General features: G+C 70.1%; 45 protein-coding genes and 2 tRNA genes (1 of these 47 running past the window's edge). 40 read left to right on the top strand and 7 right to left on the bottom strand.

The genetic code is table 11. From position 1 onward, the window contains the following. Positions 1–613 carry the 3' portion of an ATP-dependent Clp protease proteolytic subunit gene (locus ABZ441_RS26685; protein WP_031091966.1) on the top strand. 71 nt of this gene lie to the left of the window's left edge, so 613 of the gene's 684 nt are visible here — the last part of the coding sequence; its start codon lies beyond the left edge, outside the window; its stop codon occupies positions 611–613. Positions 614–769: 156 nt separating this feature from the next. Next, complete coding sequence (gene clpX, locus ABZ441_RS26680; protein WP_205020326.1) at positions 770–2,068, top strand: ATP-dependent Clp protease ATP-binding subunit ClpX; 1,299 nt, start codon at positions 770–772, stop codon at positions 2,066–2,068. 68 nt (positions 2,069–2,136) lie between these two features. Here the strand turns inward: clpX and ABZ441_RS26675 are convergent, their stop codons facing one another. Beyond that, positions 2,137–3,132, bottom strand: coding sequence for a hypothetical protein (locus tag ABZ441_RS26675; RefSeq protein ID WP_358978639.1), 996 nt, complete (start codon positions 3,130–3,132; stop codon positions 2,137–2,139). Positions 3,133–3,269: 137 nt separating this feature from the next. On the opposite strand from ABZ441_RS26675, the gene ABZ441_RS26670 reads away from it, so the two are divergent. The 18 genes from ABZ441_RS26670 (at position 3,270) to ABZ441_RS26585 (ending at position 30,385) form a co-directional block, all read left to right on the top strand. Further along, positions 3,270–5,891, top strand: a complete 2,622-nt coding sequence (locus ABZ441_RS26670) for a valine--tRNA ligase (protein WP_358978636.1) — start codon at positions 3,270–3,272, stop codon at positions 5,889–5,891. Positions 5,892–6,043: 152 nt separating this feature from the next. Next, complete coding sequence (locus ABZ441_RS26665) at positions 6,044–7,567, top strand: folylpolyglutamate synthase/dihydrofolate synthase family protein (RefSeq protein WP_358978633.1); 1,524 nt, start codon at positions 6,044–6,046, stop codon at positions 7,565–7,567. Positions 7,568–7,570: 3 nt separating this feature from the next. After that, the gene (locus tag ABZ441_RS26660; RefSeq protein WP_358978631.1) at positions 7,571–7,939 is read left to right on the top strand and encodes a DUF4233 domain-containing protein; all 369 of its coding nucleotides are present in this window, start codon (positions 7,571–7,573) and stop codon (positions 7,937–7,939) included. An 85-nt stretch (positions 7,940–8,024) separates the two neighbouring features. Continuing rightward, complete coding sequence (ndk, locus tag ABZ441_RS26655) at positions 8,025–8,438, top strand: nucleoside-diphosphate kinase (RefSeq protein ID WP_358978628.1); 414 nt, start codon at positions 8,025–8,027, stop codon at positions 8,436–8,438. Between the two features lie 291 nt (positions 8,439–8,729). Continuing rightward, positions 8,730–9,749 carry a rod shape-determining protein gene (locus tag ABZ441_RS26650; RefSeq protein WP_031091955.1) on the top strand — a complete coding sequence of 340 codons (1,020 nt, stop codon included), beginning with the start codon at positions 8,730–8,732 and terminating at the stop codon, positions 9,747–9,749. 96 nt (positions 9,750–9,845) lie between these two features. Continuing rightward, on the top strand, positions 9,846–10,904 hold the full coding sequence (gene mreC, locus ABZ441_RS26645) for a rod shape-determining protein MreC (RefSeq protein WP_358978625.1): 1,059 nt from the start codon (positions 9,846–9,848) through the stop codon (positions 10,902–10,904). 11 nt (positions 10,905–10,915) lie between these two features. Continuing rightward, positions 10,916–11,578 carry a rod shape-determining protein MreD gene (gene mreD, locus ABZ441_RS26640; protein ID WP_358978623.1) on the top strand — a complete coding sequence of 221 codons (663 nt, stop codon included), beginning with the start codon at positions 10,916–10,918 and terminating at the stop codon, positions 11,576–11,578. Then, positions 11,575–13,749, top strand: coding sequence for a penicillin-binding protein 2 (mrdA, locus tag ABZ441_RS26635; protein ID WP_358978621.1), 2,175 nt, complete (start codon positions 11,575–11,577; stop codon positions 13,747–13,749). The genes mreD and mrdA overlap by 4 nt, the downstream gene beginning before the upstream one ends. Continuing rightward, entirely contained in the window at positions 13,749–14,942 is a 1,194-nt protein-coding gene (gene rodA / locus ABZ441_RS26630) for a rod shape-determining protein RodA (protein WP_358978619.1), read from the top strand. The genes mrdA and rodA overlap by 1 nt, the downstream gene beginning before the upstream one ends. Positions 14,943–14,993: 51 nt before the next feature. Next, a complete protein-coding gene (locus ABZ441_RS26625; protein WP_358978617.1) occupies positions 14,994–16,520 on the top strand; it encodes a CYTH and CHAD domain-containing protein in 1,527 nt (508 codons plus the stop codon). Positions 16,521–16,570: 50 nt separating this feature from the next. Continuing rightward, positions 16,571–18,496, top strand: a complete 1,926-nt coding sequence (locus ABZ441_RS26620) for a TIGR03960 family B12-binding radical SAM protein (RefSeq protein ID WP_358978615.1) — start codon at positions 16,571–16,573, stop codon at positions 18,494–18,496. Positions 18,497–18,571: 75 nt separating this feature from the next. Next, the gene (locus tag ABZ441_RS26615) at positions 18,572–19,705 is read left to right on the top strand and encodes a hypothetical protein (RefSeq protein ID WP_358978613.1); all 1,134 of its coding nucleotides are present in this window, start codon (positions 18,572–18,574) and stop codon (positions 19,703–19,705) included. 122 nt (positions 19,706–19,827) lie between these two features. Next, positions 19,828–20,607 (top strand): TIGR03936 family radical SAM-associated protein, encoded by a 780-nt coding sequence (locus ABZ441_RS26610; protein ID WP_358978611.1) that lies wholly within the window; start codon positions 19,828–19,830, stop codon positions 20,605–20,607. Between the two features lie 229 nt (positions 20,608–20,836). Next, positions 20,837–24,997, top strand: a complete 4,161-nt coding sequence (locus tag ABZ441_RS26605) for an Rne/Rng family ribonuclease (RefSeq protein ID WP_358978609.1) — start codon at positions 20,837–20,839, stop codon at positions 24,995–24,997. Between the two features lie 342 nt (positions 24,998–25,339). Next, complete coding sequence (locus ABZ441_RS26600) at positions 25,340–26,458, top strand: DegT/DnrJ/EryC1/StrS family aminotransferase (protein ID WP_358978607.1); 1,119 nt, start codon at positions 25,340–25,342, stop codon at positions 26,456–26,458. Continuing rightward, complete coding sequence (locus ABZ441_RS26595) at positions 26,455–27,480, top strand: Gfo/Idh/MocA family oxidoreductase (protein ID WP_358978605.1); 1,026 nt, start codon at positions 26,455–26,457, stop codon at positions 27,478–27,480. The genes ABZ441_RS26600 and ABZ441_RS26595 overlap by 4 nt, the downstream gene beginning before the upstream one ends. Then, entirely contained in the window at positions 27,477–29,105 is a 1,629-nt protein-coding gene (locus tag ABZ441_RS26590; protein ID WP_358978603.1) for a glycosyltransferase, read from the top strand. The genes ABZ441_RS26595 and ABZ441_RS26590 overlap by 4 nt, the downstream gene beginning before the upstream one ends. After that, positions 29,102–30,385, top strand: coding sequence for a nucleotide sugar dehydrogenase (locus ABZ441_RS26585; RefSeq protein ID WP_358978601.1), 1,284 nt, complete (start codon positions 29,102–29,104; stop codon positions 30,383–30,385). Before ABZ441_RS26590 ends, ABZ441_RS26585 begins: the two co-directional genes overlap by 4 nt. Before the next feature lie 19 nt (positions 30,386–30,404). On the opposite strand, the gene ABZ441_RS26580 is transcribed toward ABZ441_RS26585, so the two are convergent. The 4 genes from ABZ441_RS26580 to ABZ441_RS26565 all read right to left on the bottom strand — a co-directional run bounded on the left by ABZ441_RS26580 (position 30,405) and on the right by ABZ441_RS26565 (position 35,922). Next, entirely contained in the window at positions 30,405–32,537 is a 2,133-nt protein-coding gene (locus tag ABZ441_RS26580; RefSeq protein WP_358978599.1) for a glycosyltransferase family 1 protein, read from the bottom strand. Further along, a complete protein-coding gene (locus tag ABZ441_RS26575) occupies positions 32,534–33,910 on the bottom strand; it encodes a glycosyltransferase (protein ID WP_358978683.1) in 1,377 nt (458 codons plus the stop codon). The genes ABZ441_RS26580 and ABZ441_RS26575 overlap by 4 nt, the downstream gene beginning before the upstream one ends. Before the next feature lie 111 nt (positions 33,911–34,021). Further along, positions 34,022–35,125: a UDP-N-acetylglucosamine 2-epimerase (non-hydrolyzing) gene (gene wecB, locus ABZ441_RS26570; RefSeq protein ID WP_358978597.1), complete on the bottom strand. Its 1,104-nt coding sequence runs from the start codon at positions 35,123–35,125 to the stop codon at positions 34,022–34,024. A 200-nt stretch (positions 35,126–35,325) separates the two neighbouring features. Beyond that, positions 35,326–35,922, bottom strand: a complete 597-nt coding sequence (locus tag ABZ441_RS26565; RefSeq protein ID WP_358978595.1) for an acyltransferase — start codon at positions 35,920–35,922, stop codon at positions 35,326–35,328. Positions 35,923–36,232: 310 nt separating this feature from the next. Between ABZ441_RS26565 and rplU the strand changes: the two genes are divergently transcribed. From rplU to ABZ441_RS26535, 6 genes are all read left to right on the top strand, one after another. Beyond that, positions 36,233–36,553, top strand: coding sequence for a 50S ribosomal protein L21 (gene rplU, locus ABZ441_RS26560; RefSeq protein WP_015577124.1), 321 nt, complete (start codon positions 36,233–36,235; stop codon positions 36,551–36,553). A gap of 14 nt (positions 36,554–36,567) precedes the next feature. Beyond that, complete coding sequence (gene rpmA, locus ABZ441_RS26555) at positions 36,568–36,825, top strand: 50S ribosomal protein L27 (protein ID WP_014045902.1); 258 nt, start codon at positions 36,568–36,570, stop codon at positions 36,823–36,825. A 140-nt stretch (positions 36,826–36,965) separates the two neighbouring features. Further along, on the top strand, positions 36,966–38,402 hold the full coding sequence (gene obgE / locus ABZ441_RS26550; RefSeq protein ID WP_205020347.1) for a GTPase ObgE: 1,437 nt from the start codon (positions 36,966–36,968) through the stop codon (positions 38,400–38,402). 276 nt (positions 38,403–38,678) lie between these two features. Continuing rightward, positions 38,679–40,178: a bifunctional cytidylyltransferase/SDR family oxidoreductase gene (locus tag ABZ441_RS26545; protein WP_358978591.1), complete on the top strand. Its 1,500-nt coding sequence runs from the start codon at positions 38,679–38,681 to the stop codon at positions 40,176–40,178. Between the two features lie 226 nt (positions 40,179–40,404). After that, positions 40,405–42,504, top strand: a complete 2,100-nt coding sequence (locus ABZ441_RS26540; protein WP_358978589.1) for a hypothetical protein — start codon at positions 40,405–40,407, stop codon at positions 42,502–42,504. A gap of 261 nt (positions 42,505–42,765) precedes the next feature. Beyond that, positions 42,766–43,995 (top strand): glycosyltransferase family 2 protein, encoded by a 1,230-nt coding sequence (locus ABZ441_RS26535; protein ID WP_358978587.1) that lies wholly within the window; start codon positions 42,766–42,768, stop codon positions 43,993–43,995. 29 nt (positions 43,996–44,024) lie between these two features. Here the strand turns inward: ABZ441_RS26535 and ABZ441_RS26530 are convergent, their stop codons facing one another. Beyond that, positions 44,025–45,452 carry a polysaccharide pyruvyl transferase family protein gene (locus tag ABZ441_RS26530; protein ID WP_358978585.1) on the bottom strand — a complete coding sequence of 476 codons (1,428 nt, stop codon included), beginning with the start codon at positions 45,450–45,452 and terminating at the stop codon, positions 44,025–44,027. A 296-nt stretch (positions 45,453–45,748) separates the two neighbouring features. On the opposite strand from ABZ441_RS26530, the gene proB reads away from it, so the two are divergent. From proB to ABZ441_RS26505, 5 genes are all read left to right on the top strand, one after another. Continuing rightward, entirely contained in the window at positions 45,749–46,867 is a 1,119-nt protein-coding gene (gene proB / locus ABZ441_RS26525) for a glutamate 5-kinase (protein ID WP_358978583.1), read from the top strand. Positions 46,868–46,997: 130 nt separating this feature from the next. Next, complete coding sequence (locus ABZ441_RS26520) at positions 46,998–47,483, top strand: hypothetical protein (protein WP_358978581.1); 486 nt, start codon at positions 46,998–47,000, stop codon at positions 47,481–47,483. 284 nt (positions 47,484–47,767) lie between these two features. Next, a complete protein-coding gene (locus ABZ441_RS26515) occupies positions 47,768–49,051 on the top strand; it encodes a glutamate-5-semialdehyde dehydrogenase (RefSeq protein WP_358978579.1) in 1,284 nt (427 codons plus the stop codon). Positions 49,052–49,220: 169 nt separating this feature from the next. Next, positions 49,221–49,817 carry a hypothetical protein gene (locus tag ABZ441_RS26510; RefSeq protein ID WP_358978577.1) on the top strand — a complete coding sequence of 199 codons (597 nt, stop codon included), beginning with the start codon at positions 49,221–49,223 and terminating at the stop codon, positions 49,815–49,817. Between the two features lie 408 nt (positions 49,818–50,225). Further along, positions 50,226–51,353 (top strand): hypothetical protein, encoded by a 1,128-nt coding sequence (locus tag ABZ441_RS26505; RefSeq protein WP_358978575.1) that lies wholly within the window; start codon positions 50,226–50,228, stop codon positions 51,351–51,353. Here the strand turns inward: ABZ441_RS26505 and ABZ441_RS26500 are convergent. Next, positions 51,280–52,431 carry a M48 family metallopeptidase gene (locus ABZ441_RS26500; protein ID WP_358978573.1) on the bottom strand — a complete coding sequence of 384 codons (1,152 nt, stop codon included), beginning with the start codon at positions 52,429–52,431 and terminating at the stop codon, positions 51,280–51,282. The two genes, ABZ441_RS26505 and ABZ441_RS26500, sit on opposite strands and share 74 nt — an antisense overlap. 110 nt (positions 52,432–52,541) lie before the next feature. Here ABZ441_RS26500 and ABZ441_RS26495 point away from each other — a divergent pair, with 110 nt between their 5' ends. The 9 genes from ABZ441_RS26495 to ABZ441_RS26455 all read left to right on the top strand — a co-directional run bounded on the left by ABZ441_RS26495 (position 52,542) and on the right by ABZ441_RS26455 (position 57,590). After that, on the top strand, positions 52,542–52,694 hold the full coding sequence (locus ABZ441_RS26495) for a hypothetical protein (protein WP_358978571.1): 153 nt from the start codon (positions 52,542–52,544) through the stop codon (positions 52,692–52,694). Positions 52,695–52,778: 84 nt separating this feature from the next. After that, a complete protein-coding gene (locus ABZ441_RS26490) occupies positions 52,779–52,940 on the top strand; it encodes a hypothetical protein (protein WP_358978569.1) in 162 nt (53 codons plus the stop codon). Between the two features lie 38 nt (positions 52,941–52,978). Continuing rightward, positions 52,979–53,596, top strand: a complete 618-nt coding sequence (gene nadD, locus ABZ441_RS26485; RefSeq protein WP_358978567.1) for a nicotinate-nucleotide adenylyltransferase — start codon at positions 52,979–52,981, stop codon at positions 53,594–53,596. A 19-nt stretch (positions 53,597–53,615) separates the two neighbouring features. Then, complete coding sequence (locus ABZ441_RS26480; protein ID WP_358978565.1) at positions 53,616–55,352, top strand: LCP family protein; 1,737 nt, start codon at positions 53,616–53,618, stop codon at positions 55,350–55,352. Positions 55,353–55,412: 60 nt separating this feature from the next. Further along, the gene (gene rsfS / locus ABZ441_RS26475; protein WP_033305683.1) at positions 55,413–55,844 is read left to right on the top strand and encodes a ribosome silencing factor; all 432 of its coding nucleotides are present in this window, start codon (positions 55,413–55,415) and stop codon (positions 55,842–55,844) included. After that, the gene (locus ABZ441_RS26470; protein WP_358978681.1) at positions 55,841–56,494 is read left to right on the top strand and encodes a histidine phosphatase family protein; all 654 of its coding nucleotides are present in this window, start codon (positions 55,841–55,843) and stop codon (positions 56,492–56,494) included. Before rsfS ends, ABZ441_RS26470 begins: the two co-directional genes overlap by 4 nt. Before the next feature lie 116 nt (positions 56,495–56,610). Beyond that, positions 56,611–56,683 (top strand) — tRNA-Ala (locus ABZ441_RS26465). A gap of 443 nt (positions 56,684–57,126) precedes the next feature. Next, positions 57,127–57,360, top strand: coding sequence for a hypothetical protein (locus ABZ441_RS26460; RefSeq protein ID WP_033305681.1), 234 nt, complete (start codon positions 57,127–57,129; stop codon positions 57,358–57,360). Positions 57,361–57,517: 157 nt separating this feature from the next. After that, a tRNA-Ala gene (locus ABZ441_RS26455) sits at positions 57,518–57,590 on the top strand. The last annotated feature ends 81 nt before the right edge of the window (positions 57,591–57,671 follow it).

The raw sequence follows: 57,671 nt of genomic DNA, 5'->3' as shown, positions 1-57,671 counted from the left end.
CAACCGCTACGTCGTCCCGCGCTTCGTGGAGCGCACCTCGCAGGGTGTGCGTGAGTACGACCCGTACGCGAAGCTCTTCGAGGAGCGCGTGATCTTCCTCGGCGTCCAGATCGACGACGCCTCGGCCAACGACGTCATGGCGCAGCTGCTGTGCCTGGAGTCGATGGACCCGGACCGTGACATCTCGATCTACATCAACAGCCCTGGCGGCTCGTTCACCGCGCTCACCGCGATCTACGACACGATGCAGTTCGTGAAGCCGGACATCCAGACTGTCTGCATGGGCCAGGCCGCCTCCGCCGCCGCCGTCCTGCTGGCCGCGGGCACCCCGGGCAAGCGCATGGCGCTCCCGCACGCCCGTGTCCTGATCCACCAGCCGTCCTCGCAGACGGGCCGTGAGCAGCTCTCCGACCTGGAGATCGCGGCGAACGAGATCCTGCGCATGCGCACCCAGCTCGAGGAGATGCTGGCCAAGCACTCCACCACCCCGCTGGAGAAGATCAGCGAGGACATCGAGCGCGACAAGATCCTTACCGCCGACGACGCACTCGCGTACGGTCTTGTGGACCAGATTGTCTCCACCCGTAAGACCACAGCCGGCGCGTCCGTCTGACGTCGGTCTTTCCCCTTGGCACATTCCAGAAGCACGGCCGCGGCCGTGTGAACCGTGCCAAGGGGGGCCCGAACGGGGGGCCAGGCAAGGTACCGTCGGATAGAGGCACCAGGAGCCGCTGAACCAGGCTGCTCCCAGGCGAAGGGGAAGCACCTCGTGGCACGCATCGGTGATGGCGGCGACTTGCTCAAGTGCTCGTTCTGCGGAAAGAGCCAGAAGCAGGTGAAGAAGCTCATCGCGGGACCCGGTGTGTACATCTGCGACGAGTGCATCGATCTCTGCAACGAGATCATCGAGGAGGAGCTCGCCGAGACCTCCGAGGTGCGGTGGGAGGAGCTCCCCAAGCCGCGCGAGATCTACGAGTTCCTCGAGGGGTACGTCGTCGGGCAGGAGCCCGCGAAGAAGGCCCTCTCGGTCGCTGTGTACAACCACTACAAGCGGGTCCAGGCCGGTGAGAACGGCGGCGGATCGAATCGCGACGACGCGATCGAGCTCGCCAAGTCGAACATCCTGCTGCTGGGCCCCACGGGCTCCGGCAAGACGCTCCTCGCGCAGACGCTGGCCCGCATGCTCAACGTCCCGTTCGCCATCGCGGACGCGACGGCGCTGACGGAGGCCGGCTATGTCGGCGAGGACGTCGAGAACATCCTGCTGAAGCTGATCCAGGCCGCCGACTACGACGTCAAGAAGGCCGAGACCGGGATCATCTACATCGACGAGATCGACAAGGTCGCCCGCAAGAGCGAGAACCCGTCGATCACCCGCGATGTCTCCGGCGAGGGCGTCCAGCAGGCCCTGCTGAAGATCCTGGAGGGCACCACAGCCTCCGTACCGCCGCAGGGCGGCCGGAAGCACCCGCACCAGGAGTTCATCCAGATCGACACGACGAACGTCCTGTTCATCGTGGGCGGCGCCTTCTCGGGCCTGGAGAAGATCATCGAGTCGCGGGCCGGCGCCAAGGGCATCGGCTTCGGCGCGACGATCCGCTCCAAGCTGGAGATCCAGGCGAGCGACCAGTTCCAGGAGGTCATGCCGGAGGACCTGGTGAAGTTCGGGATGATCCCCGAGTTCATCGGCCGTCTCCCGGTGCTGACCTCGGTCCACAACCTGGACCGCGAGGCACTGCTCCAGATCCTGATCGAGCCGCGCAACGCACTGGTGAAGCAGTACCAGCGCCTGTTCGAACTCGACGGTGTGGAGCTGGACTTCGAGCGCGAGGCCCTTGAGGCCATCGCCGACCAGGCGATCCTCCGCCAGACGGGCGCGCGCGGTCTGCGCGCCATCATGGAAGAGGTCCTCCAGTCCGTGATGTACGAGGTGCCGTCCCGCAAGGACGTCGCCCGCGTCGTCATCACCCCGGACGTGGTCCGCAACAACGTCAACCCGACGCTGGTCCCGCGCGAGCCGCGCACGATCGGCAACAACGACGGCGGCCGCCACGAGAAGTCCGCGTAGCGGCGGGCGGCACACACGTCGAAGGGGCGCCCGGCCACCGGCCGGGCGCCCCTTCGACGTGTGCGGGGTCAGATCTTGGTGCGTGAGGTGTCGTACAGCTTGGCCGCGAGGGCGGCCAACTCGTCCTGCGGCATGGACTTGTCGGCCAACATCGCGCCACGGTCGGCGCCCACGACGATGGCCAGTGTGCTGTGGTCGGCCCACACGCAGACCGGTGTGACGATCTCCGCGGGCCCGTTCTCCGGCGTACCGTCGGCAGCCTTGTTGGCAGCCTTGGCGGTCCGGCACTTCATCAGCGCACCTTCGAAGCCTTCGGGCTCGACGGCCTCGGCGTCACCGACGTAGGCGAAGCCCTCGCCCTGTCCTGTCTGCTTGGGGTCGCTGAGAGCGAGGTCGACGGTCTTCGAGGGATCGCTCACCTCGCCCCAGTAGCCCGTGAACCCGAGCGCCTTCGACACCTCCTGGGCGTCACCGCTCAGGTACGAGGAGTTCACCCGGTTCGCGTTGTCGACCCCCAAGGCCTCGGCCTGGGTCTTCGTCGTGCCCGTCAGGGCGGTCGACTTCGCCGGAGTGGCCCTCTTGTATTCCTCCACCGAGGCCGCAGGCGTGAGCTTGTACCCCTTGGTGGAGTCGGCGACGGCGCCACCGCCACCGCCACCGCCCGAGGTGAGGAAGTAGATCCCTCCCGCGACGACGGCCAGCGCCACCACACCCACGCCGATGATCAGTCCCGTCTTCTTCTTCGGGGCGCCCGGGGGCGGCGGGACCTGCCCGCCGTAGGGCTGCTGGCCGCCGTACGGGGGAGTGGGCGGCTGCTGGGCGTACGGACCCGGCTGCTGGCCCTGCGGGTAGCCGTAGCCCTGCGGGGGCTGCTGCTGCGGCGGGACGCCCTGCGGCGCCTGCTGCGGGTATCCGTAGCCGGGCCCGCCCTGCGGCGGTCCCTCCGGCGGCGGACCGCCGTAGGGACCCGGCTGCTGGCCGTACGGACCGGGCTGCTGCCCGTACGGGCCGGGCTGTCCCTGCGGCGGCTGCCCGCCGTACGGACCCGGCTGGTTGTAGCTCATGGCGCTGTCCCCTCCAGAATGTTTATGCGTTCCGAACATCCTGACGGAAGAGGCGCCCGGTCCAGGCATCCGGACGTACACCGTTACTCAACAAACCGGTTTCAGTGCACGACAGTGACGCCCCTAAACTGTGTGCCGTGACCGAGAACGCAGCGCAGCAGCCAGCCAGCATCCCCGAACTGCCGACCCAGTACGCGCCGGCCGAGGTAGAGGGGAAGCTGTACGAGCGCTGGGTGGAGCGCGGTTACTTCACGGCCGACCCGGAGAGCGAGAAGCCTCCGTACACGATCGTCATCCCGCCTCCCAACGTCACCGGCTCCCTGCACCTCGGCCACGCCTTCCAGCACACGCTGATGGACGCCCTCACCCGCCGCAAGCGGATGCAGGGTTACGAGGCTCTGTGGCTGCCCGGCATGGACCACGCCGGAATCGCCACGCAGAACAAGGTCGAGCAGCAGCTCGGCGAGGAGGGCAAGTCCCGCCACGACCTGGGCCGCGAGGAGTTCGTCGAGCGCGTCTGGCAGTGGAAGGAGGAGTACGGCGGCAAGATCCTCGGGCAGATGCGCCGCCTCGGTGACGGCGTCGACTGGTCCCGTGAGCGCTTCACGATGGACGAGGGGCTGTCCGCCGCCGTCCAGACCGTCTTCAAGAAGATGTACGACGACGGCCTGATCTACCGTGCCGAGCGCATCATCAACTGGTGCCCGCGCTGTCTGACGGCCATCTCCGACATCGAGGTCGACTACCAGGACGACGACGGCGAACTCGTCTCCATCACGTACGGCGAGGGTGACGAGACCCTGGTCGTCGCCACCACCCGGGCCGAGACGATGCTCGGTGACACCGCCGTCGCCGTCCACCCGGACGACGCCCGGTACGCGCACCTCCTCGGCAAGCGGATCAAGCTGCCGCTGACCGACCGCACCATCCCCGTCGTCGCGGACGCCCACGTCGACCCGGAGTTCGGCACGGGCGCCGTCAAGGTGACCCCGGCGCACGACCCGAACGACTTCGCGATCGGCCAGCGGCACGGTCTCGAGTCGATGACGGTCATGGACGAGCGGGGCGTCATCACCGTCCCCGGCCCGTTCGAGGGGCTCGACCGCTTCGAGGCCCGTTCCGCCATCGTCGGGGCACTGCGCGGCCAGGGCCGGATCGTCGCGGAGAAGCGTCCGTACGTCCACTCCGTCGGCCACTGCTCCCGCTGCCGCACGACGGTCGAGCCCCGGCTCTCGCTCCAGTGGTGGGTCAAGGTCGACACCCTCGCCAAGGCCGCCGGTGACGCGGTCCGTGACGGCCGGGTCGCGATCCACCCCAAGGAGATGGAGCAGCGGTACTTCGACTGGGTCGACAACCTCCGTGACTGGTGCATCTCGCGCCAGCTCTGGTGGGGCCACCGCATCCCCGTCTGGTACGGCCCCGACGGCGAGGTCGTCTGCGTCGGCCCCGACGAGCAGCCGCCCACCGGCGAGGGCTGGACCCAGGACACCGACGTCCTGGACACCTGGTTCTCCTCCGGCCTGTGGCCGTTCTCCACACTCGGCTGGCCCGAGGAGACCCCGGACCTCAAGAAGTTCTATCCGACCGACGTCCTGCTCACCGGCCACGACATCATCTTCTTCTGGGTCGCCCGGATGATGATGTTCGGCCTGTACGTCATGGACGGCGAGGTCCCGTTCAAGACGATCGCCCTCACGGGCCTCGTCCGCGACGAGCGCGGCAAGAAGATGTCGAAGTCCTTCGGCAACGTCGTCGACCCGCTGGACTGGATGGACACGTACGGCTCCGACGCCGTCCGCTTCACCCTGGCCAGGGGTGCCAACCCCGGTACCGACGTGCCGATCGGCGAGGACTGGGTCCAGGCCTCCCGCAACTTCGCCAACAAGATCTGGAACGCCACCCGCTTCGCGATGATGAACGGCGCGACGGTCGAGGGTGCGCTCCCGCCCGTCGAGCAGCTCTCGGCCACCGACCGGTGGATCCTGTCCCGGCTGAACAAGACCGTCGCCGACGTCGACGCGTTCTACGAGGACTTCCAGTTCGCCAAGCTCAGTGACGCCCTCTACCACTTCGCGTGGGACGAGGTCTTCGACTGGTACGTCGAGCTCTCCAAGACCACCTTCTTCGCCGGCGGCGAGCAGGCCAAGGTCTCCGCCCGGGTCCTCGGCGAGGTCCTGGACGTCACCCTCCGGCTGCTGCACCCGATCGTCCCGTTCGTGACCGAGTCGCTGTGGACGACGCTCACCGGCCAGGAGTCCGTCGTCGTCGCCGACTGGCCGAAGGACAGCGGCTTCCGCGACGACGCGGCCGAGAAGGAGATCGAGCTCGTCCAGCAGGTCGTCACCGAGGTCCGCCGCTTCCGCTCCGACCAGGGCCTGCAGCCCGGCCAGAAGGTCCCGGCCGAGCTGACCGTCACCGGCACGGCCCTCGCCCCGCACGAGGCGGCCATCCGCCAGCTGCTGCGCCTGCAGCCCGCAGGCGAGGGCTTCCACGCCACGGCCACGCTGCCGGTCGCCGGAGCCAGGGTCGCCCTCGACCTGTCCGGCACCATCGACGTCGAGGCCGAGCGCAAGCGCCTCACCAAGGACCTGGGCGCCGCCGAGAAGGAGAAGGCCCAGGCCACCGGAAAGCTCGGCAACGAGGCGTTCCTGGCGAAGGCCCCGGACAACGTGGTCGACAAGATCCGTGGCCGCCTCGCCAAGGCGGAGGCCGACATCGAGCGCATCGCCGCCCAGCTGGCGAACCTGCCGACGGGCTGATCACCCGAGGACGGAGCCCCCGCACACCCGACCGACCGGGAGCGCGGGGGCTCCGCGGTGTCCGGGGGCACGGCAGTGGGGCTCCGCGGTGTCCGGGTGGCCCGGCAGCGGGCGCTGCGCGCGATGTCCGCGGCCATCCGTAGACTGGCCCTGTGAGTGAGCCCCGCCCTTCAGACCGGCACGACGCGTCAGATCCCGACGACACCTTCGCGGAGATCGTCGACGAAGAGACCCAGCGCGACCCCGACCTGGCGGTGATCGAGGCCGGGAGCCGCACGCTGCGCGCCCAGTCGGGCCCGCCGCAGGGCGAGGCGGTCCCCGACCGCCCCGCCGACCCCGAGACCGACCGGGCGCTGCGCGAGGTGGAGCAGGAGCTCGCCGGCCGCTGGGGCGAGACCAAGCTCGAGCCCTCGGTGACCCGTATCGCGGCCCTGATGGACGTGCTGGGCGAGCCCCAGCGCGCCTACCCGTCGATCCACATCACCGGGACGAACGGCAAGACCAGCACGGCCCGCATGATCGAGGCCCTGCTGAGCGCCTTCGAGCTCCGCACCGGCCGCTACACCTCCCCGCACGTCCAGTCGATCACCGAGCGGATCAGCCTGGACGGCGCCGCGATCGAGGCCGAGCGCTTCATCGAGACGTACAACGACATCAAGCCGTACGTCGAGATGGTCGACGCCCGGCAGCCCTACCGGCTCTCGTTCTTCGAAGTGCTGACGGGCATGGCGTACGCGGCCTTCGCCGACGCGCCGATCGACGTCGCGGTCGTCGAGGTGGGCATGGGCGGCACCTGGGACGCGACGAACGTCATCGACGCCTCGGTCGCCGTGGTCACCCCCATCTCGCTGGACCACACCGACCGCCTCGGCTCCACCCCCGCCGAGATCGCGGGCGAGAAGGCCGGAGTGATCAAGCAGGGCGCGACGGTGATCCTGGCCCAGCAGCCGGTCGACGCCGCGCAGGTCATGCTGAAGAAGGCCGTCGAGGTCGATGCCACCGTCGCCCGCGAAGGCATGGAGTTCGGCGTCGTCTCCCGAGAGATCGCGGTCGGCGGCCAGCTGCTGACCCTGCGGGGAGTGGGCGGCGAGTACGACAACATCTTCCTTCCGCTCTACGGGGCGCACCAGGCGCACAACGCGGCGGTGGCGCTCGCCGCCGTCGAGGCGTTCTTCGGTATCGGGGCGGAGCAGGCCCGCAGCCTCGACGTCGAAGTGGTCCGCAAGGCCTTCCTCTCCGTGCTCTCTCCGGGCCGCCTGGAGGTCGTCCGGTCCAGCCCCACGGTCGTCCTGGACGCGGCGCACAACCCGGCCGGCGGTCTGGCCGCCTCCGAGGGGATCTCCGAGGCGTTCAGCTTCTCCCGGCTGATCGGGGTCGTCGGCGCGAGTGACGGCAAGGACGTCCGCGGGCTCCTCGAAGCCTTCGAACCGATCTTCGCCGAGGTCGTCGTCACCCAGAACTCCAGCCCGCGGGCCATGGACGCGGACGCGCTCGCCGCGGTCGCCGTCGAGGTCTTCGGCAACGACCGCGTCCAGGTCGAGCCCCGGTTGGACGACGCGCTGGAAGCGGCGATCACCCTGGCCGAGGAAGAGGCCGAGTACGCGGGCGCCGGAGTCCTGGTGACCGGATCCGTGATCACGGTCGGCGAGGCCCGACTGCTCCTGGGAAGGCGCTGACCTGTGCGTACGCTCTGTGCATCGACGCTGATCGGTGAATTCTTCGTCATCGGGTTCGCCGGACTCGTGGCGATGAAGACCGACGGCATGTCCATGGGCACGGTCTGGACGGTCTGCGGCATCGGCATGCTGCTGTCCGTCCTGCTCTGCGGTGGGATCACCCGGCCGGGTGGCATCCAGCTCGGCTGGGCGCTCCAGGTCCTGCTGGTGCTGAGCGGCTTCTTCGTCCCGATGATGTTCATCCTCGGCGGGGCCTTCGGTGCCCTGTGGTGGGCATCGGTGCACTACGGCCGCAGGATCGACGAGGCCAAGGCGCGGTGGGCGGCACAGGCCGAGGCGCAGGAGAGCGCTCAGGCATCGGCCCAGGGATGACGCAGAGTTAGCCCGACCGTAGGTCCGCCCGAGTACCCCTGTAATCTCGCCCTCACCCGCACCGGAAGTCTGCAAGGAGCCGCACATGACCCAGCGCACCCTCGTCCTTCTCAAGCCCGACGCCGTCCGGCGTGGGCTGATCGGCGAGATCGTCAGCCGCATCGAACGCAAGGCCGGCTGGACGATCACCGCGCTGGAACTGCGCACGCTCGACCAGGAGACCCTGGAGCAGCACTACGGCGAGCACAAGGGCCGTCCGTTCTACGAGCCGCTCGTCGAGTTCATGGCCTCCGGCCCCGTCGTCGCTCTGGTGGCCGAAGGCGAGCGGATCATCGAGGGCGTACGCGCCCTGGCCGGCCCCACCGACCCGATCTCCGCCGCGCCCGGGTCGATCCGCGGCGACTTCGGCACGATCACCCGGGAGAACCTCATCCACGCCTCGGACTCGGAGGAGTCCGCAGAGCGAGAAATCAAGCTCTTCTTTCCCGGGCTTTCCTGACTTCGGCTCCGCCAAACAGCGCTCATGACCTGGGGCGACCGAAGTAATTCGGTCGCCTTTCGGCTTAGGGTCCCGTATCGCGGGAACCCATCCCTCCGACGTAACGTCACCATGGGTGGAGCGGGCAGCCGTTCCGCTCGCCCGGCGAAGGACCCTCGCGCTGTGTCCGTGCATACGGCACTACGATGGAAGCTTCCACGCCCGCAGCGCCAACCCTCGCCTACTCAAACAAGCCATTCTTCGCTTCTTGGGAAGGCCCGACGCATCCTCATGGGGAACAAGGGGAACTCAATGTCGTTCATCGGCCGTGACATGGCTATCGACCTCGGGACTGCCAACACGCTGGTGTACGTCAGGGGGCGCGGCATCGTACTGAACGAGCCGTCCGTCGTGGCCATCAACACCAACACCGGCGGAATCCTGGCGGTCGGCTCCGAGGCCAAGAAGATGATCGGGCGTACGCCCGGCAACATCGTTGCCGTGCGACCGCTGAAGGACGGCGTGATCGCCGACTTCGAGATCACGGAGCGCATGCTCCGCTACTTCATCCTCAAGATCCACAAGCGCCGCTACCTGGCCCGCCCGCGGGTCGTCGTCTGTGTGCCCTCCGGCATCACAGGGGTCGAGCGACGCGCCGTCATCGAGGCGTCGACGCAGGCGGGCGCGCGCCAGGTGCACATCATCGAAGAGCCGATGGCGGCGGCCATCGGTTCCGGCCTGCCCGTCCACGAGGCCACCGGCAACATGGTCGTCGACATCGGTGGCGGCACCACCGAGGTCGCGGTGATCTCCCTCGGAGGAATCGTCACCGCCCAGTCGATCCGGGTCGCCGGTGACGAGCTGGACAACGCGATCATCCAGCACATCAAGAAGGAGTACTCCCTCCTCCTCGGTGAGCGCACCGCCGAACAGATCAAGATCACGATCGGTTCGGCGTTCGAGATGGAGAAGGACGAGCACACCGAGATCCGCGGACGCGACCTGGTCTCGGGCCTGCCCAAGACCGTCGTCATCTCCGCGACCGAGGTACGCAAGGCCATCGAGGAACCGGTCAACGCGATCGTCGACGCCGTGAAGACGACGCTCGACAAGTGCCCGCCGGAGCTCTCCGGCGATGTCATGGACCGCGGCATCGTCCTCACCGGCGGCGGCGCGCTCCTGCGCGGACTCGACGAGCGGCTCCGCCACGAGACGGGCATGCCGATCCACATCGCCGAGGACCCGCTGGACTCGGTGGCGCTCGGATCCGGGAAGTGCGTCGAGGAGTTCGAGGCACTCCAGCAGGTGCTGGACGCCCAGCCCCGACGGTAGAACACGACGCTCCGCCGTACGGGCCATGCCGTCCCGTACGGCGGACGTCGGTATACAGGCACGAACATTCCGACGAGGAAGGCACGGCCGCCGCACGTGAGGGACACACGAGAGAGCCGGCTGCTCCTGGTGCTGCTGATCGCCATCGCATTCGCCCTGATCACGGTGGACATCCGTGGTGGCGAGGAGTCGCCGGTGGACGGAGCACGGCAGGCAGCGGCCACGGTACTCGGACCGGTCGAGAACGGCGTCGCGGCGGCGGTGGACCCGGTGGGCAACGCCATCGGCGCCGTCCGGGACTCCGGTGACCGGCACGACCGGATCGCCGCCCTGGAGCAGGAGAACGCCGCGCTCAAGACGAAGCTCGGCAGCGACGACCGCAACACCAGCAAGGTCCGCCAGCTCGACACCATGCTGAAGAGCGCCGGGGCCGGCCAGTACGGCATCAAGGGCGCCGAAGTCATCGCCATAGGAGCGGCCCAGGGCTTCTCCTGGACCATCACCATCGACGCCGGGGCCAACGACGGCCTGCGGCGCGACATGACCGTACTGAACGGCGAGGGACTGGTCGGCCGGGTCACGACCGTCGGCCCGAACACCGCGACCGTCCTGCTGGCCAACGACCCCGACTTCACCGTCGGCACCCGGATGGAGAAGACGGACGAGCTGGGCTTCGCCACCGGACAGGGGTCCCGGCCGCTCTCGGTCCAGTTCCTCAACGGCAAGGCGGACGTGAAGAAGGGCGACCGGCTGGTCACCTTCGGCTCCAGCAAGGACAAGCCCTTCGTCCCCGGCGTGCCGGTCGGGGAGGTCGTCCGTGTCGACCCGTCCGGCGGCGACCTGACCCGGACGGTCTACGTCCGGCCGTACGTCGGCTTCACCAAGCTGGACATCGTGGGCGTCGTCGTCCGGGCGCCCCGTGAGGACCCCCGTGACATGGTCCTGCCGAAGCAGCCCAAGAAGCCCGAGAAGCCCAAGCCGACCCCGACCGTCACCGTCATGGTCCAGCCGAACGGTGACCTCGTCGACGGCGACGGAAAGGTCGTCGGGAACATCAACGAGAAGCCCGGCGCGTCCGCTTCGCCGGGTGCCTCACCGGACGCCTCCGGCAACGCCGACACGGCCGCCGGTGACGCGGCGAACGAGCAGGAATAGAGCTGATCCCCATGCGCTTCAACCGGACGCTGCTCTCCGCCACCCTCGTCGTGGTCGCCCTCGTCATCCAGGTCTCGGTCCTCGCCCGCCTCCAGCTCCCCGGCGCCACCCCGGACCTGCTGCTCCTCGTCGTCCTCGGACTCGCCTTCGTGTACGGGCCCGTCAGCGGCGCGCTCGTCGGCTTCGGCGCGGGGCTCCTCGCCGACCTGGCCCCGCCCGCCGACCACGCCGCAGGGCGCTACGCCCTGGTGCTCTGTCTGATCGGCTACCTCGCCGGTATGGCCCGCCCCGAGAACGGCCAGCTCAAGTCGGCGTTCACCCCGATGGCCTTCGTCGTCGCCGCGGCGGTCGGATCGACGCTGCTGTACGCCGGTGTCGGCTCCCTCGTCGGCGACACGGCCGCCCGCCATGTGGGGCTGGGCAGCCTGCTGTTCACCGCGGTGGTGTACGACCTGCTCCTCGCACCGTTCACCGTTCCGCTGATCATGGCGCTCGCCAGACGCACCGAGAACGACCCGGTCGCCGAGAGTTCCTCCGGCGGTGACGTCGCAGCGGGCTGGCTGGCATCCGGCACCGGGCTGCGGATCGGCAGCCAGCGGGGCGGGCTGCGCCTGAGGGCGGCCCGCAGCCGTGCCTCACGCGCAGGAAGGATCAAGGGGGTCAAGCGGCTGTGACCAACATTCCTGAGACAGGGCGGACCCAGAGGGTCCAGATCCGTCTCGTCGTCATCCAGGTCCTCGTGTTCTCCCTGCTCCTGACACTCGGCGGCCGGCTCTGGTACCTCCAGATCCGCAACGGGCAGGAATACACCGACGAGGCCAAGAACAACCACGTCCAGCAGGTCGTCCAGCCGGCGGTGCGCGGTGCCATCCTCGACGCACGCGGCGTGCCACTCGCCGACAACGAGACCCGTCTCGTCGTCTCCGCGAGCCGCACCGAACTCATGAAGATGAAGGACGACGGGGTCGGCGTCCTCGAGCGGCTGGCCGACGTCCTGGACATGAAGGCCAAGGACGTCCAGGACAAGGTCCGGCTCTGCGACGCCAAGACCCCGCAGCCCTGCTGGAACGGCTCTCCCTACCAGCCGATCCCCGTCACCGACGAGGCCACCACTCAGCAGGCGCTGACGATCCGCGAGCGGGCCGAGGACTTCCCCGGCATCACCGCCGAACCCACCGCCGTACGCCGCTACGCCGCGCCCGGCAAGGCCAACACCGCCCAGGTGCTCGGATACCTCTCGCCCGTCACCGACGACGAGGTCACCAAGGCCCAGGACTCCGACTCGCCCTACCTCCGCTCCGACCAGGTCGGCCGTTCCGGCCTCGAGCGGACGTACGACAAGGAACTGCGCGGCAAGGCCGGTGTCACCCGTTACGAGGTCGACAACCTCGGCCGCGTCATCGGCCAGGCGCAGAACGACGAGGCGGAGCCCGGCTCCAGCGTCGTCACGTCCATCGACGCACGGGTCCAGGCCGTCGCCGAGTACGAGCTGAACAAGGCCATGGAGACGGCCCGCAAGGAGATGGACCGCAACACCAACGAGCTCTACAAGGCCGACTCCGGTGCCGTCGTCGTCATGGAGGCCAAGACGGGCCGCATCGTCTCGATGGCGTCCCTGCCGACGTACGACCCCAACGCCTGGATCGGCGGCATCTCCGCCAAGGACTACGCCAGGCTGACCGGCAAGAAGTCCAACTTCCCGCTCCTGAACCGGGCCATCCAGGGCACCGCCGCACCCGGGTCGATCTTCAAGGTCATCTCCTCGACCGCCGCGGTCAACGCCGGATACGACTTCGACGGCAACTACCCGTGCCCGAGCTCGTACTCCATCGGGGGCCAGGTCTTCAAGAACTTCGAGTCCCAGGGCTACGGCAGCATCAGCCTCGGGCGCGCCCTGGAGGTCTCCTGCGACACCGTCTACTACGGACTGGCGCACAAGGAGTGGGCGAAGGACGGCGGCAACAAGCCGAAGAAGGACCCGGCGGACTGGTTCTACAAGACCGCCCACCAGTTCGGGCTCGGCAAGGAGACCGGCATCGACCTCCCCAACGAGGTCGCCGGCCGCGTCCCCGACCGCCAGTGGAAGCAGGACTTCTACGACGCCAACAAGGCGTCCTGGTGCAAGCAGGGCAAGAAGGACGGCACGTACGTCGAGAAGATCGCCTACGAAGGCTGCATCGAGGGAAACAAGATGCGCGCCGGTGACTCCGTCAACTACTCGATCGGTCAGGGTGACACGCTCGTCACCCCGATGCAGATGGCGACGATCTACGCGGCGATCTCCAACGGCGGCACCCTGTACGACCCGACCGTCGGCAAGGCGGTCATCAGCGGCGACGGCAGAAGCGTTCAGGAGATCGCGCCCCAGGCCCACGGCAAGCTGCCCTTCACGGGAGACACGCGCGACAAGATAGACGAAGCCCTCGCGGGTGTCGCGACCCGGGGCAGCGCCGCCTGGCGGTTCGGCGGCTGGCCCCAGGACAAGATCCCGATGCACGCCAAGACGGGCACGGCCGAGGTCTACGGCAAGCAGACGACCTCGTGGTTCGCCACATACACCAAGGACTACTCGATCGTCATGACGATCTCCCAGGGTGGAACGGGCTCCGGCGCGTCCGGCCCCGCCGTCCGCAACATCTACAACGCGCTCTACGGTCTCGACGCGACCGGCAAGCAGGACCTCAAGAAGGCGCTGCTGCCCGCGCCGCAGAAGACCCTGCCCAAGATCAAGCCGGACGGCCAGATCGAGTCGCCCAAGATCAAGCCGTACGTCCCCGCGCCCGTCGACGACGGCACGCAGGCGCTCGCCGGCGCCCTGCCCGCGGCCGTGGGGAGGCGCGACTGATGGCAGGCTTCTCCGTCTCGCGCTACGGCCCCGAGGACCGGTCCGTCTGGGCCAAGCTCACCGCCCGCGACTCCGTCGTACGGCGACTGGACTGGCCCCTGCTCGGATCGTCCCTCGCGCTGTCCTTCGTCGGCTCGCTGCTGGTCTGGTCGGCGACCCGCGGCCGTGAGTCACTCACCCACGGCGATCCGTACTACTTCCTGTTCCGGCACGCGCTCAACACCGGCATCGGGTTCGCGCTGATGATCGGCACCATCTGGCTCGGGCACCGCACGCTGCGGGGAGCGGTGCCGGTGCTCTACGGGCTGTCGGTACTGCTCGTCATCGCGGTCCTCACCCCGCTCGGCGCCACCGTCAACGGCGCGCACGCCTGGATCCTCCTCCCTGGCGGCTTCTCCCTCCAGCCCTCCGAGTTCACCAAGATCACGATCATTCTGGGCATGGCGATGCTGCTCGCCGCCCGGGTCGACGCGGGCGACCAGCTGCACCCCGACCACCGGACGGTCGCGAAGGCGCTCGGCCTGGCGCTCGTGCCGATGGCCGTCGTCATGCTGATGCCCGACCTCGGCTCCGTCATGGTCATGGCCGTGATCGTCCTCGGCGTGCTCCTCGCCTCCGGCGCCTCCAACCGATGGGTCTTCGGGCTTCTCGGCGCGGGCACGGCCGGTGCGGTGGCCGTCTGGCAGCTCGGTGTGCTCGACGACTACCAGATCGCCCGCTTCGCGGCCTTCGCCAACCCGGCACTCGATCCGGCCGGCGTGGGCTACAACACCAACCAGGCCCGTATCGCCATCGGCTCGGGCGGGCTCACGGGCACCGGGCTCTTCAACGGATCGCAGACGACGGGGCAGTTCGTCCCCGAGCAGCAGACCGACTTCGTCTTCACGGTGGCCGGCGAGGAGCTCGGGTTCCTGGGGGCCGGGCTGATCATCGTCCTGCTCGGCGTCGTCCTGTGGCGCGCCTGCCGTATCGCCCGCGGTACGACCGAGCTGTACGGGACGGTCGTGGCCGCCGGCATCATCGCCTGGTTCGCCTTCCAGTCCTTCGAGAACATCGGGATGACGCTCGGGATCATGCCGGTGGCCGGACTCCCGCTGCCGTTCGTGTCGTACGGAGGCTCGTCGATGTTCGCGGTCTGGGTGGCGATCGGACTGCTCCAGTCGATCAAGGTCCAACGTCCGATGTCCGCCTGAGGACTTCGCTCCGCCCTGCATATCCGCGCCCATCGCGGATAGGTTCTCCGTATGGCGGACTCGAAGCTAGAGGTCGAGCGAAAGTACGAAGCGACTTCCGAAACCCGGCTGCCCGACCTGACCCGCGTGGCCGGGGTCTCGGCCGTCGTCCACCGCGGCCTGAGGGAACTCGACGCCGTCTACTACGACACCGAGGATCTCCGGCTCGCCGCGTACTCCCTCACGCTCCGCCGCAGAACGGGTGGGGACGACGCCGGATGGCACCTCAAGATCCCCGTCTCCGCGGGTGTCCGCGACGAGATCCAGGCGCCCCTGACCGACGCACTGCCACCTGCCCTCGGTGAGCTGCTCCGCTCCCGCGTTCGGGACGCCCCGGTGGTCCCCGTCGTGCGGATCCTCTCCGCCAGGGACGTCCACCACCTCCTCGACGAGGACGGGGCGCTGCTCGCCGAGCTGAGCGTCGACGAGGTCCTCGCGGAACGCCTCACCGAGGACGGACACGGTACGACCTCGGCGTGGACCGAGATGGAGGTCGAACTGGCCGACGACGGCGACCCCGCCTTCCTCGACACCGTCGAACGCCGGCTGCGCAAAGCCGGAGTCAGGCCCTCGGACGCGCCGTCCAAGCTGGCCAGGGCCCTGGCCGAGACCGCGCCGGGCAAGCCGCGGAAGACGAAGAAGGAACCCTCCCCGCGCACCGCGGGCGATCACGTACTCGCCTACGTACGACGCCAGGTCACGGCCCTGGTAGAGCTCGACCCCGCCGTACGCCGGGACCTGCCCGACAGCGTGCACCGCATGCGGGTCGCCACCCGCCGGCTGCGCAGTGCTTTCAGGACGTACCGCAAGGTGCTCGACCGCACCGTCACCGACCCGCTCCGCGACGAGCTGAAGTGGCTCGCCGCCGAGCTCGGGGTCGACCGTGACAGGGAGGTGCTCGACGCACGGCTCCGCGCCCACGCCGCCGCACTGCCCGACACCCTGCTCCTGGGCCCCGTGAGTGCCCGGCTGCAGCTCACCTCCGTGGCCGGGCGCACCGCATCGCGGCGACGGGCGGTCTCCGTGCTCGACGAAGGGCGCTATCTCGCCCTGCTGGACTCCCTGGACGCCCTCCTCGCCGACCCGCCCCTGCGCCCCGCCGCGAAGCGGGCACCGAGGGACACCCTCGCCCGCGCCGTGACCGACGACTACGACCGCCTGGCCACCCGCGTCGGGCACGCTCTGGACCTCCCGCCGGGCGAGGAGCGCGACGTGGCCATGCACGAGGCGCGCAAGGCCGCCAAACGTGTCCGTTACGCGGCCGAGGCCGCCAGGCCGGCCCTGGGGAAGCCCGCCAAGAGGTTCGCCAAGCGGATGAAGGCCGTGCAGTCGGTCCTCGGCGACCACCAGGACAGCGTCGTGGCCCGGGACGCCCTGCGCACCCTCGCGGTCCAGGCGCACGGCGCGGGGGAGTCCGCGTTCACCTGGGGACTTCTGTACGCCCGGGAGGAAGCGGTCGCGGACGCACGGGAGCGCGAACTGCCCGAGGTCTGGGCGCGGGCAGCGCACCCCGGACTGCGCGCGGCACTGAAGGGCTGAGCACCGGGTTACGCTTGATGGTCACCCCTGCCAGCTACGAAGGTCCACAGATGTCTGCCGAGTCGGTCTTCCCGCAGCTCGAAGCTCTGCTCCCGCATGTGCAGAAGCCCATCCAGTACGTCGGCGGTGAGCTGAACTCCACCGTCAAACCCTGGGACGAATGCGACGTCCGCTGGGCACTCATGTACCCGGACGCCTACGAGGTCGGACTCCCCAACCAGGGCGTCATGATCCTCTACGAGGTGCTCAACGAGCGCGAGGGCGTCCTCGCCGAGCGCACGTACAGCGTGTGGCCGGACCTCGAGGAACTGATGCGCGAGCACAAGGTGCCCCAGTTCACCGTGGACAGCCACCGCCCCGTCGGTGCCTTCGACGTGTTCGGCCTCAGCTTCTCCACGGAGCTCGGCTACACCAACATGTTCACGGCCCTGGACCTGGCGGGTATCCCGCTGGAGTCCAAGGACCGCACCGTCGACCACCCGATCGTGCTGGCGGGCGGCCACGCCGCGTTCAACCCCGAGCCGATCGCGGACTTCATCGACTGCGCGGTCATCGGCGACGGGGAGCAGGCCGTCCTGGAGATCACCGAGATCATCCGCGCCTGGAAGGCCGAGGGCCGGCCCGGCGGCCGCGAGGAGGTGCTGTTCCGCCTCGCGAGGACGGGCGGCGTCTACGTCCCCGGCTTCTACGACGTCGAGTACCTGCCCGACGGCCGCATCGGCCGCGTCGTGCCCAACAAGTCCGGCGTGCCGTGGCGCGTGTCCAAGCACACCGTCATGGACCTCGACGAATGGCCGTACCCCAAGCAGCCGCTCGTCCCCCTCGCCGAGACCGTCCACGAGCGCATGTCCGTGGAGATCTTCCGCGGCTGCACCCGCGGCTGCCGTTTCTGCCAGGCCGGCATGATCACGCGCCCCGTGCGGGAGCGAAGCATCACCGGTATCGGCGAGATGGTCGAGAAGGGGCTCAAGGCCACGGGCTTCGAGGAGGTCGGCCTGCTGTCGCTCTCCTCCGCGGACCACAGCGAGATCGGTGACATCGCCAAGGGCCTCGCCGACCGGTACACCGAGGACAAGATCGGCCTCTCGCTGCCCTCCACCCGCGTCGACGCGTTCAACGTGGACCTGGCCAACGAGCTGACCCGCAACGGTCGCAGGTCGGGCCTCACCTTCGCCCCCGAGGGCGGCTCCGAGCGCATGCGCAAGGTCATCAACAAGATGGTCTCGGAGGAGGACCTGATCCGCACGGTCTCCACCGCGTACGGCAACGGCTGGCGCCAGGTGAAGCTGTACTTCATGTGCGGTCTGCCCACCGAGACCGACGAGGACGTCCTCCAGATCGGTGACATGGCGGTCAACGTGATCGCCAAGGGCCGTGAGGTCTCCGGACAGAACGACATCCGCTGCACCGTCTCCATCGGCGGCTTCGTCCCCAAGCCGCACACCCCTTTCCAGTGGGCCGCGCAGCTCAGCGCCGAGGACACCGACGCCCGGCTGAAGAAGCTCCGGGACAAGATCCGCGACGACAAGAAGTACGGCCGCTCCATCGGCTTCCGGTACCACGACGGCAAGCCCGGCATCGTCGAGGGCCTGCTCTCGCGCGGTGACCGCCGCGTCGGCGCGGTCATCCGCGAGGTCTACGAGTCCGGTGGCCGCTTCGACGGCTGGCGCGAGCACTTCAGCTACGACCTCTGGATGAAGAGCGCGGAGAAGACGCTCCCCGCCTTCGGCGTCGACGTCGACTGGTACACCACCCGTGAGCGGACGTACGAGGAGGTCCTGCCCTGGGACCACCTGGACTCCGGTCTCGACAAGGACTGGCTCTGGGAGGACTGGCAGGACTCGCTCGACGAGACCGAGGTCGAGGACTGCCGCTGGACTCCGTGCTTCGACTGCGGCGTGTGCCCGCAGCTCGACCTGGACATCCAGATCGGCCCGACCGGCAAGAAACTCCTCCCGCTGACGGTCGTGAAGTAGCCCTTTTCGTAACAGCCAGGCGACGAACGCCCGGTCCGGTCAACTCCGGGCCGGGCGTTCCACGTCCCTGGAGGCATGGGCCTCGAGAAGCACGGCGCGCCCCCGCCCCACGAGGGCGCGGAAGGCTGCGTGACCACCCTCGTCAGGATTCCGGTGCGGATCGCGGTGCTGGTGCTCGTCCTGCCGGTCCGCATGCTGTGGGATCTCCTCGTCGTGGGAGGCCGCGCCCTGGGGCGGGTGCTGCTCCGTCCCCTGGGCAGAGCGCTGGAGTGGGTGTACGACCAGGTGCTGACCCCGGTCGGACGGGCCCTCGTGTGGCTCGCCGTGGCCCTTCTGGTCCGGCCCTGGGTGGGCCTGTGGCGCTACGTGGCCGTCCCGGTCGCCCGCTACGGGTTCGTCGTCCCGCTGATGTGGCTCCACCGGGCGCTGCTCACCCCGGCCGGGCACGGCCTGCGGTGGCTCTACGACAGGCTGCTCGTCCCCGCGGTGACCGCGCTCGTCACCGTCCTCCTGGTGCGGCCCGCGGCGGGCGTGTGGCGGTACGTCCTGAAACCGGTCGGGGCCGGAGCGCACTGGCTCGGCACGCACCTCCTCGTGCTGCCCGCCGTGTGGGTGTACCGGTACGTCCTGACACCGGTGGGGCGCGGCGTCGCGTGGACCTTCCGGACGGCCGGGCGGGGGCTCGCCGCCGTGGGGCGGGGACTCCGGTCCGGCGCCGTGCGGCTGGTCATGACGCTGTTCGTGCTGCCTCTCGGATGGGTGTACCGGAGGGTCCTGGCCCCGCTGGGGCGGGAGGTCGTGGCGGCCGTCGGCGTCGCCTGGCGGATCGCCGGGTTCGTCTCCCGTTCCGTGGGCCGTGTGCTGGCCCGGCTGGCGTGGTATCTGGTCGGTGCGCCGGCCACCTGGGCCTACCGCACGGTGTGCACCCCTGTGGGGCACTTCCTGCGGGACGCGGTCTGGGCGCCCGCCGGGCGCGCCGCGCGGGAGGCGGGACGCGCGGCCGCCGGCGCACTGGCCTCGGCCCGGGAGACACTCCGCGTGGCCCGCAGGGACGCGTGGCGGGCGCTTGTCGGAGCGCCGCAGGTCACGGACGCGCGGGAACTCGAAGGGTCCGCTGCGCGTACCCTGGGTAGGACAACGACTGTCCCCAGCGCGGCGCCCGTGTCCGAGATCTCCCTGCCTGCCGGAAAATCCGTCAAGCGGGGGTGAGCCGGATCGGCACCCCGGGGCACCCTGTACTTCGTGGGCGGTCCGCCACCGCGGCCGCCCCGCACCGAGGAGAAGAACCACTGGGCAAGCGACAGCCCGAAGGCCCGCCGCCCGCACCGGCGGTGCAGCGCATCCGACTGCGCTACACCAAGCGGGGCCGCCTCCGGTTCACCAGTCACCGAGACTTCCAGCGTGCCTTCGAGCGGGCCCTGCGCCGCTCCCAGGTGCCCATGGCGTACTCGGCGGGATTCACCCCGCACCCGAAGGTGTCGTACGCCAACGCCGCCCCCACGGGGACAGGCAGCGAGGCCGAGTTCCTGGAGATCGCCCTCACCGAGGCGCGGGATCCCGGCACCCTGCGCGAACTGCTCGACGCGTCGATGCCCGAGGGCCTCGACGTCATCGACGCGGTGGAGGCCCGCACCTCGGGCCTCGCCGACCGGCTGACCGCCTCCGTGTGGGAGATGCGGCTGGACGGTGTCGCCGTGCAGGACGCCGAGAAGGCCGTCGCCGCCTTCCTCGCCGCCGAGACCGTCGAGGTCCAGCGCCGGGCGAAGAACGGCATGCGGACCTTCGACGCGCGTGCGGCCGTGGCCGGCCTGGAGGCCCTTGATCCACAGCCTGATAGGTCCGGGGACCGGCCCTGTGCGATACTGCGGCTGGTAGTGCGGCACGTGACACCTGCCGTGCGACCCGACGACGTCCTGTCCGGTCTCCGAGCTGTGGCCGACCTAACGCCGCCGGTCCCCGCAGCGGTGACCAGGCTGGCGCAGGGGCTCTTCGACGAGGAGTCCGGCACGGTGACCGACCCGCTCGCGCCCGACCGCGAGGCAGCCCCGGCCGTTTCCACGGCCGATCCGGCCGCCGCCGCGACGGCGCCTGAAGGTGCAGGTTCCGCGTAAGGCGGTCGTCGTAGCGCAGCCCTTGGACTCGGGAGCCACCTGGGTCGGGCCGCGTACCGCCCCATAAGACTTTCGCCAGGCCGTACCTCACACGTACGGAACCGGCGAGCCAGACATCAGCTCCCGTGCGGCGCCCGCGCCCCGGACGGCGGTATCGCGCACATCACGCGAATCGCGTCGGACCGGACTCAGGCGTGGCGCCCGGGAGCGCGACGGGAGAACCGCCCGCATGCACGAGCCGAACGATTCCGGTACGACCGGGAACACCGAAGAGAACAACGCCCCCGGGGACAAGCTGCCGCCGCGCCGCAGGCGCCGCGCCGCTTCCCGCCCTGCCGGCCCGCCGTCGGGCGCGCCGGGCGCGGCCGACGCCGAGAACGTCACGCCGGCCATACCGGCCGCTGCCGGGGAAACCGCCGAACCCGCCGCCGAGGCCGCGCCCCCGGCGCGCACCCGCCGCCGTGCGGTGCGCAAGGCCACCGCTCCGGCGGGCGCCCCCCAGGCCGCCGAGGTCGTGGAGCCGGTCGCCGAGACCGCACCGACTGCGGAGCCCGCCGAGGCCCCGGTCGCCGAGCCCGTGGCCGAGGCCCCCCGTGGCCGCCGCCGCGCCACCCGCAAGGCCACCGCTCCGGCGGGCGCGCCCCAGGCCGCCGAGGTCGTGGAGCCGGTCGCCGAGACCGCTCCCGCCGAGGACGAGGCCGAGGAGGCCGCCGAGGCCCCTGTCGTGGAGGCCCCCCGCGGCCGCCGCCGCGCCACCCGCAAGGCCACCGCTCCGGCAGGTGCCCCTCAGCCGGCGGAGGCCGTCGCGCAGGACACCGCCGCGGCCGAGCCGGTGAAGGCCCCCGAGCCCGTCGCCGAAGCCTCCGCGCCCGTGGAACCGGCCGAGCCCGCCGCGCCGCGAGGCCGTGCCCGCCGCCGTGCGTCGGCTCCGGCCGGTGCGCCGCAGGGCCTCCGGGACGCCGAGGCCCCGACCGAGGCCGAGCCGGTGGCCGAAGCCCCCGCAGAGCCCACGCGCGCCGAGGAGGCCGCCGAGGCCCCTGTCGTGGAGGCCCCCCGTGGCCGCCGCCGCGCCTCCCGTAGGGCGAGCGCTCCGGCAGGCTCCCCGCAGCCCGTCGAGGAGGTCGCCGAAGCGGCCGCCGAGAAGGCCGAGAGCCTCCCCGCAGTCGTCGCCGAGGAACTGGCCGCCGAGACCGAGCAGGTCGAGGAGGCCGCGCCGCGAGGCCGTCAGCGCCGCCGTGCCACCGCCGCCGCGGGCCGCCCCGAGTTCACCGGCAAGGTCGAGGAGCCGGCCCGCAAGGGCCGTCGCGCGACGCGTCCCGCCGTGGCCGTGTTCCAGGCTCCGGTCTTCTCCGAGCCGATGTTCCAGACCCCGGAGACCGCCGCGGCAGCGGCGGCCGTCTCGGACACCCCGGCCTACGACACGAGCGACGAGGCCGAGGAGCAGAAGCCCCAGGACCGCGCGCCCCGCAAGACCGAGGCCAGGCAGACCGCCGAGGCCGCAGCCCCCGCCGAGCCCGCCGAGGCCGAGTCCGCGCCGCAGGGCGGTTCGCGCCGCCGTCGTCGCCGTCGTGGCGAGGCCGTCGAGACCGAGCCGGCCGCGACGCCTGTCACGCTCCCGGCCGAGCAGACCGCTCCCGACGCCGAGGAAGAGGCAGAGCCCGAGACGGACGCCGAGCACGAGGGCGACGAATCGGATGAGTACGGGGACCGGCCCTCGCGCCGTCGCCGTCGTGGTGGCCGTCGTCGCCGTCGCGGGGAGGCCAACGACACGGACGACGGCGAGCAGCAGGACGACGCCGCGGCCGACCGTTCCGAGGACGAGCAGCAGGCACAGGACGACGACGAGGACGACGAGCACGAGTCCTCCGGGTCCAGCAGCAGCCGTCGCCGTCGCCGGCGGCGCCGCCGCAGCGACGCCTCCGGTGAGGACACGGGCACGGACGACCCGGAGCGCACGGTCGTCAAGGTCCGCGAGCCGCGCAAGAAGGAAGCCGAGCGCGAGCCCGGCACCGGCTTCGACGAGGTCCAGTCCATCAAGGGCTCGACCCGCATGGAGGCCAAGAAGCAGCGCCGCCGCGAAGGCCGCGAGCAGGGCCGCCGCCGCGTCCCGATCATCACGGAGGCCGAGTTCCTGGCCCGCCGTGAGGCCGTCGAGCGCGTCATGGTCGTCCGTCAGAGCGGAGAGCGCACCCAGATCGGTGTCCTCGAGGACAACGTGCTCGTCGAGCACTACGTCAACAAGGAGCAGGCCACCAGCTACGTCGGCAACGTCTACCTGGGCAAGGTGCAGAACGTACTGCCGTCCATGGAGGCCGCGTTCGTCGACATCGGCAAGGGCCGCAACGCCGTCCTGTACGCGGGCGAGGTCAACTTCGAGGCGCTCGGCATGGCTCACGGGCCGCGCCGCATCGAGACCGCGCTGAAGTCCGGCCAGTCCGTCCTCGTCCAGGTGACGAAGGACCCGATCGGCCACAAGGGCGCCCGCCTGACCAGCCAGGTCTCGCTGCCCGGCCGTTACCTGGTCTACGTGCCCGAGGGCTCGATGACCGGTATCAGCCGCAAGCTGCCCGACACGGAGCGCGCCCGGCTGAAGACCATCCTCAAGAAGATCGTCCCCGAGGACGCGGGCGTCATCGTGCGCACCGCGGCCGAGGGTGCGAGCGAGGACGAGCTGCGCCGTGACGTCGAGCGGCTGCAGCAGCAGTGGGAAGAGATCCAGAAGAAGTCGAAGAGCACCAGCAGCTCCAACGCGCCGACGCTGCTCTACGGCGAGCCGGACATGACCGTCCGGGTTGTCCGGGACATCTTCAACGAGGACTTCTCGAAGGTGATCGTCAGCGGTGACGACGCCTGGGAGACGATCCACGGCTATGTGTCGCACGTGGCCCCCGACCTGACGGACCGGCTCTCGCGCTGGACCTCCGAGGTCGACGTGTTCGCGACGTACCGCATCGACGAGCAGCTGATGAAGGCGCTGGACCGCAAGGTCTACCTGCCGAGCGGCGGCTCGCTGGTGATCGACAAGACCGAGGCGATGGTCGTCGTCGACGTCAACACCGGCAAGTTCACCGGGCAGGGCGGAAACCTCGAGGAGACCGTCACCAAGAACAACCTGGAGGCGGCCGAGGAGATCGTGCGGCAGCTGCGCCTGCGCGACCTCGGAGGCATCGTCGTCGTCGACTTCATCGACATGGTGCTGGAGTCCAACCGGGACCTGGTGCTGCGGCGACTGCTGGAGTGCCTGGGCCGCGACCGTACGAAGCACCAGGTCGCCGAGGTCACGTCGCTGGGCTTGGTCCAGATGACCCGCAAGCGGGTGGGCCAGGGCCTGCTGGAGTCCTTCTCCGAGACCTGCGTGCACTGCAACGGGCGCGGCGTGATCGTCCACATGGAGCAGCCCACGGCCGCCGGTGGCGGCGGCGGGAAGCGGTCCAAGAAGCGCGGCCGCGGCGGCGCCGGACACGAGCACGAGCACGAGCACGGCCATGAGCACGAGCAGGCCGATCAGCAGGCCGAGGTGGAGACCGAGGCCGAGGTGGCCGCGGAGGTCGCCGCCCCGGTGGCGCTGCCCGAGCCGGAGTTCGTCGCCGACGAGGAGCTGTACAGCAGCCCGGCCGAGGCCGAGGCGGCGGCCTCGCGTGGCCGTGGCCGTCGGCGCGCGACCCGCAAGGCCACGGCTCCGGCCGGTGCACCCACCCCTGTCGCCGAGACCGCCCCGGTGGTTCCGGCGGCCGAGGAGAAGCCGCAGCCCGAGCCGGCCGCCGAGGCCCCGGTGGAGGCTCCGGCCGCCCCCGAGGCGGAGGCCGCACCTCCGGCCCGTACGCGTCGCAGGGCGACCCGGAAGGCGACCGCCCCGGCGGGTTCGCCCAAGCAGGCCGATGTGACACCTCCGGCGCAGCCGGTCGAGCCCGCGGCGGAGCCCGTCGCGGCCGAGGACCCGGTTGTGGAGGCCCCGGCGCCCGCCGCGTCCGCGAAGGCGGAGAAGGCGGCGGAGCCCGAGGCGCCGGCGGCCGGCGAGGAGGCGGCTCCGGCCGCCGCGCCGCGTGCCCGCCGCCGGGTCACCCGCAAGGTCACCGCCCCGGCGGGATCGCCTGCAGGCACCGAGGAGGCAGCGGCCGTCGTGGCCACGGGCGCCGACTCCGAAGCGCCCGGTGCCCCCGGCACCGACGCTGCGGAATCGGAGGCTCCGGCCAAGAAGACCGCAGCGCGGAAGACCGCGAAGAAGGCGGCCACCAAGAAGACCGCCGCCAAGACGGTCGCGAAGAAGACCGCCGCGAAGAAGACGGCGACGAAGAAGGCGACCGCGAAGAAGACCGTGGCTGCCGAGCAGTCGTCGCCGTCCGTGTCGGCTTCGACCGGGCCCGCCGATTCGGGGACGACCACCGACTGATCGGTCCGTGACCGGTCTTCATCCATACGTGTCCCGCCCCGAAGCCTTCGGGGCGGGACACGTTTTTTTCGGTCCGGACCCGGTGCGTCCGACGGGCGCCGGTCCGTGAACATGAGAAATCAGTAGAAATCGCCCATAATGTGACGACGGTCGTCGGCGTTGCTTCCTGGGAGAGACCGAGGGAACACGTTCGGTGGCCACCCCGGTTCAATGCCGGCCGGGTCCTGCTCCTCGGTGGGTCGTCGGCCTTGTGCCGGTGGGGTTACGCGCGGTCCCGTGAGACCTCCCGCACCCCGGAACCCCGCCTGTGGAGTGCTCCTGCGGTGTTCAGGGAGGACGTCCATGACGACCATCGACGAGCAACCGATACCCGCCGCCCACCCCGTCATCGGCGAAGAGGAGATCGAGGCCGCGGTACGCGTGCTGCGCAGCGGGCGCGTCGTGCAGGGCCCCGAGGTCGCGGCCTTCGAGGAGGGCTTCTCCGAGCTGGTCGACGGACGGCACTGTGTCGCCGTCAGCTCCGGTACCTCCGCGCTGCATCTTCTCCTGCTCGCCCTCGGCATCGGCCCCGGCGACGAGGTGATCGTCCCCTCCTTCTCCTTCGCGGCCTCCGCGAACGCGGTCCGGCTGGCCGGTGCCGACGTGGTGTTCGCCGACATCGAGCCGGGCGGCTACGGCCTGGACCCGGCCGCTGTCGAGGCGGCCGTCACACCCCGCACGGCCGCCGTCATGCCGGTCCACCTCTACGGTCACCCGGCGGCGATGGACGAGCTCGGGCCCCTTGCGCGGAAACACGGACTCGCCGTGGTCGAAGACGCGTGCCAGGCGCACGCGGCGGCTCTGAACGGCACCCCTGTCGGCGCGTTCGGCGAAGGCGGGACGTTCAGTTTCTACCCGACCAAGAACATGCACGCCCTCGAGGGCGGCATGATCACCACCGCCGACGCCGAGCTCGCCCGCACCCTGCGCCTCCTGCGTAACCAGGGCATGGAGCAGCGGTACGCCAACGAGATCGTCGGCGCCAACATGCGCATGACGGATGTGGCCGCCGCCGTCGGCCGCGTACAGCTGGCCAAGGTCGCCGGATGGACCGAACGCCGCCGCGCCCACGCCGCCTACCTCGACGCGCACATCACCGCCCCGAACGTCACCACGCCGCCCGTCGCCGAAGGCGCCCGGCACGTCTACCACCAGTACACGATCCGGGTCCGGGGCGACCGCGATGCCTTCATGGCCGGGCTCACCGAGGCCGGCATCGGCAACGCGGTCTACTACCCGACACCCATCCACCGGCTCAGGCCGTACTGGGAGCCGGACCAGAAGGCCGGCCGGAACTGGGACCTGCCGGAGACCGAGCGGGCCGCCGCCGAGGTCGTCTCGCTCCCCGTCCACCCCTCGCTCGGCGAGGGGGATCCGGCCCGCATCGCCGAGGCCGTGAACGCACTGGGGGAGGGGCTGTGACCACCACCGCACTGAAGGCCGGCCTCGTCGGTCTCGGCTCCATGGGCCGCAACCACGCCCGTGTCCTCGCCGGACTCGAAGGTGTGTCCCTGGCCGGAGTCGTCGATCCCCTGGGTGACAAGAACGGCTGGGCGCAGGGAGCCCCTGTCCTGCCGACCGTCGAGGACCTCATCGCGCTCGGCATCGACTACGCGGTGGTGGCCTGCCCGACCGCACTGCACGGAGAGATCGGGCTCCGGCTGGCCCAAGCCGGTGTCGGCGCCCTGATCGAGAAGCCTCTCGCCGACACCGCGGAAGGCGCCCGACGCCTCCTCGACGCCTTCGGGTCACGGAACCTGGTGGCCGGTGTCGGCCACATCGAGCGCTGCAACCCGGCCCTGCATTCGCTGCGCGGCCGTCTGCAGGCCGGCGATCTCGGTGAGGTCTTCCAGGTCGTCACCCGCCGTCAGGGCCCCTTCCCGCACCGCATCGCGGACGTCGGCGTGGTCAAGGACCTCGCCACGCACGACATCGACCTGACGGCCTGGGTCACGGGCCGGACGTACACCTCCATAGCGGCCCACACCGTCTCCAAGTCCGGCCGGCCGCACGAGGACATGATCTCCGCGGTGGGCAAGCTCTCCGACGGCACCATGGTCAATCACCTGGTCAACTGGCTGAGCCCGCTCAAGGAACGCTTCACCTCGGTCACCGGTGAGCGCGGCTGCTTCATCGCGGACACCCTGACCGGCGACCTCACGTTCCACTCGAACGCGGCGGTGACCACCGAATGGGAGGCCCTGCGCGCGTTCCGCGGCGTCTCCGAGGGCGACATGATCCGCTACGCGATCCCGAAGCGTGAGCCGCTGCTGGTGGAGCACGAGCTCTTCCGGGACGCCGTCATGGGCCTGCCCGCCGACATCTGCACCCTGCGTCAGGGCCTGCGGACCGTCGAGGTGGCGGAGGGGCTGCTGGAATCGGCTTCCACCGGACTCGCCGTGCGGCTGGACGGGGGAACGACGTCGCCCGAGGTGGCCAGTTGACCCGGCCCGACGTCTCCGTGGTCGTAGCCGTCTACAACACGATGCCGTATCTCACCGACTGCCTGAACTCACTCGTGGGGCAGAGCATCGGGGCCGACCGGCTCGAGGTCGTCGCCGTGGACGACGGGTCGACCGACGGGAGCGGTGCGGAACTGGACCGCTTCGCGGCGGAGTACCCGGGCACCGTCAGGGTCATCCACCAGGAGAACTCCGGGGGCCCGGCGGCGCCGAGCAACCGTGCCCTGGAGGTGGCCACCGGGCGGTACGTGTACTTCGTCGGCTCCGACGACCACCTGGGCGAGGAAGCCCTCGCGCGCATGGTGGGCTGCGCGGACGCGTACGGCTCCGACGTGGTCATAGGCAAGATGGTCGGGACCAACGGCCGGTACGTGCACCAGGAGCTCTACAAGGAGAACGATCCGGACGTCAGCCTCTTCCACTCGGCGCTGCCCTTCACCCTGGCGAACACCAAGCTCTTCCGCCGCGAGCTGGTGGAGAGGCACGGGCTGCGCTTTCCGGAGGACCTGCCGGTGGGCAGCGACCAGCCGTTCACCGTCGAGGCGTGTGTCCGGGCCCGCAGGATCTCGGTTCTGGCGGACTACGACTTCTACTACGCGGTGAAGCGTGGTGACGCGGGAAACATCACCTATCGGGCCGACCACCTGTCCCGGCTGCGCTGCACCGCGGCGATCATGAAGCACGCCGCCGCCCTGGTGGAGGCAGGCCCCGACCGGGACGCGCTTCTCCGGCGGCACTTCACCTGGGAGCTCTCCAAGCTCGTGCAGGGCGACTTCCCGGCCCTCGAAGCCGGGGTCCGGCGAGAGGTGTGTGCGGGGATCGCCGCCCTGGCGGACGCGTACCTCACCGACGGGCTCAGGGACTCCCTCGACGTCGGGCGCCGGGTGCGGATCTGCCTCGCGCAGGCGGGCGCCGTGGACGACCTGGTCCGCGCCGTCACGGACGGGACGGCGCACGGCGCCCCGCCCTTCCACCTGGAGGCAGGCCGGGCCTTCGCGATGTACCCCGGCTTCCGCGACGAGGCCCTCGGCCTTCCCGACCGGGTCTACGAGCTGCTCGGCGAGACCGTGCCCGGGCGGCTGGCACAGGGCACGGAGTTCGTCGCCGCCGGATGGGAGCAGGACGGCGACGACCTGTGGCTCGTGCTCACGCTCAGGGCCGGCGTGCTGGGTGACACCGGCTCCCTGACCGTGCGTCTGGTCCAGGGGGCCATGCCGAAGAGCGCCGACGGGCCCGGCGCGCGCCGTCTCCCGGCCGGCCGCGCGCTCGCGGTTCCTGACGGGAAGTTCGACCATGTGCCGACCGACGACGGCCGGGCGACGGCGGTCCACGCGCGGATCCCGGTTCGCGCCGTGCAGGCGAAGCTCGGCGTCCGGGTATACGTGGACGTGGCAGGCTCGACGTACGAGATCCCGCTGAGAACCGGCGGGAAGCCGCTGCCTCTGGCCCTCCGATGGCGGCAGACCGTTCCGTACAGGGCGTCGGCGAACCGGAACGCCAAGGGCCGGCTCGTGATCACGACGGCGCCCCTGTGGGAGGCGGACCCGGGTGTGGGAAAGGGGCTGCGCGACACGCTGACCAGGCTGAGGAGAGAAGTGACCCGATGAACATCTGTGTAGTCGCGCTGGGAAAGATCGGCCTCCCGCTCGCCGTGCAGTTCGCGGCCAAGGGCCACACGGTCAGGGGCGCGGACATCGACGCGAAGGTCGTCGAACTCGTCAACGCGGCCACGGAGCCGTTCCCCGGTGAGCACGGTCTGGACGTCGGGCTCAAGGAGACCGTCGGCGCGGGCCTGCTCTCCGCGACGACGGACACCACGGCCGCGGTCGCCGCGTCCGACGCCGTCGTCGTGGTCGTACCGCTGTTCGTGGACACCGAGGGCACTCCGGACTTCGGCTGGATGGACTCGGCGACGAAGGCGATCGCGGCGGGCCTGAAGCCGGGCACCCTCGTCAGCTACGAGACCACCCTGCCGGTGGGCACCACGCGCACGCGCTGGGCGCCCATGCTCGCCGAGGGTTCCGGCCTGACGCCGGGTGTGGACTTCCACCTCGTCTTCTCCCCGGAACGGGTGCTGACCGGCCGTGTCTTCGCAGACCTGCGCCGCTATCCGAAGCTCGTCGGCGGCATCGACGAGGCGTCCTCACAGCGGGGAGCGGAGTTCTACGAGGCCGTGCTCGACTTCGACGACCGTGAGGACCTGCCACGTCCGAACGGCGTCTGGGACCTCGGTACGGCGGAGGCCTCCGAGCTGGCCAAGCTCGCCGAGACCACCTACCGCGACGTCAACATCGGTCTGGCCAACCAGTTCGCCCGGTTCGCCGACAGGAACGGCATCGACGTCAGGAAGGTCATCGAGGCCTGCAACAGCCAGCCCTACAGCCACATCCACCAGCCCGGCATCGCCGTGGGCGGCCACTGCATCCCGGTCTACCCGCGGATGTACCTGTGGAACGACCCGGAGGCCACCGTCGTGCGCTCGGCCCGTGAGACCAACGCCGCGATGCCCGGATACGCCGTCGACCTGCTGGCCGCCGCGTACGGCGACCTGGACGGTGCCGGGGTCCTGGTGCTGGGCGCCGCCTACCGCGGGGGAGTCAAGGAGACCGCCTTCTCCGGAGTCTTCGGGGTCGTCGAGGCGCTGAGGGCCCGCGGCGCGGTGCCCTTCGTCTCCGACCCGCTGTACACGGCCGGCGAACTGACCGCGCACGGCCTCGTGCCGCACGCGGGCCAGACCGTCACCGCCGCGATCCTCCAGGCCGACCACCCGGAGTACCGGGAGCTGGCCGCTGCCGATCTGCCGGACGTCCGCGTACTCGTCGACGGCCGCCGTACGACGGACCCGGCCAACTGGGCGGGGGTCCGTCGCGTCGTCATCGGCGGCTGACCGGACGGCCCGCGCCGGATCAGCCCTCGCCGAGGAAGAGCCGGTCGAACCGCTTCGCCACGACGCTCCAGTCCCAGGCCGAGAGAGCGTGCTCCGAAGCCGGCCCGCCCGCCTCCCGCCAGGACTCCTCGGTCGAGGTGGCGTCCAGGATGCGCCGGGCGGCCTCCTCGGGAGAGCCGACGACCCAGCCCCCGGGGTACAGGGTCCTCGCGCTGTTCGCCCGGCCGGCGTAGAAGGGCCAGTCGCGGACGACCGGCAGGGCGGCGCTCGCGGCGCCCTCCATCAGACCCACGTGGCATCCCTCGCGCAGGGAAGAACTGAGGATCACACCGATGTCGCTCAGCACACCGGGAACGTCGTCGGTCGGGCCCAGCCGTACCACCGCGCCGGAGGCGACGAGCGGCTTCAGCGCCCGCTCGAGGCGCCTGCGGTAGTCGGCGGTGGCCCTGCTGGTCTTCGGGTCCATGTCACCGCCCACCAGAAGCAGCCGGTAGCGCTCGTCGTGCTCACGCACGCGCTTGAGCACGTCCACCGCCCACAGCGGATCCTTGGCGACCTGGCTGACCCCGATCAGACCGAGGTTGAACCGGGCTTCGGCCGGCTTGGGCCGGACGAAGCGGGAGAGCTCCATCGCGTTGTCGAGCAGGTGGGTCCGCGGTGCGCCGGTACCGCGCAGATGCGGTACCAGCGACGTGACCAGGTCCTTCACGTGCGGTGCGACGAAGACGAGGTCGTCGACGCGGGAGAAGTCCGTCATGTGAGGCCACCGCGTGAACGCCTCGTAGCTGTGCAACCGCACCATGATGCGGGTGTCGCCGGGATCGATGGTGGTGAGCATCGAGGCGGGGCCGACCGACCAGTCGAGGAACACCGTGTCCGCCCAGTCCAGGTGGGGACGCATCAGCCGCTCGACTTCCGCCTGGTAGCCGGTCGTGCCACCGGCCAGCCGGTCCTCCAGCATGAGCCGCGCGGCCCACGAGATGCGGCTGAGTGCCTTCCGGGAGGCAAGGTCCAGGTAGCGGAGCTCGACCCGCGGATGGTCCTCGTACCGTGCCAGGACGTGATGGAGGAAGTTGGCGTTGGCGCTCGTGGTGACGAGCAGGCGCAGCGGACGGCCGGGGGGAGGGCTCGCGGCGGGGGTCTGCCTGCCCCGGGGCCGGGAGACCGCCCGGAACGCGGTGGAGACCCGGAGGCTCGCGGTGTGCTCCCGAGCGTTCTCGACGAGCGGCGAGCTCAGCCCGTCCACGTGCAGCATGCGGTGGAAGCAGAGGAACAGCGCCCGGTTCAGAGCCTCGGACGCGACCTCGTGGTTGCCCACGGCGTACTGCTCGTCGGCCTGGGCGAGGTGGGCACCGACCGCTCCGTGGAGGTCGCGGGGGCTGATGCCCTCGGCGATCTCCGTCATGACGCCCTCGTCGAGCAGCTTCGCCCGGAGCGCGAGGTCGGGGATCCTGGAGGCCGCCGTCGTGAGCGCCATGGCGGCCCCGCTGGTACGTCCGGCCCACCGCATGCCCTCCGCGACGTAGCGGGCCGCCGCCACCCGGGCTGTGACCGGCACACCCGGAGCGCTGACGGCCGAGCGCCAGAGCCGGGCCCCGAGGGCGGACCGCATGACGGGCCGCGCGGTCGCCGTGCGCATCACGGCGGCCGGGATGCCGTCGACGGAGCGCCGTACGTCCTGTGCGACCGCGCCCGGAGCCGGGAACACGACCCGGCGGGTGACCGTCCCCCGCTGCCCCCGCTTGTCGAGCGCCGTGAGCGCGGCCACGACGCCGAAGTGGGCCTCGGCCGTCGGGTTGTACCGCGAGAGCCGCCACACGGTGTAGACGGCGCCCGGGTCCAGGGCCACGATGACCTGAGCCCGCAGAGCACGCCGCCGGAACCCACGGTCCCGCTGCGACTGCAGCCACACCCGCATTCCGAGGGGGGACACCTTGGCTCTGCGCCGCACCGAACCGCTCCTGCGGGAGAGCCCCCGGGGCAGCTGATGCACCCCGTCCAGCGCGATGAGGGACAACTCCTCCGCGACCCGCGCCACGTGGAAGGTGCCGGCCAGGTGGACCCTGGCACCGCGGTCACGGAACCGGCCCACCGAATCCGCGAGGATGCCGGGCTCGGGCCGCTTGGTGGCGACGAACAGAACCTCCGTCACGATGCGGTCCCTCCCGCGACGATGGGCTTCTCGGCGAGGGCCGCCGTGCCCGTGGCGCTCCTGCCCGACACGCGGTCCGAGGCGAGCTGATCGATCAGTTCCCGCACGGCGACGGTCATCAGCGCCCTCCGGGTGAACCGGTCCGCGTGTGCCATCGCCTCCGCGTGGACGGTGTCGCTGGTCCCGACGGCCATGTGCGCCGCGCGGACGAACGAACGGGTCAGGACCTCCTCGTCCATGCCCGCGGAGCCGGTCCACAGCGGATGGCCGCGGAGGACGTTCGACGCGTCGTGCTCGACCACGTGCGCGGAGACGATGGGCAGCCCCGTCGCCATGTACTCGTACACCTTGCCCGAGGTGACGTAACGGCCGCCGATGAGGATGAGGACCAGGGCGTCCCAGCCGGCGTAGACCGAGGCGACCTCCGCCTTCGCGGCGGGACCGCCGAAGCGGACACCGTCGTCCTCGGCCTGTTTCAGGATCTCGGCGTGGCGGTTGGCCTCACGCCCGGCGCCGTTGCCGATGTGGCCGCGTACCTCGAAGCGCGCGTTGGCCAGCAGCGGCTCCTGCTCGCGGGCCGCGCGCCAGGCGCTGAGGACCGTTTCGAGCTGCTGCGCGGTGAAGTTCACCGTGCCCAGGTAACCGAAGACGAGACCGGACCCGGGGTCGGGGCGGTGCGCGCGGCCGGGTGAGCTGTCCGCGTCGTAACCGTTGCGTACGACCCGGACCCGGCCGGCGAAATCCGGGTAGCGCTCGCGGTAGTGCGCGGCGATCGGGTCGTTGACCACCCAGAGGGAGACCGCGTGGTCCACGATCCTCTGCTCCCAGCGCCCGGGCTCGGAGTCGCGGGAGAAGGCTTCCACGCCCTCGATCACGTCGATGGACCAGCCGTCGCGGAAGTCCACCGCGTAGGGAACTCGTGCGTCCTCCCACAGCCTCCACGCCGCGGCGAGGTTGACGTAGGGAACGCAGCTCGCCAGGAGGAGGTCCGCGTGGTGTTCACGGTGGACGTCCAGCACGGCCTGCTCCAGCGCACCGCGCCACTCGCCGAAGTTCGGCTCCGGGAAGGTGCCGGTCTGCCGGACCCGGAGCCGGGCGACCCATTCGTTCGGCCTGAGAGCACGGTCCTCGTCGTAGAGACGGATGTCCGTCTCCAGGTCCTCACGTGCCAAGGGCAGTTCGACGACGCGCACCAGCGGGTCGACCTGGTCCAGGAGAGTCAGGTCGACGCCGGAGTCCCGCTCCCAGGAATCCCGCGCGATCGTGACGACGGTGACGTCCCAGCCCGCCTCGACGAACTGGTTCGCCGTCTCACGCATGCGGTAGGCGCAGCTCTTCGCAGCCGGCGGGAAACCGATGGCGAGGTAGATCACGTGGGGCCGTGCGTCTTGCGTGGGCGGCCCGGACCTGGAGGACGCTGACATAACAGATGACGCTAGCATGGTGACATATGCCTATTTGTGACGTTCGAGGTACTCCGCACGTCACGCGCGTCGGCCTTTCGCATCCCAGCCCTCGACGATGCGGACGACGTTCTCCGCCGCGTGGCCGTCGCCGTAGGGCGTGCCGGGGTCGGACGTCGGCGCTGCCCGGGTCACCGTGCCGGTCCAGGCGTCCGCGTCCATCGCGTGCGGATCGGGCACCAGGACGTTCCAGCCGGTGTCCACCGTCTCCACCCACTCCGTTTCGGGACGGATGGTCGTGGTGGTCCTCTCCAGGAGGAACGCCTCCTTCTGGAGGCCTCCGGAGTCGGTGACGACGCCGGAGGAGGCCAGCACGGCGGCGACGAGGTCCGCGTACGGGAGCGGACGGCCGACGTGGACGGAACCCCGTTCCAGTTCGAGGCCGTGCTCCTCGGCGCGGGCGACCAGGCGGGGGTGGGCGAGCAGCGCGACGGGAACGGGCAGGCCGGCCAGGGACTCCAGGAGGGCCGCCAGGCGGCCGGGGTCGTCGGTGTTGTCCGGACGGTGCAGCGTGGCGAGCAGGAACGGCCGGGCGGGGTCGATGCCCCCGGGCAGCACGGGTGCGGGATGCCCTTCCGCGAGCACCGCGTCCCGGATCCGCAGGCAGACGTCGACCATGACGTCACCGGCCAGCTCCGAGCGATCGGAGAGCCCCTCCGCCGCGAGGTGACGCATCGCCTCTTCGGTCGGCGCGAGGAGGAGGTCCGCGCAGTGGTCGGTCAGCACCCGGTTGTGCTCCTCCGGCATGCGCCGGTTGAAGGAGCGCAGTCCCGCTTCCAGGTGAGCGACCGGAAGGTGCATCTTCACCGCGGACAGCGCCCCGGCGAGGGTGGAGTTGGTGTCTCCATACACCAGGACCCAGTCCGGTCTCTCCCGTTCGAGGACCGGGTCGAGTGCCTGGAGCACGGACCCGGTCTGCGCTCCGTGACTTCCGGAGCCGACACCCAGGTGGACATCGGGATCGGGGATGCCGAGTCCGTCGAAGAACACATCCGACAGGTCGGCGTCGTAGTGCTGTCCCGTGTGCACGATGAGGTGTTCGTGTTCCGTGCCCGCGAAGGCGGCCGAGACGGGTGCCAGTTTCACCAATTGCGGACGGGCGCCGACGATGCTGACGACTTTCACTGAGCACCCTTCTGCCGGGACAGGTCAAATCCGGGATATCGGGGCAATCGTAAGTAATTCCATGGACGTGGACGGGTGTGATCCGGCGGTGTCGAGGGCGCGTCGTGGTGCGGCCGTCCGCAGCGGGGGTCCGTGGGGGAGTGCGTGAATCCGGCAAGGGTGGCGACGTGTTCGGTGCGGCCTGCCGGCGGGCCGGCCGTTCAGCGCTCGGACAGGATGCCGTCCTCCTCGACGTACGCCGCACCGGACCGGGGGCACTCCCAGATCCCGGGCTCACCCTCGCGCTCCACCAGGCGCACGCCGCTGCGGCCGACCCAGCCGGTCCACCGCGCCGGAACGCCGACCACGAGCGCGAAGTCCGCCACGTCCTTGGTGACCACGGCCCCGGCCGCGACCATGGCCCAGCGGCCGATCCGTACCGGTGCCACGCAGACCGAACGTGCGCCGAGGGACGCGCCTTCGGCGATCCGCACGCCGACGGCCTCCCACTCCCCGCCACGCTTCCGGCGGCCCTCGGCGTCGACCGACCGCGGGTTGTGGTCGTTGGTGAGGACCACCGCGGGGCCGATGAAGACTCCGTCGCCGAGTTCGGCGGGCTCGTACACGAGCGCGTAGTTCTGGATCTTGACGTTGTCGCCGATGCGCACGCCGGCGCCCACGTACGCGCCACGGCCGATCACGCACCCCTCGCCGAGCCTGGCGCCCTCGCGGATCTGCGCCAGTTCCCAGATGCTGCTGCCCGCGCCGATCGCGGCACTCCCGTCGACCTGGGCGGTGGGCTGGACTCGGTAGTTCACGGGACCACCTTCTGTGGCGCGGGTCTTCCGGGAATCATACGATCTCCGAACAAAAAGCCTGCCCGAGCGGCGTGTCCCCAGTCGGCCGCCAGGTCTTCGAGGGCTCCGGCGCCGACGGCCGGTTTGACCCCCCGCACCCCTCCCCGTAATCTTGACCCTCGGCGTGTTTCTGTGCGCCTAACCCCTGAGCACATCCCTCCCGGTGATTCGTCCCCGGGGGAGGCCGCTCATCCTTCCGGACTGTCGTGGGCCCCGGCCCGTGCGGGCGGCTGGCATCAGGGGATCCGTTCCGAGTGAGAGAGAGATCCGCGTGTACGCCATCGTGCGCAGCGGTGGTCGCCAGCACAAGGTTGCTGTCGGCGACATCGTTGAGGTTGACAAGATTTCCACCGCCAAGGTTGGCGACACGGTCGAGCTCTCGACCCTGCTCGTTGTCGACGGCGACGCCGTGACCAGCGACCCCTGGGTTCTGGACGGCATCAAGGTCCAGGCCGAGATCGTGGACCACCACAAGGGCGCGAAGATCGACATCCTTCGCTACAAGAACAAGACGGGCTACCGCCGTCGCCAGGGTCACCGTCAGCAGTACACGGCGATCAAGGTCACCGGTATCCCCGCGGCTGCGAAGTAAGGGACTGACGAGACATGGCACACAAGAAGGGCGCATCGTCCACTCGGAACGGGCGCGATTCCAATGCTCAGCGGCTCGGCGTGAAGCGCTTCGGCGGTCAGGCCGTCAACGCCGGTGAGATCCTGGTCCGCCAGCGCGGCACCCACTTCCACCCGGGCACGGGCGTCGGCCGTGGCGGCGACGACACGCTGTTCGCGCTGACCGCCGGTGCGGTGGAGTTCGGTACGCACCGTGGCCGCAAGGTCGTGAACATCGTTCCCGTCGCTGCCTGATCCAGGCAACGGCTGAACGTCACAGCACCTTCCGAGGGCGGATCCCAGCTTTCCCGGTAATCGGGGAAGCGGGTCCGCCCTCGGCGCGTTACGTCAAGAGACAATCCCGTATTTTTCCGCAGTACCTGGAGGCACCCACCATGACCACCTTCGTGGACCGCGTCGAGCTGCATGCCGCCGCGGGTAACGGAGGCCACGGCGTGGCCTCCGTACACCGTGAGAAGTTCAAGCCGCTGGGAGGCCCCGACGGGGGCAACGGCGGGCGCGGCGGCGATGTGATCCTCGTCGTCGAGCAGTCCGTCACCACGCTGCTGGACTACCACCACCACCCCCACCGCAAGGCGACGAACGGCCAGCCCGGCGCGGGTGACAACCGTTCCGGCAAGGACGGCCAGGACCTCGTGCTGCCCGTCCCGGACGGCACCGTCGTCCTCGACAAGGCCGGCAACGTCCTCGCGGACCTGGTCGGCCAGGGGACCACCTTCGTCGCCGGCCAGGGCGGCCGCGGCGGCCTCGGCAACGCCGCGCTGGCCTCGGCCCGCCGCAAGGCTCCCGGCTTCGCGCTGCTCGGCGAGCCGGGGGAGAGCCGGGACATCGTCCTGGAGCTCAAGACCGTCGCGGACGTCGCCCTCGTGGGCTACCCGAGCGCGGGCAAGTCCTCGCTCATCTCGGTGCTCTCCGCGGCGAAGCCGAAGATCGCGGACTACCCGTTCACGACCCTCGTCCCCAACCTGGGGGTGGTCACCGCTGGCTCGACCGTCTACACCATCGCCGACGTCCCGGGGCTCATCCCGGGGGCCAGCCAGGGCAAGGGCCTCGGCCTGGAGTTCCTGCGGCACGTCGAGCGCTGCTCCGTCCTCGTGCACGTCCTGGACACCGCGACGCTGGAGTCGGACCGCGACCCCGTCTCGGACCTGGACATGATCGAGGAGGAACTGCGGTTGTACGGCGGCCTCGAGAACCGCCCGCGCATCGTCGCCCTCAACAAGGTCGACATCCCGGACGGCCAGGACCTCGCCGACATGATCCGCCCCGACCTGGAGGCGCGCGGCTACCGCGTCTTCGAGGTCTCGGCCATCGCGCACAAGGGCCTCAACGAGCTCAGCTACGCCCTCGCCGGGATCATCGCCGAGGCGCGGGCCACGCGGCCGAAGGAGGAGTCGACCCGGATCGTCATCCGGCCCAAGGCCGTCGACGACGCCGGCTTCACGGTGACCGTGGAGGACGACGGCATCTACCGCGTGCGGGGCGAGAAGCCCGAGCGCTGGATCCGCCAGACCGACTTCAACAACGACGAGGCCGTCGGCTACCTCGCCGACCGGCTCAACCGCCTCGGTGTCGAGGACGCCCTCCGCAAGGCCGGTGCGCAGGCCGGTGACGGCGTGGCCATCGGCGCCGAGGACAACGCGGTCGTCTTCGACTGGGAGCCGACCATGGCTGCCGGTGCGGAGATGCTCGGCCGCCGTGGCGAGGACCACCGCATGGAGGCTCCGCGCCCGGCCGCGCAGCGCCGCCGCGAGCGCGAGTCCGAGCGTGACGTCGCACAGCGCGAGTACGACGAGTTCGACCCCTTCTAGCCGTCACGCCGGGTGCCCCCGCCACGTGGGGGCACCCGGACCAGGCCGGCGAACAGCCAGGTGGGGCCGGTGTGGCGGCCGGTGATGTGCGGATTGCGTAAACGTCTGTGGGGTCCGTCACCCCGGGCGAGGTCACGCAGGGGCCAATCTGCCTGGCCAGGCGGTGAACTGCGGGTTTCCCACAGGCGAGTGCTGGTAAACGTCCACCTTGCGAGATAGTCACGGAGAGTGCGACCATCACACTGTTCCCCCCTGTCATCGCAAGGTAGGTCGTCTGTGTCTGTGCCGCATGTAGCCAAGCCCCGGACCACAGCGGTCGTTCTCGCCGGTGGGACCGGCCAGCGCGTGGGACTGTCGATCCCCAAGCAGTTGCTGAAGATCGCCGGTAAGGCAGTCATCGAGCACACGCTGAGCATCTTCGAGAACGCCGAGGGCATCGACGACGTCATCGTGCTGATGGCGCCCGGCTTCGTCCCCGACGTCGAGAAGATCGTCGCCAAGGCCGGGCTGACCAAGGTCATCAAGGTCATCGAGGGTGGCAGCACCCGGAACGAGACCACCGAGCGCGCCATCTCGGCCCTCGGCGAGGGGCTCGCGGAGGGCGAGGACCGCAACGTCCTCTTCCACGACGCGGTCCGTCCGCTGCTGTCGCAGCGCGTCATCAAGGACTGTGTGGACGCACTCGACCGCTACCAGGCCGTCGACGTCGCCATCCCGTCCGCCGACACGATCATCGTGACCCGCACCCACGGTGAGGACGGCGAGTTCATCACCGACGTCCCGGACCGGTCCCGGCTGCGCCGCGGTCAGACCCCGCAGGCGTTCAAGCTGTCCACGATCCGCAGGGCCTACGAGGTCGCGGCCGGCGACCCGAACTTCCAGGCCACCGACGACTGTTCGGTGGTCCTGCGGTACCTCCCCGACGTGCCGATCTACGTGGTCGCGGGCGACGAGTACAACATGAAGGTGACCCAGCCGGTCGACGTCTTCATCACCGACAAGCTCTTCCAGCTGGCCTCCACCGCAGCCCCGCGCCCGGCCGACGAGGCCGCCTACCGCGAGCTGCTCTCCGGCAAGACCCTGGTCGTCTTCGGCGGTTCGTACGGCATCGGGGCCGACATCGCGACGCTGGCCGAGCAGTACGGCGCGAGTGTGTACGCGCTGGGCCGCTCCACCACGGGTACGCACGTCGAGAACCCGGAGCACATCGACGACGCGCTGGCCAAGGCGTACGCCGAGACCGGCCGCATCGACTACGTGATCAACACCGCGGGCGTGCTGCGCATCGGCAAGCTGGCGGAGACGGACAACACGACGATCCAGGAAGCGCTGAACGTCAACTACCTGGCGCCGGTGCAGATCGCCCGCGCCTCGTACAAGTACCTGGCGGAGACGCAGGGGCAGCTGCTGCTCTACACCTCCAGCAGCTACACCCGGGGCCGCGCCGAGTACAGCCTCTACTCCTCCACCAAGGCCGCCATGGTGAACCTCACCCAGGCGCTGGCCGACGAGTGGGCGGGCGAGGGCGTCAGGGTCAACTGTGTGAACCCGGAGCGCACCGCGACCCCCATGCGCACGAAGGCGTTCGGCGCGGAGCCGGAGGGCTCGCTCCTCTCGTCCGAGGCCGTGGCGCGCACCTCGCTGGACGTGCTCCTGTCCGCGATGACGGGCCACGTGATCGACGTGAGGCAGCAGGACCCGACCCGTGATGTCACGGAAGCCTCGGGATTCGAGCAGGCGCTGGCCTCGGTTCTTGATCGTCAAGAAGATGTGTAATAATTCTTGACAAATGTACTTTTACGGGCCTCTGGGCTCACCGAAAGGTGAATCCAGAGGCCCGAGTGCGTGAATCCCACTCTTCACATTTCCCTCTATACGTGAATCAACCGGCACCCCCTGGAGCAGGTTCTACGTGATTTCGACAGCCATCCGCCTGGCCCGTGTGGGCAGCCGGTCAGAACTGTTGGCAGCGGTACTGATGACGCTGGGATATCCCTGTGTCATGGTGGCCGCTCTTGTCCCCGATATCTGGTTCTTCGCGGCGGCCACCGCTGTCACGTACATCGCGGACTGGTATCTGCACCAGCGGGGCAGCTATCTGGTCAACCGGCTCGGCAAGGTCCGGGCGGGTCTGTCCATCCGCTTCCTGCTCCGCCAGTTGATGATCATCCTGCTGCTGGCCCGGCTGGACCTCGCCGAGGAGCGGCTCTTCTACGCGGCCGTCGCGTGCTTCCTCCTCTTCTACGCCCTGCAGGCCCCGCAGGGCGCTCTCACGACGCTGATCAGGCTGCGCCGCAGCCTGCCGATCGTCACCCGGAACGTGGACCTGCACGCCGTCCGCATCCCTGACGCCCCGCCGCGCGCGCTGCTGCACCGTGCCAGCGAGAAGATGCTCCACCTGGACCTCCCCGCAGTGGTGGGCGTCCTCCTCGCCGCCGGCACGGGCGAGGACTTCCTCGGCTACATCGGCGCGGCCCTGACCCTGCTGCTCGCCGTCGGTTACAACGCCCTGCTCGTCCCGTACCTCCGCCGGAACCGGCGGGCGCCGTCGGCCCCGGTCGTGCTGAAGGCCCTTGACACCTGGCTGGGCGAGTACCAGCCGACCGTCGTGCTCTACTTCTCCGGCTCCAGCGAGTCGGCCTACCAGGGCAACATGTGGCTCGACACCATGGCCGCCGTCGAGGGACGCCCTCTGATCGTCATGCGTGAGCGCAACCTGGTCCCGCAGATCGCGGACACCTCGGTGCCCGTGATCTGCGTGCCCGCCGGCACCCACCTGATGAACCTGAACCTCTCCACCGTCCGTGTGTGCCTCTATCCGGCCAATGTCGGCAAGAACATCCACATGCTGCGCGTCCCGACCATGAAGCACGTCTTCATCGGGCACGGGGACAGTGACAAGCTGGCCAGCGTCAACCCGTACTCCAAGGTGTACGACGAGGTCTGGACAGCGGGCCGCGCCGGCCGGGACCGCTACGCCCTGGCCGACGTCGGTGTCCGCGACGAGGACATCGTCGAGGTCGGGCGGCCGCAGCTGGCCCCGATCCAGAGCTGGACCGGCACCACGAAGAACCCCATCCCGACGGTGCTGTACGCCCCCACCTGGGAGGGCTGGGACGACAACCCCGGCAACACCTCGCTGCTGCTGGCCGGTGAGAACATCGTCCGCCGGCTGCTGAAGGCGGACAGCCCGGTCCGGGTCATCTACAAGCCGCACCCGTTCACCGGTATCCGCAGCCCCGAGGCCAAGGCCGTCAACGCCCGGATCAAGGCACTCCTGGCCACGTCGGCGCAGGAACGCGCCGCGGAACCGCGCTGGGTGAAGGAGGCGTCGGCCGCCGCTGCCGGGCAGGCCGGGGCCGCCGCCGAGCTGGTTCGCATCGAGGCGCGTCTGGCGGAGCTCGCGAAGCCCGGCCGGTCCGGGGGCGACGAGTCGGAGCAGTCGCGGGTCGCGCTCGCCGATCCGGCCCGCCAGACCGAGATCGCCACCCTTCGCACGGAGTGGAACGACGCCTACTGGCGCTCCTTCGGGTGGTGGGAGCACCGGACGGTCATCGGTGCGCAGCCCAAGCTGTACGACTGCTTCAACCAGTCCGACGCCATGGTCTCGGACATCTCCAGTGTGGTGTCCGACTTCATCGCGAGCGGCAAGCCGTACGCGGTCACGGACTCCGCGGAGCTCGGCGCGGAGGAGTTCAAGCGCCAGAACACCGCAGTGCGGGCGTCCGTCGTCCTCTCCAACAACGCGCAGGAGATCGACGAACTGCTCCGTGCCGTGACCGACCCGGCCGCGGACCCGCTGGCCGAAGCGCGCCACGAGCTGAAGGCCTACCTGCTCGGCCCGGACGAGCCGACCTCGATGGAGCAGTTCAACGCCGCCGTACTGGCCCTCACGGTCAAGGCGGAGGCCCGCAACGCGGGTGTCGCGCAGCGCGTCGGGGGTCAGCCGCCGGCCCCGCTGCCGGACCCCGAGGCCGAGTTCAGCGGTGCCGGGGACGGAGCGGCGGAGATCGCCGCCGAGGCCGAGGCCGCGGTCGATCCCGATGGCCCTGCCCCGGACGCCGACGCGGAGATCGGCGCCGACCCTTCGGCCCTGCGCTGACCGCTCCGGGTCCGGCCGACGGCGGGAAGTGGAGCCGTCGGCCGGACCCGGACCCGGAGCCGACCGCTCGGTGTGATCCGGTTGCCATCGAGTTGTTGCAAATACGTCTGGTTTACGACGCAACCCACGCAACGGTCCGTCCGTCTTCTCCTCGGGGAGGGGAACGTACGGGCCGTTCGGCGTGTCCGTGCAGGAACACGGCATGTCCCGTCGTTCCATCGGTTCTCCTGATAGATACGTTTATGCGTGAACCGGGGAGAGATGAGCAGCACCACACCAGATGTGACCGTCATCATCGGCGCCTACGAAGCGATGCCGTACCTGATCCGATGCCTGGATTCCGTCGAGGCGCAGACGCTTCCGGCCCAGCGCATCGAGATCGTGGCCGTCGATGACGGCTCCACCGACGGCACGGGGGAGTACCTGGAGGAGTTCGCGGCCCGGACCGCCATCGACATGCGTGTCGTGCGTCAGAAGAACTCGGGTGGTCCGAGCGGGCCGCGCAACGTCGGGCTCGGTCTGGCTCGCGGCAGGTACGTCTTCTTCCTCGACGCCGACGACTACTTCGGCGAGGAGGCCCTGGAGCGGATGGTCGCGATGGGCGACCGGGCCGGCACGGACGTGGTGCTCGGGAAGGTCGTCGGCGTCAACCGCGGCGCGGCGAAGTCGATGTGGAAGCAGACGGTCGAGCGGGCCGACCTCTACTCGTCCAACATCAAGTTCACCCTGAGCGCCCAGAAGCTGTTCCGCCGGGACCTTCTGGTGCGCCTGGGGATGAGGTTCGACGAGGAGCTCAAGACGGGTGAGGACGCGCTCTTCACCATGGAGGCGTACCTGCGGGGCAACGGCGTCTCCGTCGTGGCCGACTACACCTGCTACTACCTGGTGGGCCGGGACGACGGCAAGCACGTGACGAAGAGCGGCAGTTACCTGCTCCGCTTCGACTCGGCCCGGGCGCTGGCGGGCCTCATCGCCACGCATGTGCCGCCGGGGCCGAAGCGGGACGTCCTGATGGTCCGGCCGTTCGTCATCACGCTGCTCCCGCAGTTCGGCCCCGCTCTGCTGCGGCAGTCCGACGAGGTGCGGAAGAAGAAGATGGAGCTGGCGGCGCCGCTGCTGGAGGCCTACTGGTCATCGGGACTGGCCCGGCGTCTCAAGGTCAACGAGCGGCTCAGGCTGATCTGCCTCGCGAACGGCAGACTCGACCTGCTTCTGGACATTCTGCAGTTCATGAAGGACAACAAGAAGCCCCGTGTGGTCCGCAAGGGGCTCCGGGGGCGACTTTATCTGGTCTACCCGCACTTCGGCGAGAGTGCGGCACTGCCTCTGTCCGCGTACGAGGTGAGCGTGCCCGAATGGATCGGCCGGAAGCGGGTCGACGTGCCGGGGAGACAGTCCCCCGCCGTTTTCCTGCGGCGGCTGTCGGGCAAGGCGCGCAGGACGGTCCGGTCCTCCCGCCTGCACACGCCGCGCCGCGCCCACAAGGTCTGAGGCGGACGCGGCGGCAGCGGACGTGGTCCCTACTGCTCGGGGCGGAGCAATCTGCGGACCGGGCGCCCCACCACGCGTCGGGCACGCCGGTAGGCGGACGGCCACGCGGCCGCTCCCGCTCCTGTCTGCACCCTGACGTTGACCGGGCCGCCGCCCTTCTTCTCGAGCTGGCCGCGCAACTCCGCGTTCTGTGCGGCCAGCTCCTCCATCCGGCTCTGCATCCAGCCGAAACGGCTGCTCAGCGAGTCGGGGTCGGACTCGGTCCACGGGCGGACGGCGGGCGGAAGGGCGAGCTTGGACATCTGTGCGTCGAACGCCTTGCCGCTGTCGCCGTGGTGGAAGGTGTTCTCCAGCCCGTTCCGCTCCATGAAGCCGGTGAAGCGCAGGAAGCGTTCCTTGTGGCCGTTCACCAGCTCACCGAAGTCCGCCGCCTCGTACAGCTCGGCGGGATCGATGTTCTTGGGCGTCTCGGAGATCTTGCGGTGCGGAATGCCGAAGTACCGGCAGAGCTCCAGGGTCCGTGAGTCGCTGCAGAGCACCGTGCTCGGGACACCGGCCAGCAGCGCCGCGATGTTTCCGTGGATGCGCGAGCCGAACGAGAAGTCGAACGCGCGTAGTTCCTCGATCCAGGTGGCCGGGTCGACGTAGAGCCTGACCTTGCCCTCGCGGTACATCGGGTGGGACGGGTGGGTCGGCATCGAGGTCTGGGCGCCGATCGGGTTCGCCGTCTCCCGCCAGTGGAGCAGCTGGGCCTCGAGCAGGTTCTGCCCGATGAACCGCAGGTGGGGATAGCGCTCGTGGGCCTGGCGGATTATGGCGTCGAGGCCGTGCGAACGTACGGCGCTGTGCGATCCGTTCACCGAGATGCGGGATTCCGAGGTGAGCGACTCGGTCTTCCTCTCGAGCGAGAACGTCTCACCGTTCATGAACATGGAGGGGCAGCCGATGACCTCGACGTCCCGGAAGCCCATGCTCTTGAGGTACTGCTCGGTGAACTCTCCGCGCACTCCGATGGAGGCGCTGCGGTTGAGCACCTGGGTGACGAATTCTCTGACCGTCGCCTCCATCGGCTTCAGCCGCGACGCGTTGTACTTGAGGTCGGCCTGTGCGCCGACGCCCAGGACGACGACGGGGATGCGCAGCTTCTTGATCAACTGCGTCATCCGCTGCAAGGGCCGCTCGAAAGTCGGGCGGAAGGCGTTCGCCAAGGGCACGACGAAGACGTCGAACTCCTCGTTTATGCGAGCGGCCGCCGACGGATCCGTACGAATACCGTTCGAGAAGACCGCTGCCCGCGGAGTCGTCAGAATCTTGTGGGCCGCGTCACTGAAGATCAGGTTGCCCGCGTTGGTCGCGAAGACATCTCTGTCGAGGGACTGTTCGAGCGAAGCCACATCGAAGGGGCTTTTGCCCGATCTGAGAAGAATGCGCCTCTGGCGGGTCGGTTCATCTGTCACGTAATAGAGGGTAGCCCGATGAACGGGCGGTGGAGATTACGTAAATGACTCCATTCGGGGGCATGTCGGAAGGTGACGCGGAGCGGTCCGTCCGTGTAGGGGTGTCCACGCGGTGACAGCAGCTGAGACGGCAGGGTGCCGGCCCGGCCCCTCGCGTAGATTGAGGAGAACCGAGCAGGACGACGTGATGGGGACGGGCGTACGTGTCAGGGGCAAGGGAATCCGAAGGCGCGGCGGGGGAACCCGAAGGCGAGCTCCGCACACCCTCCGGGGAGAGCGGGGGGATTAGGCCAGGAGTGACCGGGGCCCGCAGAATCGTCGTCAAGGTCGGCTCCTCCTCCCTCACCACCGCGGCGGGAGGGCTCGACGCCGACCGGGTCGACGCCCTCGTCGACGCGCTCGCCAAGGTCAGGAGCGGCGGGGAGCGCGAGATCGTCCTCGTCTCCAGCGGAGCCATCGCAGCGGGTCTCGCGCCCCTCGGGCTCGTCCGCAGGCCCAAGGACCTCGCCCGGCAGCAGGCCGCGGCCAGTGTTGGTCAAGGACTGCTCGTCGCCCGCTACACCGCGTCCTTCGCCCGCTACGGCGTACGGGTCGGCCAGGTGCTCCTCACCTCCGACGACACCAGTCGGCGCGCCCACTACCGCAACGCCTACAGCACCCTCGACCAGCTCCTGGAGATGGGCGCCTTCCCCGTCGTCAACGAGAACGACACGGTGGCCACCGACGAGATCCGCTTCGGGGACAACGACCGGCTCGCCGCGCTCGTCGCCCATCTGGTCCACGCCGACCTCCTCGTGCTCCTGTCCGACGTCGACGGCCTCTACGACGGGGACCCGAGCACGCCGGGGACCTCCCGCATCGCGGAGGTCTGCGGTCCTGCCGACCTGGAGGGCGTCACCATCGGCAGTGCGGGCAGGGCGGGCGTCGGCACCGGCGGCATGGTCACCAAGGTCGAGGCGGCCAGGATCGCCACCGCCGCGGGAATCCCGGTCGTCCTCACCTCGTCGAGCCACGTCGCGGACGCCCTCGCGGGACGCGACACCGGCACCTACTTCCACCGCACGGGGCGCCGCTCGGCCGACCGGCTGCTGTGGCTGGCCCATGCCTCGACCCCGCAGGGCGCCCTCACGCTCGACGAAGGAGCAGTGCGCGCCGTCGTCGAACGCCGTACGTCCCTGCTGCCCGCCGGGATCTCCGCGGTCGAGGGCGAGTTCTCGGCCGGGGACCCGGTCGAACTGCGCGACCCCGCCGGCCGGGCCGTGGCCCGCGGGCTCGTCAACTTCGACGCCAAGGAGATCCCCCAACTGCTCGGCAGATCCACCCGCGACCTCGCGCGTGAACTGGGTCCCGCCTACGAGCGGGAAGTCGTACACAGGGACGATCTCGTCGTCCTCACGCCCCGTCCGGCCCCCTGAAACGGCTGAAAGTCCGGCCTCGGGGCGGAGACCTTCACGAAAACACCCCCACGCCCGGCCCCGGGCTGGTCAACTTTGTCACGGGGATACAAAGGGGTCGGTACAGCACCGCATTCACAGGAGGCCGCCGGTGAGACGAGCACGCCCGGGGGCGCTGCCCCGCGGAACGGGCAGTCGTGCCCTGACCAGCGTCGGGGCGGGAGCCGACTTCGTCGGCACGCCCACCGACGAGAGTCTGGAACAGGAACCGGCGGTGACGGACGAGGAACTGACCCGCTCCAAGCTGTGGCACATCACCCTCAGCGTCTCCGGCGGCGAGACGCCGCTGAAGGAGGTCAGGCGAGGGCTGGAGCAGCTGGCGAACGACCACCCCTTCCTGCTGACCAGCCGGTATGCCAACGACCACGCGGAGATCCGCTACTGGGAAGAGGCCAGGGACCTTCACGACGCCGCCGCGGTGGCACTGCGGCTGTGGGGGGAGCACCGCTCCAGCGCGAAGCTTCCCCCGTGGGAGATCGTCGGCCTGGAGGTCATCGACCGGGAGACGTACCACCTGCGTATCGCGGAGGGCTACGGCCCGCCGCCGGCGGCCCCTGTCGGTGTGCACCCGTACTGACGACGACCCGTACTGACGGCGGAGCGGTTCGGCGCACGGCACCGCGGGTCCGCCTCGGGGTGGGACGGCGGTGTACCCGTGCCGAGCGGACCGGTGCATCGGCAGCGACGGGCGGACCGGCGCATCGGCAGCGACGGGCGGGCCGGTGCGTCGGCAGCGAGCGGGCGGGTCCGTGCATCGGCACCGGCAGTGCGTGCCGGTCCGGGAGGGCGAGCACCGATACGGCTGTCTCGCATCACGGGATACGTGACGTTCGTCCGCAGTGCGCGCACTACCCTGCGGGCATGACCACGCTTTCGCCGTACGACAACATGTCCCCGGTCGCCAGGGCCGCCTACCGGGCACGCGCCGCCGCCGACGACATCGCGCCACTGCCGCGCGCGGCGAAGGACGACGCCCTCCTGGCGATCGCGGACGCGCTCGAGGTGCGCGCCGGCGAGATCGTCGAGGCGAACGCCGAGGACGTCGCCAAGGCCAGGGAGACGGGGACGAGCGAGTCGATCGTCGACCGGCTCACACTCACCCCGGAGCGGATCCGCGCCATCGCCGCGGACGCACGCGACGTGGCGGCGCTCCCCGACCCGGTCGGCGAAGTGGTCCGGGGCTCCACCCTCCCCAACGGCATCGATCTCCGCCAGGTGCGGGTGCCGCTCGGGGTGGTCGGCATCATCTACGAGGCCCGGCCCAATGTCACGGTCGATGCCGCCGCCCTCTGCCTGAAGTCGGGCAACGCCGTGCTGCTGCGTGGCTCGTCCTCGGCGTACGGCTCCAACACCGCGCTCGTGCGCGTGCTCCGTGACGCGGTGGGCGGCTCCGGTCTGCCGGCGGACGCGGTGCAGCTCGTCCCGGGCGAGAACCGCGATTCGGTACGCGAACTGATGCGGGCCCGCGGACTCGTCGACGTGCTGATCCCGCGTGGCGGCGCCTCGCTGATCCGCACGGTCGTGGAGGAGTCGACGGTCCCCGTCATCGAGACCGGCACCGGCAACTGCCATGTCTACGTCGACGCGCAGACCGACCTCCGCATGGCCGTCGAGATCCTGGTCAACTCCAAGGCGCAGCGCCCGAGCGTGTGCAACGCCGCCGAAACCCTCCTTGTCCACAAGGACATCGCCGCGGAGTTCCTGCCCCTGGCCCTGGACGCGCTGGCCGAGGCAGGGGTGACCGTGCACGGCGACGAGCGGGTGCTCACGTACGCCGCGGGTTCCAAGGCCACCGTCGTGGCGGCGACGCCTGAGGACTGGGAGACCGAATACCTCTCCTACGACATCGCGGCCGCGGTCGTGGAGTCCCTGGAATCGGCCGTGGCGCACATCCGGCTCTGGTCCTCCGGCCACACCGAGGCGATCGTCACCACCTCGCAGGCGGCGGCCCGCCGCTTCACCCAGTTGGTGGATTCCACGACCGTCGCCGTGAACGCGTCCACGCGGTTCACGGACGGCGGCCAGTTCGGCTTCGGCGCCGAGATCGGCATCTCCACGCAGAAGCTGCACGCCCGTGGGCCCATGGGGCTGCCGGAGCTTACGTCGACGAAGTACATCGTCACCGGCGACGGCCACATCCGTTAGCGGGGATCCGTACCCGGGCGTCCGTACCCGGGCGTCCGTACCCGGGCGTCCGTACCGGCGTCCGTACCGGCGGAAGCGCCCGGGCATTCGCCCGAGGGCGGATGCCCGCGGGGTGGGCAAGTTCGCGGGCTCCCTGCCGAAAACGCCCCGCCGGCGCTACGCTGAGGCTGTGCCGGACGACGTGGGGGGCAGGCCGTTCCAGGACGGCTGGGAGCCCGACGACGACCGCGAGGGCGCGGACGAGGACTTCGCCTCCGTGGTGTTCGACGAGGACTTCGTCCGGTCCGCCGAGATCCACGAGCCCACCGCGGTCGAACGTCTGCTGGCCGCAGCCGAGGCCCGCGCCGAGGCCGAGGCCGGCAGGGCGCGTCCGGGCGGCGGCTCCCTCGACGACGACCTCTACGACGGCTACGGGCCGGACGGCGTGTACGGCCGCCAGAGGGCCTTCGGCGGCCTTCACGACCCAGGCGACCCTGACGGTGCCGACGAGGACGACGAGAGCCCCTACGGGCGCCACGGCGGCTCCCTGCGCCCCTACCGGAGTACAGCTCGCTGGCACCGCCCGGTCGCCTGGCTGCTCGCCCTGCTGATGGGCATCGGCATGGTGGCGCTGGCCTTCAGCGCCGTGTTCCGAGGCGCTGCGGGCAACCGGCAGGACCAGGTGCCGCCACCTGTGACCAGTGGCGTCGACAAGCCGGGCGCAGCTCCCCCCACCTCGGCCGAGCACTCCCTCCCCGTGGTACCAGCCGGTCCCCGCACGCCCTGAGCAACTCTCCCGGCGGCCCGATCCCCCTGTGATCCGCCGCCCGATGGATGGCGGGCAGGTGGATGGCGGGCCGGTCGTGGGCAGGTGCGGTGGGCGGCGTTCCGCGGGGCCCTTTTCGACGGGACCGCGGGCCGTCCCGGAAGGCCGGTGAGCCCGGTGGCGGAACGTGGGCCCCGGGACGCCCACCCGGCCGCGCTCCACCTGCGCTCCCACCTGCGGGGCGTTTACCGTGAGGACGATCGACCCAATCTGAAGGTATGACCCTGTGACCCCTCCACCCGTCCCCGGGGGAGGGCCGGCCACGAGTCGATGCGTCGAACCCGTGACGTACAGGTCCGCCCGATGCCAGGTGGCTGAGGCGGGCTCCAGCGCCGGCCCTTGCCGGTGGCGCGGAGATCGGGAGAAGTCATGACAGGCCGCGGAGAACCGCCTGAAGGGCCGCCCGAGAACCCCGCGGGTGGAGAGGACGAGTTCCGCTCACTCGTCTTCGACGAATCATTCGTCCGCGCTGCCCGGCTGCAGGAGTTCTCCGCCAAGGAGCGCATGGCTGATCACGCGCACGCCGTACGCTCCCTACCCGGCCGGGGCACCCGTCGGCGACGCCCCAGGACCGGTGTCGCACTCGTCCTCCTGATCGCGCTGGCCTTCGCCGCCGCCGTGTACATCGGCTTCCGCAACCCCTACCCCGCACCCACCGGCAGACGGGCGGAACCGCTCCGCACCACGGTGGTCCCGCTGGCACCGCAGGGCCCCGTGCCCGGAGGAACCGCCGAGGTCCTCCTCACCGAGGGCCCGGCAGGGGTGTACCGCACCGGCGCATCAGGCATCAACTTCCCGTCGGTCCGGCGGACGAAGAACTTCTCGGACAGTCAGGTGACCATCGCCCTGGCCACGGTCAAGGACTACCTGGTGGTTTCATCCCTGGACCCCGACGTCCTCACCGGGGGAGTCGTCCGGCCGGTCGGCCGGCTGCTCGATCCCGACCAGACGGCGCAGTTCGACCGGAGCGTGGACTCACCCGCTGACGACGGCGAGCGCAGCGCGACCGGCTGGCTGGTGCGTTTCGACCCGGCCGAGGTGGAGCTGGCCGACCCCGACATCCGGGTCCACGGCACCCTCTCCTACACGGAGGCGGGGACGGACACCCTGGAGGTGGTGTCCGACCACACCTTCACCTACGCACTGCGGCCCGTGCTCTCAGGCCCCCACCGGGCCGACGGAGCCTCGCTGTTCACCGTGCGCCGTGTCCTGACCTTCGTGCTCGACCAGGAAGACATCCGCCTGCACCGGCTGGAGGTCCGCCGCGCCTACGTCCAGGCCGGACCGCAGTCGTGCTCCGCCGCGACGGCGGGGGCCCTGCGCCCGTTGCTCGCAGGCCGTCAGGCGGACACCCGTGGCCCCGCCGGCACCGACCCGTACGCCACGGGCGTGCCGACGGCGGCACTCTGCGGCACTCTGGCCGTCAGCTCCCCGACCCCGGCCCAGAGCCCTCCTCGGGGTCAGGACGCCTCCAAGTCCCCTCCGAGCCGTCCGTAGCGCCCGACGCCGACGTGCCGCCCTTGTTCGCACCACCTCCGCCGGCGCTTCCGCCGCCCGCACCGGTGAACTTGTCCCGGAGCTTGCCTCCCAGGTCGCCCGCGCCGCCCGCGATGTCTCCGACCAGCTTCATCAGAGGGTCCTTGCTGGTGCGCACCGTGTCGGCGTAATGAGCCGCGGATTCACGGAACGAGTCCGTCACCGAGGTGTCCTTGTCCTCGTCGCGCTTGGGATAGTGGCCGTCCATGATGCGCTGGAAGTCACGGCTCTCCGACCACTTCTTCAGCTCGGCCGCCCTGACTGTCGTGAACGGATGCGTCCGCGGCAGCACGTTGAGGATCTTGAGCACGGAGTCGCGGAGGTCGCCGCTCCGCTCGTACTCGTCGGCCTGGGCGAGGAACGCGTCGACATTCATCTCGTGGAGATGATTGCCGCCTGCGATCTTCATCAGCCCGCGCATCGAGGAACGCAGGTCCTGTCCCACCAGCAGCCCTGCCCGGTCGGCGGACAGCTCCGACTTACGGAACCACTCCCGCAGCGCGGCCACGATCGCCATGATCGCGACGTTGCCGAGCGGGATCCACGCCACCTTGAGCGCGAGGTTGGTGAGGAACAGCAATATCGTGCGGTAGACCGCGTGACCGGAGAGGGCGTGGCCCACCTCGTGGCCGACGACGGCTCGCATCTCCTCCTCGTCGAGCAGCTCCACCAACCCGGTCGTCACCACGATGATCGGCTCGTCGAGACCGATGCACATGGCGTTCGGCTGCGGGTTCTGCGTCACGTACATCGGCGGGACCTTCTTGAGGTCCAGGATGTAACAGGCGTCGCGCAGCATGTCGTTGAGATGCGCGAACTGGGCGTCGCTCACCCGGACGGAGTCCGACAGGAACAGCAGCCTCAGACTCCGCTCGGGGAGCAGGCCGCTCAGCGCCTTGAACACGGTGTCGAAACCGCTCAGCCTGCGCAGGGCCACCAGGGCCGAGCGGTCCGCCGGGTGCTCGTAGGCCCGCGAGGAGATGTCCGGGAATCGCCTTCGGTGCCTGCTCGGCACGCTCTCGTGACTGGTGTCGGTCATGTATGCCCCCTGTTCGTACGAGACGTTGCTCGTCCCCCTGGCAAAAGCCAGCGTATGCGCTGGCGCTACGGTGTGCGGGGGGCTGTGGATAACTTTGAGGAGCGCCCGGAATGCCGCATACCGCCGTCATGCTCGCCGCCGTGTCCGAGGACCAGGGGCCGGGCAACACCCTCCGAGTCGTGCTGCTCGTCGCGCTCGTCGGTGCCGCCCTGCTCGCCTGGTTCCTGTTGCGCGGATACGGCAACGACGACAACAACGACTGAGTCGGCGTGAGCGTGCCCGTGGCGCCCGCATACGATGTGCGCGACGTCTCCCTCCTGATTCCCGATGGATAGGTCCTGCAGAAGATGAGCCTCTCGAGCACCGCGCACCAGCTGGTCACCCTCGCCTCCGAAGGCGAGCAGGGTGGTAACCACGAAAGCCTCAGCCCGTACCTCACCGGCGCAGGCGCGTTCGTCGCGTTGATGGTCCTGCTGTGGATCACCACTCGTTTCAACCGAGACCGCTGAGGCAGAGGCGAACGGCTGTGCCAGTAGGGTCTGCACGCATGGGAGAGCAGGAAGTGCCCACCGGCCGGGGCAAACGCCGACTCGGCGTGATGGGCGGGACTTTTGACCCGATCCACCACGGACACCTGGTGGCGGCCAGCGAAGTGGCCTCCCACTTCCACCTCGACGAAGTCGTCTTCGTCCCTACCGGGCAGCCTTGGCAGAAGAGCCACAAGCAGGTGTCCCCGGCCGAGGACCGCTATCTGATGACGGTCATCGCGACGGCGTCCAACCCGCAGTTCTCGGTCAGCCGCAGCGACATCGACCGCGGGGGGCCGACGTACACGATCGACACGCTGCGGGACCTGCGCGCGGTGCACGGCGACGCCGACCTCTTCTTCATCACCGGCGCCGACGCCCTGTCCCAGATCCTGACCTGGCGGGACGCCGACGAGCTGTTCTCGCTCTCCCACTTCATCGGTGTGACCCGGCCGGGCCACGTGCTGACGGACGACGGGCTGCCCGAGGGCGGCGTCTCGCTGGTGGAGGTGCCCGCGCTGGCGATCTCGTCCACAGACTGCCGTGCCAGGGTCGCGCAGGGGGAGCCGGTCTGGTATTTGGTGCCGGACGGTGTCGTCCGCTACATCGACAAGCGCCAGCTGTACCGCGGCGAATGAGCCACGCAGAGGGGCACCTGTGAACGACCGACATGACCCGTACGACCCGTACCAGCAACAGCCGCAGATCATCGGCTACGACGAGTACGGGCAGCCGGTCTATCAACAGCAGGGGCAGCAGCACTACGACCCGTATGCCCAGCAGCAGCCCCAGCAGCCCCAGCACGACGGGCAGCCGCAGCAGGGCTACGGCTACGACCCGTACGCCGGTGCGCGGCAGGGCTACGACCCGTACGCCGCCCAGCACACCCAGCAGCAGGCGCAGCCGACGCAGCAGGGATACGGGTACGGCGACGGCTACGGGGCGTACGGCTACGACACGGGCGGGCAGCCCGCCGTGGACGACTCCGCCCAGCAGTGGCACGCGCCTCAGGCCCCTGCCGCGCCCGCCGCCGAGCCTCCACCGCCCCTGCCGGAACAGCGGCGTGAACCCGAACCGGCGGCCGACGCCACCGTGCCCGGGCAGCGCCGTGCCGACAGCGACCACGGCACCGAGGGCACCGAGCAGTTCTCCTTCATCGAGGAGCCCGACGAGGACTCCGAAGACGTCATCGACTGGCTGAAGTTCACCGAAAGCCGCAGCGAGCGCCGCGAGGAGGCACGCCGGCGCGGGCACAACCGGATGGTCGCGCTGATAGTCGTCGTGGCCCTCGTGATCGTCGGCGGAGCGGGCTACCTGTGGTTCGCCGGAAAGATCCCGGGAGTCGACGGCAAGGACGGGCAGAACACCACGGCGACGGGCCCGCAGAAGCGGGACGTCATCGTCGTCCATCTGCACAACACCAAGAAGGGCGGCACCTCCACGGCGCTGCTCGTCGACAACGTCACCACAGAGCAGGGCACCACCGTCCTGCTCCCCGACTCGCTGGCCCTGGCCGGGGAGGACGGGACCACCACCACGCTCGGCAAGTCCGTCGACGACGACGGGTCGACCGGCACCCGTGAGGCGATCGACACCCTGCTCGGCACCAGTATCAGCGGAACCTGGCGGCTCGACACCCCGTATCTCGAGAACCTCGTCGAACTCGTCGGCAACATCGAGGTCGACACCGACACGGCGGTGCCCGACACCAAGAAGGGCGCCTCGCCGCTCGTCGACAAGGGAGAGGGCCAGACGCTGAGCGGCCCGATGGCCGTCGCGTACGCCACCTACCAGGGCGCGGGCGAGCCGGAGGCCAAGCAGCTGATGCGCTTCGGCCAGGTCATGCGGGGCGTGCTGCGGAAGCTGTCGGAGGACCCCAAGGCCGCGGCCGTCACCATCGAGACCCTCGCGCAGATCCTCGACCCGTCGCTGCCGGAGCAGGACCTCGCCGCATCGCTGGCGAAGCTCGCCGGGCACGCCAAGGTGGGCGACTACAAGACGGAGCTGCTCCCCGTCCAGGGGGACGGGACCCTCACCGAGAAGGCCACGGAGCGCGTCGTCAAGGACGTCCTGGGAGGCAAGGTGAAGGCGTCGGAGCAGGGCGCGGCGGTACGCGTCGGGATCAAGAACGCAACGGGGAACACCCAGGGCACCGAGTTCGCCCGGGTTCAGCTCGTCAACGGCGGATACGCCTTCGTCGACAGCGGCCGGGCGAGCACCGCGGCGTCGTCCGAGGTGGTCTACGGGGCAGCGGAGGACAAGGCGAAGGCGGTCGAGGTCGCCAAGACCCTCGGCCTGCCCGAGAGCGCGGTGGAGAAGGGTGATCCCGCCGCGAACGCCGACGTGTCCGTCGTACTCGGACAGGACTACAAGATCTCCGGTCAGACGTCGTAAGGGCTGTCGGCGGTCCGTGAGACCCTAGAGGTTGATCTGACCGCCGACGAAAGCCTGCATGTGACCGCCACGGACCGCTCCATCGAGCTCATCACCGCCGCCGCCCAGGCGGCGGCCGACCGGCTCGCGCACGACATCATCGCCTACGACGTCAGCGATGTGCTGTCGATCACCGACGCCTTCCTGCTCGCCTCGGCCCCCAACGACCGCCAGGTCAAGTCGATCGTCGACGAGATCGAGGAGCGGCTGCAGAAGGAACTCGGCGCCAAGCCGGTACGCCGCGAGGGCGACCGCGACGCCCGCTGGATCCTCCTCGACTACGTCGACATCGTGATCCACGTCCAGCACAGCGAGGAGCGCGTGTTCTACGCGCTCGAGCGCCTGTGGAAGGACTGCCCCGAGATCGCCCTCCCCGAGGACGCGCTCAAGACCCGGGGCAAGGCCGAGGAGCACGCTCAGCTCAACGGCGGCACGGAAGGTGACCAGAGCTGAACGGCAGCAGCAGCGGCAGGGGCCGCAAGATCGTCCTCTGGCGGCATGGCCAGACGGCATGGAACCTGGAGCGCCGTTTCCAGGGCTCGACGGACATCGAGCTGACCGGGACGGGTGTCGAGCAGGCACGTCGCGCCGCCCGGCTGCTCGCCTCGTTGCAGCCGCACGCGATCGTGGCGTCCGACCTGCGGAGGGCGGCGGCCACGGCTGCCGAGCTCGCCTCGGTCACCGGCCTGGCCGTCGCACACGACGCCGCGCTGCGCGAGACGTACGCCGGCGCCTGGCAGGGTCTCACGCACGAGGAGATCGTCGGCCAGTACGCCGAGCAGTACACGGCGTGGAAGCGTGGTGAGCCTGTCCGCAGGGGCGGTGGAGAGCTGGAGACCGAGGTCGCCGACCGGGCGGCCCCCGTCGTTCTGGAGCATGCCGACAAGCTGCCCGACGCCGGCACGCTCGTCGTGGTGAGCCACGGGGGCACGATCCGGACGACCATCGGCCGGCTGCTCGGGCTCGAGTCCCACCACTGGGAGGGGCTCGGCGGGCTTTCCAACTGCTGCTGGTCCGTCCTGGGCGAGGGCGCGCGCGGCTGGCGTCTGCTCGAGCACAACGCCGGGACGCTCCCCGAACCGGTGCTCGGGGACGACGACTAGCAGGTGCCCGGAGGCCTCCTCCGGGCTGCTCGGGCCGGATTTCACTTTCCGGGTCGTCGCAGGCTAAAGTTCTTCTTGTTCGCAGCGCGGAAACGCGGAGAATCACAGCGGACAGCGGGGCTATAGCTCAGTTGGTAGAGCGCCTGCATGGCATGCAGGAGGTCAGGAGTTCAATTCTCCTTAGCTCCACAGTGAAGATCCCGTCCCCAGCAGGGGGCGGGATCTTTTTTTGCCGATCTTTCGGCACCGGTGACGTCACTCGTGCCGGTCACGTCCCAACTGCCCAGGCCCGCCTGGGACAAGGGCCGCCAGGGTGCTCGGGCGGCGTTGTCGCAGGTGCACCGGCCGGACAGGCGTCCTGCCCTTCGGGGCAAAGGTGCGCAGCGGGGCGGTCTTCGGGCTGACCCCCTTGCGGGGCCATGGCAGAATCGGAGCGCCGGAGGGGGCGACGGACCGATCGGGAGGGAGCGCGATGCCTGTGAGCCGCGTACGGGCCCCGGGCCTGCTCCCTACCCCCGCCGCGCTCCACCGCTCGACCCGCACCCACCGCCCCACCGTGACCACCTCCCTCTGCGCCTCGCCGCAGTGCTCCGTCACGTGTACGGCCTGCGGCCGCCCTCGGAGCTGACCGGATGGGTGCACACAGGCGGAAGTGCGACTGGTGCGGCAGCGGTACGCCCATCGTCAGGGACATGGATCCCGTCAACGCCGAGTTCCAGTACTGGTGCGAGGAGTGCGCGCGGGCGCTGATCATAAAAGGCGACCCCATCGAGACCTACCGGGAACTCGAGGGGGAGCCCATCTACGGCCGGCTCCTGGAGGAGCACTGCACCCTCAAGCGCTTCTACTCCTTCGCCACGGCCTGACACGGCCCTCCGGCGCACCTGCTCATCGGTGCGGGGACCGCTGGTCAGGGCGTTGACCACCGGTCCCACCGGGGTCGGGTGGAAACGATTTTTGATGGGCCGGTGGGAGCGTGTAATGTTCTCGATGTCGCCAGGGAAACCAGGTGGCAAACAGCACGGGGCTATAGCTCAGTTGGTAGAGCGCCTGCATGGCATGCAGGAGGTCAGGAGTTCAATTCTCCTTAGCTCCACAGTGAAGAAGCGGGTCATCCGAATCGGATTACACCAATGTTGAACGTTAGGGCAAATAAAACCAAACCACCCCGGCTGCG

It is taken from the genome of Streptomyces sp. NPDC005752, from assembly GCF_040630715.1.
Lineage (GTDB): Bacteria > Actinomycetota > Actinomycetes > Streptomycetales > Streptomycetaceae > Streptomyces.
The sequence above is the reverse complement of the archived record's forward strand: the minus strand, read 5'-3'. Positions and strand labels throughout refer to the sequence as shown.

Excerpts from the sequence above, each read along its gene's own strand:
- ABZ441_RS26535 (WP_358978587.1), top strand. The coding sequence starts at position 42,766 with ATGAGCAGCACCACACCAGATGTGACCGTCATCATCGGCGCCTACGAA.
- ABZ441_RS26500 (WP_358978573.1), bottom strand. The coding sequence starts at position 52,431 with ATGACCGACACCAGTCACGAGAGCGTGCCGAGCAGGCACCGAAGGCGA.
- ABZ441_RS26505 (WP_358978575.1), top strand. The coding sequence starts at position 50,226 with ATGACAGGCCGCGGAGAACCGCCTGAAGGGCCGCCCGAGAACCCCGCG.
- rpmA (WP_014045902.1), top strand. The coding sequence starts at position 36,568 with ATGGCACACAAGAAGGGCGCATCGTCCACTCGGAACGGGCGCGATTCC.
- ABZ441_RS26515 (WP_358978579.1), top strand. The coding sequence starts at position 47,768 with ATGACCACGCTTTCGCCGTACGACAACATGTCCCCGGTCGCCAGGGCC.
- ndk (WP_358978628.1), top strand. The coding sequence starts at position 8,025 with ATGACCCAGCGCACCCTCGTCCTTCTCAAGCCCGACGCCGTCCGGCGT.
- ABZ441_RS26620 (WP_358978615.1), top strand. The coding sequence starts at position 16,571 with ATGTCTGCCGAGTCGGTCTTCCCGCAGCTCGAAGCTCTGCTCCCGCAT.
- ABZ441_RS26540 (WP_358978589.1), top strand. The coding sequence starts at position 40,405 with ATGGTGGCCGCTCTTGTCCCCGATATCTGGTTCTTCGCGGCGGCCACC.
- ABZ441_RS26600 (WP_358978607.1), top strand. The coding sequence starts at position 25,340 with ATGACGACCATCGACGAGCAACCGATACCCGCCGCCCACCCCGTCATC.
- ABZ441_RS26675 (WP_358978639.1), bottom strand. The coding sequence starts at position 3,132 with ATGAGCTACAACCAGCCGGGTCCGTACGGCGGGCAGCCGCCGCAGGGA.
- ABZ441_RS26625 (WP_358978617.1), top strand. The coding sequence starts at position 14,994 with ATGGCGGACTCGAAGCTAGAGGTCGAGCGAAAGTACGAAGCGACTTCC.
- mreD (WP_358978623.1), top strand. The coding sequence starts at position 10,916 with ATGCGCTTCAACCGGACGCTGCTCTCCGCCACCCTCGTCGTGGTCGCC.
- ABZ441_RS26495 (WP_358978571.1), top strand. The coding sequence starts at position 52,542 with ATGCCGCATACCGCCGTCATGCTCGCCGCCGTGTCCGAGGACCAGGGG.
- ABZ441_RS26460 (WP_033305681.1), top strand. The coding sequence starts at position 57,127 with ATGGGTGCACACAGGCGGAAGTGCGACTGGTGCGGCAGCGGTACGCCC.
- rodA (WP_358978619.1), top strand. The coding sequence starts at position 13,749 with ATGGCAGGCTTCTCCGTCTCGCGCTACGGCCCCGAGGACCGGTCCGTC.
- nadD (WP_358978567.1), top strand. The coding sequence starts at position 52,979 with ATGGGAGAGCAGGAAGTGCCCACCGGCCGGGGCAAACGCCGACTCGGC.
- ABZ441_RS26650 (WP_031091955.1), top strand. The coding sequence starts at position 8,730 with ATGTCGTTCATCGGCCGTGACATGGCTATCGACCTCGGGACTGCCAAC.
- ABZ441_RS26605 (WP_358978609.1), top strand. The coding sequence starts at position 20,837 with ATGCACGAGCCGAACGATTCCGGTACGACCGGGAACACCGAAGAGAAC.
- ABZ441_RS26490 (WP_358978569.1), top strand. The coding sequence starts at position 52,779 with ATGAGCCTCTCGAGCACCGCGCACCAGCTGGTCACCCTCGCCTCCGAA.
- obgE (WP_205020347.1), top strand. The coding sequence starts at position 36,966 with ATGACCACCTTCGTGGACCGCGTCGAGCTGCATGCCGCCGCGGGTAAC.
- ABZ441_RS26585 (WP_358978601.1), top strand. The coding sequence starts at position 29,102 with ATGAACATCTGTGTAGTCGCGCTGGGAAAGATCGGCCTCCCGCTCGCC.
- ABZ441_RS26615 (WP_358978613.1), top strand. The coding sequence starts at position 18,572 with ATGGGCCTCGAGAAGCACGGCGCGCCCCCGCCCCACGAGGGCGCGGAA.